Source organism: Rubrivivax rivuli (assembly GCF_004016505.1).
Lineage (GTDB): Bacteria > Pseudomonadota > Gammaproteobacteria > Burkholderiales > Burkholderiaceae_C > Rubrivivax > Rubrivivax rivuli.
Genome location: NZ_SACR01000004.1, coordinates 169,362 through 227,032, shown reverse-complemented (window position 1 = coordinate 227,032; position 57,671 = coordinate 169,362). Strand labels below are relative to the sequence as shown.

42 protein-coding genes and 1 tRNA gene (2 of these 43 cut by a window edge) are annotated in these 57,671 nt (G+C 71.9%); 17 read left to right on the top strand and 26 right to left on the bottom strand.

Annotation, left to right across the window (positions count from 1 at the left end; genetic code table 11):
• A protein-coding gene (locus tag EOE66_RS13350; RefSeq protein ID WP_128229225.1) for a bifunctional salicylyl-CoA 5-hydroxylase/oxidoreductase crosses the window boundary here: on the bottom strand, window positions 1–759 show its start. The gene continues 1,539 nt to the left of window position 1, outside the view; the window shows 759 of its 2,298 coding nt (coding positions 1–759); it begins with the start codon at window positions 757–759; its stop codon lies off the left edge, out of view.
• A gap of 119 nt (window positions 760–878) precedes the next feature.
• Here EOE66_RS13350 and EOE66_RS13345 point away from each other — a divergent pair, with 119 nt between their 5' ends.
• Both EOE66_RS13345 and EOE66_RS13340 read left to right on the top strand, forming a co-directional pair.
• Window positions 879–1,874: an MBL fold metallo-hydrolase gene (locus EOE66_RS13345; RefSeq protein WP_128229223.1), complete on the top strand. Its 996-nt coding sequence runs from the start codon at window positions 879–881 to the stop codon at window positions 1,872–1,874.
• Window positions 1,875–1,897: 23 nt separating this feature from the next.
• The gene (locus EOE66_RS13340) at window positions 1,898–2,695 is read left to right on the top strand and encodes an SDR family NAD(P)-dependent oxidoreductase (RefSeq protein ID WP_128229221.1); all 798 of its coding nucleotides are present in this window, start codon (window positions 1,898–1,900) and stop codon (window positions 2,693–2,695) included.
• Between the two features lie 10 nt (window positions 2,696–2,705).
• On the opposite strand, the gene EOE66_RS13335 is transcribed toward EOE66_RS13340, so the two are convergent.
• From EOE66_RS13335 to EOE66_RS13320, 4 genes are all read right to left on the bottom strand, one after another.
• Window positions 2,706–3,338 (bottom strand): FMN-binding negative transcriptional regulator, encoded by a 633-nt coding sequence (locus EOE66_RS13335; protein WP_128229219.1) that lies wholly within the window; start codon window positions 3,336–3,338, stop codon window positions 2,706–2,708.
• A gap of 24 nt (window positions 3,339–3,362) precedes the next feature.
• Entirely contained in the window at window positions 3,363–3,797 is a 435-nt protein-coding gene (locus EOE66_RS13330) for a VOC family protein (protein ID WP_128229216.1), read from the bottom strand.
• A gap of 67 nt (window positions 3,798–3,864) precedes the next feature.
• Window positions 3,865–4,755 carry an aldo/keto reductase gene (locus tag EOE66_RS13325; protein ID WP_128229215.1) on the bottom strand — a complete coding sequence of 297 codons (891 nt, stop codon included), beginning with the start codon at window positions 4,753–4,755 and terminating at the stop codon, window positions 3,865–3,867.
• An 80-nt stretch (window positions 4,756–4,835) separates the two neighbouring features.
• Window positions 4,836–5,696: an alpha/beta hydrolase gene (locus EOE66_RS13320; RefSeq protein ID WP_128229213.1), complete on the bottom strand. Its 861-nt coding sequence runs from the start codon at window positions 5,694–5,696 to the stop codon at window positions 4,836–4,838.
• An 86-nt stretch (window positions 5,697–5,782) separates the two neighbouring features.
• Between EOE66_RS13320 and EOE66_RS13315 the strand changes: the two genes are divergently transcribed.
• A tRNA-Ala gene (locus EOE66_RS13315) sits at window positions 5,783–5,858 on the top strand.
• A 448-nt stretch (window positions 5,859–6,306) separates the two neighbouring features.
• Here EOE66_RS13315 and EOE66_RS13310 read toward each other — a convergent pair.
• The 5 genes from EOE66_RS13310 to hsdR are packed head-to-tail and all read right to left on the bottom strand — an operon-like array spanning window position 6,307 to window position 14,463.
• The gene (locus EOE66_RS13310; protein WP_245479031.1) at window positions 6,307–6,888 is read right to left on the bottom strand and encodes a DUF4276 family protein; all 582 of its coding nucleotides are present in this window, start codon (window positions 6,886–6,888) and stop codon (window positions 6,307–6,309) included.
• A gap of 8 nt (window positions 6,889–6,896) precedes the next feature.
• Window positions 6,897–8,084, bottom strand: a complete 1,188-nt coding sequence (locus EOE66_RS13305; protein ID WP_128229210.1) for an AAA family ATPase — start codon at window positions 8,082–8,084, stop codon at window positions 6,897–6,899.
• Between the two features lie 34 nt (window positions 8,085–8,118).
• A complete protein-coding gene (locus EOE66_RS13300) occupies window positions 8,119–9,501 on the bottom strand; it encodes a restriction endonuclease subunit S (RefSeq protein WP_128229208.1) in 1,383 nt (460 codons plus the stop codon).
• Window positions 9,498–10,949, bottom strand: coding sequence for a class I SAM-dependent DNA methyltransferase (locus EOE66_RS13295; RefSeq protein WP_128229207.1), 1,452 nt, complete (start codon window positions 10,947–10,949; stop codon window positions 9,498–9,500). Before EOE66_RS13295 ends, EOE66_RS13300 begins: the two co-directional genes overlap by 4 nt.
• A gap of 46 nt (window positions 10,950–10,995) precedes the next feature.
• The gene (hsdR, locus tag EOE66_RS13290) at window positions 10,996–14,463 is read right to left on the bottom strand and encodes a type I restriction-modification system endonuclease (protein WP_128229205.1); all 3,468 of its coding nucleotides are present in this window, start codon (window positions 14,461–14,463) and stop codon (window positions 10,996–10,998) included.
• 290 nt (window positions 14,464–14,753) lie between these two features.
• Here hsdR and EOE66_RS13285 point away from each other — a divergent pair, with 290 nt between their 5' ends.
• Window positions 14,754–14,978 carry a hypothetical protein gene (locus tag EOE66_RS13285; protein WP_128229203.1) on the top strand — a complete coding sequence of 75 codons (225 nt, stop codon included), beginning with the start codon at window positions 14,754–14,756 and terminating at the stop codon, window positions 14,976–14,978.
• Window positions 14,979–15,006: 28 nt separating this feature from the next.
• Here EOE66_RS13285 and EOE66_RS13280 read toward each other — a convergent pair whose 3' ends face one another.
• Entirely contained in the window at window positions 15,007–15,732 is a 726-nt protein-coding gene (locus tag EOE66_RS13280; protein WP_205702698.1) for a hypothetical protein, read from the bottom strand.
• A 183-nt stretch (window positions 15,733–15,915) separates the two neighbouring features.
• The gene (gene phoB, locus EOE66_RS13275; protein WP_128229201.1) at window positions 15,916–16,641 is read right to left on the bottom strand and encodes a phosphate regulon transcriptional regulator PhoB; all 726 of its coding nucleotides are present in this window, start codon (window positions 16,639–16,641) and stop codon (window positions 15,916–15,918) included.
• Window positions 16,642–16,955: 314 nt separating this feature from the next.
• Here phoB and gspG point away from each other — a divergent pair, with 314 nt between their 5' ends.
• From gspG to EOE66_RS13220, 11 genes are read left to right on the top strand one after another with little or no spacing between them, the layout of a single operon-like run.
• The gene (gene gspG, locus EOE66_RS13270) at window positions 16,956–17,399 is read left to right on the top strand and encodes a type II secretion system major pseudopilin GspG (protein ID WP_205702697.1); all 444 of its coding nucleotides are present in this window, start codon (window positions 16,956–16,958) and stop codon (window positions 17,397–17,399) included.
• A gap of 17 nt (window positions 17,400–17,416) precedes the next feature.
• On the top strand, window positions 17,417–18,613 hold the full coding sequence (locus EOE66_RS13265; RefSeq protein ID WP_128229200.1) for a type II secretion system F family protein: 1,197 nt from the start codon (window positions 17,417–17,419) through the stop codon (window positions 18,611–18,613).
• Between the two features lie 10 nt (window positions 18,614–18,623).
• The gene (locus tag EOE66_RS13260; protein WP_128229198.1) at window positions 18,624–20,135 is read left to right on the top strand and encodes a GspE/PulE family protein; all 1,512 of its coding nucleotides are present in this window, start codon (window positions 18,624–18,626) and stop codon (window positions 20,133–20,135) included.
• Complete coding sequence (locus EOE66_RS13255) at window positions 20,128–21,537, top strand: hypothetical protein (protein ID WP_128229197.1); 1,410 nt, start codon at window positions 20,128–20,130, stop codon at window positions 21,535–21,537. The genes EOE66_RS13260 and EOE66_RS13255 overlap by 8 nt, the downstream gene beginning before the upstream one ends.
• Window positions 21,534–22,124 carry a hypothetical protein gene (locus EOE66_RS13250; protein WP_128229195.1) on the top strand — a complete coding sequence of 197 codons (591 nt, stop codon included), beginning with the start codon at window positions 21,534–21,536 and terminating at the stop codon, window positions 22,122–22,124. Before EOE66_RS13255 ends, EOE66_RS13250 begins: the two co-directional genes overlap by 4 nt.
• A complete protein-coding gene (locus EOE66_RS22380) occupies window positions 22,121–22,663 on the top strand; it encodes a hypothetical protein (RefSeq protein ID WP_128229194.1) in 543 nt (180 codons plus the stop codon). The genes EOE66_RS13250 and EOE66_RS22380 overlap by 4 nt, the downstream gene beginning before the upstream one ends.
• A 52-nt stretch (window positions 22,664–22,715) precedes the next feature.
• Window positions 22,716–24,794 carry a secretin GspD/PilQ domain-containing protein gene (locus tag EOE66_RS13240; protein WP_128229193.1) on the top strand — a complete coding sequence of 693 codons (2,079 nt, stop codon included), beginning with the start codon at window positions 22,716–22,718 and terminating at the stop codon, window positions 24,792–24,794.
• Window positions 24,791–25,309: a type II secretion system protein gene (locus tag EOE66_RS13235; RefSeq protein WP_245479030.1), complete on the top strand. Its 519-nt coding sequence runs from the start codon at window positions 24,791–24,793 to the stop codon at window positions 25,307–25,309. The genes EOE66_RS13240 and EOE66_RS13235 overlap by 4 nt, the downstream gene beginning before the upstream one ends.
• Window positions 25,296–25,703 (top strand): type II secretion system protein, encoded by a 408-nt coding sequence (locus EOE66_RS13230; RefSeq protein ID WP_128229191.1) that lies wholly within the window; start codon window positions 25,296–25,298, stop codon window positions 25,701–25,703. The genes EOE66_RS13235 and EOE66_RS13230 overlap by 14 nt, the downstream gene beginning before the upstream one ends.
• Entirely contained in the window at window positions 25,690–26,238 is a 549-nt protein-coding gene (locus tag EOE66_RS13225; RefSeq protein ID WP_128229189.1) for a type II secretion system protein, read from the top strand. Before EOE66_RS13230 ends, EOE66_RS13225 begins: the two co-directional genes overlap by 14 nt.
• Entirely contained in the window at window positions 26,235–27,116 is an 882-nt protein-coding gene (locus tag EOE66_RS13220; RefSeq protein ID WP_128229188.1) for a helix-turn-helix transcriptional regulator, read from the top strand. Before EOE66_RS13225 ends, EOE66_RS13220 begins: the two co-directional genes overlap by 4 nt.
• A gap of 24 nt (window positions 27,117–27,140) precedes the next feature.
• On the opposite strand, the gene epsA is transcribed toward EOE66_RS13220, so the two are convergent.
• Window positions 27,141–27,938, bottom strand: a complete 798-nt coding sequence (gene epsA / locus EOE66_RS13215) for an XrtB/PEP-CTERM-associated transcriptional regulator EpsA (protein WP_128229187.1) — start codon at window positions 27,936–27,938, stop codon at window positions 27,141–27,143.
• Between the two features lie 162 nt (window positions 27,939–28,100).
• Between epsA and EOE66_RS13210 the strand changes: the two genes are divergently transcribed.
• Window positions 28,101–30,680, top strand: a complete 2,580-nt coding sequence (locus tag EOE66_RS13210) for a hypothetical protein (RefSeq protein WP_128229185.1) — start codon at window positions 28,101–28,103, stop codon at window positions 30,678–30,680.
• Window positions 30,681–30,866: 186 nt separating this feature from the next.
• The gene (locus EOE66_RS13205; RefSeq protein ID WP_245479029.1) at window positions 30,867–32,867 is read left to right on the top strand and encodes a methyl-accepting chemotaxis protein; all 2,001 of its coding nucleotides are present in this window, start codon (window positions 30,867–30,869) and stop codon (window positions 32,865–32,867) included.
• 21 nt (window positions 32,868–32,888) lie between these two features.
• Here the strand turns inward: EOE66_RS13205 and EOE66_RS13200 are convergent, their stop codons facing one another.
• The 13 genes from EOE66_RS13200 to EOE66_RS13140 form a co-directional block, all read right to left on the bottom strand.
• Window positions 32,889–34,244, bottom strand: coding sequence for a WcaI family glycosyltransferase (locus EOE66_RS13200; RefSeq protein WP_128229183.1), 1,356 nt, complete (start codon window positions 34,242–34,244; stop codon window positions 32,889–32,891).
• 64 nt (window positions 34,245–34,308) lie between these two features.
• Window positions 34,309–35,163: a P-loop NTPase family protein gene (locus EOE66_RS13195; RefSeq protein WP_128229182.1), complete on the bottom strand. Its 855-nt coding sequence runs from the start codon at window positions 35,161–35,163 to the stop codon at window positions 34,309–34,311.
• Window positions 35,164–35,167: 4 nt separating this feature from the next.
• Window positions 35,168–36,946, bottom strand: a complete 1,779-nt coding sequence (locus EOE66_RS13190; RefSeq protein WP_128229180.1) for a GNVR domain-containing protein — start codon at window positions 36,944–36,946, stop codon at window positions 35,168–35,170.
• Window positions 36,947–36,971: 25 nt separating this feature from the next.
• Window positions 36,972–38,258, bottom strand: coding sequence for a hypothetical protein (locus EOE66_RS13185; RefSeq protein WP_128229179.1), 1,287 nt, complete (start codon window positions 38,256–38,258; stop codon window positions 36,972–36,974).
• Window positions 38,255–39,028: a polysaccharide biosynthesis/export family protein gene (locus tag EOE66_RS13180; protein ID WP_164885100.1), complete on the bottom strand. Its 774-nt coding sequence runs from the start codon at window positions 39,026–39,028 to the stop codon at window positions 38,255–38,257. Before EOE66_RS13180 ends, EOE66_RS13185 begins: the two co-directional genes overlap by 4 nt.
• A 4-nt stretch (window positions 39,029–39,032) precedes the next feature.
• Window positions 39,033–39,719, bottom strand: coding sequence for a hypothetical protein (locus EOE66_RS13175; RefSeq protein ID WP_128229176.1), 687 nt, complete (start codon window positions 39,717–39,719; stop codon window positions 39,033–39,035).
• 38 nt (window positions 39,720–39,757) lie between these two features.
• Window positions 39,758–41,356 carry a putative porin gene (locus EOE66_RS13170; RefSeq protein WP_164885099.1) on the bottom strand — a complete coding sequence of 533 codons (1,599 nt, stop codon included), beginning with the start codon at window positions 41,354–41,356 and terminating at the stop codon, window positions 39,758–39,760.
• Window positions 41,357–41,424: 68 nt separating this feature from the next.
• A complete protein-coding gene (locus EOE66_RS13165) occupies window positions 41,425–42,138 on the bottom strand; it encodes an energy transducer TonB (RefSeq protein ID WP_128229173.1) in 714 nt (237 codons plus the stop codon).
• Window positions 42,139–42,157: 19 nt separating this feature from the next.
• A complete protein-coding gene (locus EOE66_RS13160; RefSeq protein ID WP_128229172.1) occupies window positions 42,158–42,562 on the bottom strand; it encodes an ExbD/TolR family protein in 405 nt (134 codons plus the stop codon).
• Window positions 42,559–44,313 carry a DUF2341 domain-containing protein gene (locus EOE66_RS13155; RefSeq protein WP_128229171.1) on the bottom strand — a complete coding sequence of 585 codons (1,755 nt, stop codon included), beginning with the start codon at window positions 44,311–44,313 and terminating at the stop codon, window positions 42,559–42,561. The genes EOE66_RS13160 and EOE66_RS13155 overlap by 4 nt, the downstream gene beginning before the upstream one ends.
• Before the next feature lie 46 nt (window positions 44,314–44,359).
• The gene (locus EOE66_RS13150) at window positions 44,360–45,649 is read right to left on the bottom strand and encodes a glycosyltransferase (protein ID WP_245479028.1); all 1,290 of its coding nucleotides are present in this window, start codon (window positions 45,647–45,649) and stop codon (window positions 44,360–44,362) included.
• A complete protein-coding gene (locus EOE66_RS13145) occupies window positions 45,634–56,553 on the bottom strand; it encodes a filamentous hemagglutinin family protein (protein ID WP_128229169.1) in 10,920 nt (3,639 codons plus the stop codon). Before EOE66_RS13145 ends, EOE66_RS13150 begins: the two co-directional genes overlap by 16 nt.
• 26 nt (window positions 56,554–56,579) lie before the next feature.
• Window positions 56,580–57,671, bottom strand: partial view of a ShlB/FhaC/HecB family hemolysin secretion/activation protein gene (locus EOE66_RS13140; RefSeq protein WP_164885098.1) — the 3' portion only. It continues 546 nt past the right edge of the window; the window shows 1,092 of its 1,638 coding nt (coding positions 547–1,638); its start codon lies off the right edge, out of view; it ends in the stop codon at window positions 56,580–56,582.

Here is a 57,671-nt window from a genome sequence, read left to right as displayed (position 1 = left end):
GAAGTTGATCCACGCGCTGCCCCGCAGGTGGCGCGCGTTGCTCATCAGCTGGTGGCCTTGCAGGTGCCGGGCGAAGAGCCGTTCGCAGAAGGCGATGCTCTCCTCGGGCCCGGCCTGCTCCAGCCCATGCGCACGCCACACGTCTTCGGGCGTCTCGACGATGAAGGTGGTGGTGCTGTCGTCGAACTTGTAGACGTGGGCCTGGAACCAGCCGTGCTCGGTTTTCTCGAACAGGAAGTTGAAGGCGTCGAAGAGCTTGGTGGTGCCCAGCCAGATGAAGCGGTTGGGCCGCGTCACCACATCAGGCTGGAAGATGGCGGCGTGCTGCTGGCGGATGCGCGAGTTCACGCCGTCGCTGGCGATGATCAGGTCGGCATCGGGAAAGTCTGCGTCGCTCGTGGCCTCGGTCTCGAAGACCAGTTCCACGCCCAGATCCTCGCAGCGCTGCTGCAGGATGTTCAGCAGCTTCTTGCGCCCGATGCCCACGAAGCCGTGGCCGCCGCTGCGGATGCGCTGGCCCTGGAAGTGCAGCTCGATGTCGTCCCAGTGGTTGAAGGCCACCTCGATGGCATCGGCCGTGGGGCCGTCCCAGCGCCGCATGTTGTCGAGCGTGGCATCGCTGAAGACCACGCCCCAGCCGAAGGTGTCGTACGGCTTGTTGCGCTCCACCACGGTGATGCGGTGCGCGGGGTTCAGCTGCTTCATCAGCAGCGCGAAATACAGGCCGGCGGGGCCGCCGCCGATGCAGACGATGCGCATGTGCCGTGCCCAGGGGGCCGGTAGCCGGGTTGCAGCCATTGTCGGGGTGAACTGCTTTACAAGTAAAGCAAATGCAAACCCGGGGCTGGGGCCTGCTGCGCCTCGCTGAAAATGCCGGCATGAGCCCTGCCCTGACCACCCCGCCGACCCTGGCCCTGCCGCCCTGTGTGCAGCCCCTGCCGCACGGCATCTACGCCATCGACACCGGCTTTCACCGCGATGTCTTCGACGCCGCCTACCTGGTGGTGGCAGGCGGCCGTGCCGCCTTCATTGACACCGGCACCAACTTCGCCGTGCCGCGCCTGATGGGCGCGTTGCGGGCCCTGGGCCTGGGTGTGGACGCGGTGGACTGGGTCATCCCCACCCACGTGCACCTGGATCACGCCGGCGGCGTGGGGCTGCTGATGCAGCACTTGCCCAAGGCCAAGCTGCTGGTGCACCCGCGCGGCGCGCGCCACATGGTCGACCCGGCCAAGCTCTGGGCGGGGGCCATGGCGGTGTACGGCGAAGCAGAGATGCAGCGCAGCTACGGCGAACTGGAGCCCGTGCCGGCCGAGCGCGTGGTGGAGAGCCACGACGGCCAGGTGGTGATGCTGGCCGACCGGCCCTTCAAGCTGATCGACACGCCCGGCCACGCGCGCCACCACCACTGCATCTGGGACGAACAGAGCCGCGGCTGGTTCACCGGCGACACCTTCGGCCTGAGCTACCGCGAGTTCGACACCGCGCAGGGTGCCTGGATCATCCCCACCTCCACGCCCGTGCAGTTCGAGCCCGAGGCGCTGCAGGCCTCGGTGCAGCGCCTGCTGGCGGCCGAGCCCGAGTGCGTGTACCTCACGCACTACGGGCGTGTGGGCGGCAGCGTGGCCGAGGTGCAGCGCCTGGGTGCGCTGCTGCTGGACTTGCTGGCGCAGACCGTGGCGCTGGGCCGGCGCGAGCAGAACAACCCCCAGCGGCATGAGGCGCTGAAAGCCGGCCAGTTGCAGATCTTCATAGACAGCCTGTCGGCGCACGGCTGCACGATGCCGCGCGCACAGATCGCCGAACTGCTCTCCATCGACCTCGAACTCAACGCCCAAGGCATGGCCGTGTGGCTGGACCGCCCGGCCGCCTGAAACTTCAGCCTCGAAAGAAGAACATGACGAACACAAGCAACCGCGTGCACTTCGGCCTGCAAGGCCGCGTGGTCATCATCACGGGCGCCGCACAAGGCATCGGCGCGGCCTGCGCGCGCCGCGTGGTGCAGGATGGCGCTGCCGTGGCGCTGTGGGACCTGGCCGACGACGCAGGCACCGCACTGGCCGCCGAGATCAACGCCGCTGGCGGCCAGGCGCTCTACGTGCACTGCAACGTGGCCCGCAAGGCCGAGGTGGAGGCCGCGCTGGCGGCCACGCTGGCGCGGTTCGGCCACGTGGACGGGCTCGTCAACAACGCCGGCATCTTCAAGGCCGCGCCTTTCCTGGAGGTGAGCGAAGAAGACTGGGACGCCGTCATCGCCGTCAACCTCAAGGGCAGCTTCCTCGTGGGCCAGGCCGTGGCGCGCGAGATGGTCAAGCGCCAGCGCGGCGCCATCGTCAACATGAGCTCGGTCAACGGCACGCTGGCCATCCCCAGCATCGCCAGCTACAACGCGAGCAAGGGCGCCATCAACCAGCTCACGCGTGTGATGGCGCTCTCGCTGGCCGACCAAGGCGTGCGCGTGAATGCCGTGGCCCCGGGCACCATCGCCACCGAGCTGGCCAAGAATGCCGTGCTCACCAGCGACGAGGCCAAGGCCCGCATCATGAGCCGCACGCCCATGAAGCGCCTGGGCGAGCCCGAAGAGATCGCCGACGTGGCGGCCTACCTGCTGAGCGATGCCGCGAGCTACGTGACGGGCGAGATCGTCGTGGCCGACGGCGGCCGCATGACGCTGAACTACACCGTGGCGGTGTAGCTCCGAAGGTTCATTCGCCGCGTGGCGGGTCGCGCACCAGCGCGGCCATGGCCTGCACCTCGGCCGAGCCACCGCTGGCCTGCAGGCCCTCGGCCACGCCCAGGCGGTCGGCCTCGCTGCGGTTCTGGCTGACCTTCCACTTGCCCACCAGGCTGTCGACGGCGATCTCGATGCCGACGATGGCGCGCAGCATCGCCTGCACATAGTCGTCGGGCGCGTCGCTCACGGCCCAGGGGCGGGGCTGCGCGGCCTCGTGCGTCTGCGTGAGCTCGCTCACCAAGGCGTGCAGCCAGGGCGCGTCAGGCACGGCGCGCAGCACACCGCGCGCCTGCACCAGCGTGTAGTTCCAGGTCGGCACCACCTTGTGCGTGGCGGCCTTGCTGGGGTACCAGTTCGGTGTGACGTAGGCTTGCGGCCCGTGGAAGACCGCCAGCACGCGCTGCCCGTCGCCCGCCTGCCACAGCGGGTTGGCGCGCGCCACGTGGCCGCGCAGGGTCTGCGTGGCGGCGTCGAAGTGCAAGGGCAGCGCATCGGCCATGGCCGCGCCGCCCTGCAGCGTGATGAGGGTCGCCAGCGGGTGCTCGCGCATCAGGCCCTGCAGCAGGGCCGGATCTCGCTGCTCGAAGTGCGCGGGCAGGTACATCGCAGAGGTGCTTCGGCGGGTGGCTTACCAGCTGCCGATGTTGGGCATCGCCGTCCAGGGCTCGGCCGGCGGCAGTGCCGGGCCGGCCTGCAGCAGCTCGATGCTGATGCCGTCGGGCGAACGCACGAAAGCCATGCGGCCGTCGCGCGGCGGGCGGTTGATGGTGACGCCGTGTTCCATCAGCCGCTGGCAGGCGGCGTAGATGTTGTCCACCGCGTAGGCCACGTGGCCGAAGCTGCGGCCGCCGGTGTAGGTTTCCACCGTGCCATCGGGCGCGGGCCAGTTGTAGGTGAGTTCGATCTGGGCGGTGGGGTCGCCGGGCGCGCTCAGGTAGACCAGCGTGAAGCGGCCCTGCTCGTGCTCGGTGCGGCGGGCCACTTCCAGGCCGAGGGCGTCGCGGTAGAAGGCCAGCGAGGCTTCGAGGTCGGTCACGCGGACCATGGTGTGCAGGTATTTCATGGCACCCATTGTGGCGCGAGGGCTGCTCGCGGCGCAGCCGCCCCGCAGCAAGACCTGCAGCCCAGGCTCAAGGCACCTCGTGCCCCATGCTAGCCTGCCAGACGCGGTACCAGTCTTCGGCCGACAGCCGCACCTGGGTGGCCGCCGCGGCCTCGCGCAGCGCCTCGATGCGCCCGCTGCCGGTGATGGGCACCGGCCGGCTCGGGTGGCGCATCAGCCAGGCCAGGGCCAGCGTGGCCACCGACACCCCGTGCTGCTGCGCCAGCCCCTGCAGCGTGCCGCGCACGCGCCGGGCCTGTTCGTCATCGCCGCTGAACAGCCGACCGCCGCCCAGCGGCGACCACAGCATGGGCCGCAAGCCGAGGTCGACGCACTGCGCCAGCGTGCCATCGGCCAAGGCCTGCATCTGCAGCGGGCTGAACTCGATCTGGTTCGTCACCAGCGGGCAGCGGCGGTGCAGCATCGCCAGCTGGTCGGGCATGTGGTTGCTCACGCCGAAGTGCAGCACCTTGCCCTCGGCGCGCAGCTCGCCGAAGGTGGCGGCCAGTTCGTCGGGGTCCATCAGCAGGTCGGGCCGGTGGATGAGCAGCAGGTCGAGGTGATCGGTGCGCAGCGCGCGCAGGCTGTGCTCGACGCTGGCGCGCACGTGCGCGCGGCTGCTGTCGTAGCTCTTGAGCGTGTGGCCAGGCCGCGCCGGGTGCTGCAGCTTGATGCCGCACTTGGTGACGATCTGCATCTGCCGGCGCAGCGCGGGCGCTGCGGCCAGGGCCTCCCCGAAGAGCGCCTCGACGCTGTAGCCGCCGTAGATGTCGGCGTGGTCGAAGGTGGTGATGCCGAGTTCCAGCGCCTGCTCGATCCAGCGCACGCGGCCGGGCACATCCAGCGCCCATTCGTGCAGGCGCCAGAGGCCGGCGGCGATGGGGGAGAAGTTCAGGCTTTCGGCAGGCGGCTTCATCATCCCGGCACGATAGCAGCCAGGTCTGCGGGCGGTGCCCGGCGGGGCGCGGTCCGGGCCGGCTCAGACCGTCTCGGCAGCCCTCAGCGTTCGAGCCCCACTGCGCGCAGCGCCAGCTGGTGCAGCCGCGACTTGGCATCCGCCAGGTCTTCCACCACCGAGAAGTGGTTGCGCCCGGGCAGCGTCTCGCACACCGGCACCGCGGTCGGCCCCCAGACGTCGCGGATCAGCGCGTTCTGGCGGATGAACTCCTCGCTCTCGTCCAGCCCCACCGCCGCGAAGAGCTTGCCGCCCTTGGGCCGCGGGAAGAAGGCCGGGCTCAGGCGGCGCACCGAGGCGGGCGTGAGTTGCAGGTCGGCCTGCACCGAGGCCACCAGGCGCAGCGGCTCCAGGTCGTACAGGCCCGAGACCGACAGCGCGGCCTGCACCGGCTGCGCGGGCAGATCGGGGGCCACCTCCTTCCAGCGGCAGCACATGAGCATGGCCGCCAGGTGCCCGCCGGCCGAGTGGCCCACCAGGCCGATGCGCGAGGCATCCGCGCCGAACCCGGCCGCATGCCGCCAGGCCCAGGCCACGGCCTGCGTCATCTGCAGCGCGATGTGCTCGATGCCCACCGCCGGGCACAGCGCGTAGTTCGGCACCACCACCGTCACGCCCGCGGCGTTGAGCGCAGGCGCGATGAAGGAGAAGTCGCTCTTGTCCAGCGAGCGCCAGTAGCCGCCGTGGATGAATACCAGCACCGGCGCGCCGGGTTGCGCGGCCGGGAAGACATCCAGCGTCTCGCCAGCGCCAGCGCCGTAGGCGATGTCCAGCCGGGCGCTCGTCTTGCTGCGCACGAGGGCCGAGGCCTGCTGCCAGCGCGCGAAGTGCCCGGCGTATGCGGGCACCCGGGCGCGGTTGTTGTACTGGGCTTCGAGCCAGGCGGGATCGTTGCGCGTGCGCATGGGTGCGGGGGCGGCCGCGGCCGGCAGTGTGGGTTCGCCGCATGTTAGTCGCGGCGGCACCCGGTGCTAGAATTTTGCTCGTCTGTGGGGGTGTAGCTCAGCTGGGAGAGCGTCGCGTTCGCAATGCGAAGGTCAGGAGTTCGATCCTCCTCATCTCCACCACAGGATTTTTTTGAAGAATCAAGGGCTTGGCAGCTGCCAAGCCCTTTTTCTTTGCGTCCCGACGGGCACGGGTTTGGGCACGGATGGGCACGGCGTGCCCATCCGTGCCCATTCAACCGAGAGTGACCTTCGCACTCGACCGTACGTGGGCACGGCAGCGCACGCAGTTCGAGATTTTGGGCGCGAAGTCCCTCGCGGCGCCACTCCACCCCCTGCCGCGGGCCACCCGGCCCAGACGACAGACGGCATGGTCGCCAGCCACTGGTGACCATTCGCCTCAGGCTGGTGACTATCCGGGCCCAGGCTGGTGACCATCACTAAGCCCGCAACAGAGCTCGGCCCCGGCCCTGCGCCAGGGCTGTAGCAGGTGCGGCTGCCGCTGCCCTTGGTCTCGGCTTGGCGAAGTGCGCCGCGCACAACACGGCCGCTATGCGCGGGGCACCTTCGCTTACAGCGCAGGTGCATCAGGCAAGGCCAGAAGCTCAGCTTGCAGCCTCTGAATGCCCCGCACAAGATGCTTGAAGCTGGCCGAGCGCTCATTGGCCAGATCGAGATGCAAGCCCAGGTGCCGAGAACTGCCGACCTTCTGGTATGCACCCCGCGTGAGTTGTGTCAATTCACGGCTCGGGCTCTCAAGCCGCTCAGGTTGCCGGAACTTGGCTGTGTTTTGGTGGCGTGCCAGCCCCTTGAGTCCGAGCGCAGCCTCAACCGCCTGCAAGTCGGCGAGATACATGGCTTCCAGTTCCCGACAAGCCACGCGCACCAGCGACACCGCCTCCTTGTCAGCCAGTCGGCACAAGTCCACCAAATCGCGCTTGAGGGCCAAGCAATCGGGTGCACTGTCTTGATCGCGCAGCACCAGAAATCGGGCTGCCGGGTTCACGTACCCGCGCAGCTTTCTGGGCAGCTGCCGCTCCAGGTCTTGCTTGCCCTCGAAGGCAATCGTGCGCGCATGAATGCGCGGGTCCAGGATCCGCGGCAGCAGGGCGTCCAGCATCGCCTTGGCCGACCGCTCTTCCAGCAAAAGCACCAGCTCCCTCATGCCGGGTCAGCACCCTCGAAAAAGCCTTGCTTCCACAGCCGGCCCATCTGGTCGCCATCGGCCATGTAGGCCTTGACCTGGGCGTCATCGCGCGCGCGCCGAATCTGTGTCGAGCCCTCGCGCTTCACCAGCCAGCACACCTCGTCCAGCTGCGCCGCGTTCAGGAAGTCGGGTGAGTGCGTCGATACCAGCACCTGGCCGCCGCGGCCGGCGTACAGCCTGAACTCTTCGGCCAGCTCGGCCATCAGGGTCGGGTAGAGCTGGTTTTCAGGTTCTTCCACGCACAGCAGCGGGTGCGGCTTGGGGTCGTGCAGCAAGACCAGGTAGGCGAACATCTTGATGGTGCCGTCGGACACGTAACGGTCGAGGAAAGGCGTCTTGAACGAGCCATCCTGGAAACGCAGCGTCAGGTAGCCGTCGTCCATCAACTTGGGCTCGACCGCAGCCACGCCCGGCACGCGCCGGATCATCGTGTCCATGATCTGCTTGAACGTCTTCGGGTGCTGCTCGAAGAGGTAGCGCGCCACCAGCGGCAGGTTGTCGCCGGTTTCCGAAAGATGCTCTGATTCGCCGCTGACCTCTTTGCGACCACGCGCCGCACTGATGTGGAAGTCCGACACATGCCAAGACTCGATGAGCTGGCGGAAGGCCGTGGCCGCCTTGAATCGCGCGAACTGGCCCAAGCCCTTGATGGCCAGGGTGTCGGGGGGCACCTTCTGGCGCTCGGTGGTCAGTTCCTCGTCGGACTTGCTGAAGTCTTCTTCGTTGGTGATGGCGAAGCCTTCGCCGCACTTGAAATCGAGGAAGTGGTAGGGGCTGCCATAGCGCCCGCGCTTGTAGCGCAGCACTTCGCGTTCGACCACGGGGGCGCCTTCGTGCTCACCGATCTCCAGCGAATAGGTCACCAGGCGTTCGACATCGCCAATCGGCATGCGGTACTGCAATTCGATCAGCAGGCGGCGCTCCGTGGCACCCCGGCTCAACACCTCCTGGAAACGGCCGCGGCTGTCGAGCGCCTGGCGTACGTTGCCCTTCAAGCAGTCGTGCAGAAAACCAAACACGTCGAACAAGGTGCTCTTGCCCGAACCGTTGGCGCCCACCACGATCAGGAACGACGGGATGTCGGTGAGGTGGACGTCGCGGAACGCCTTGAAGTTCTTGAGCCGGATCGATTCGATCTTCATGGTGTGTCCTGAATCAGGCGTGCGGGCACGCCGGTCACGCAATCGGGGCACCCGCGCGCTTGTGGGCACGCCTGCGCACTGGCACAGCCCCGGCATTGTCAGCGACCTCGGCATGCAGGCGCCTGAGCAACTCGGCCGCGGGTTCGTCGGCCGGGTCTTGCGGCACCAGTTCGCCGCGGAAAGCCTTGGCCAGCAGTGAAGGGGTCAGGCGGTCAACGGCGGTCTGGGCCTGGGCGAGGCGGGCTTCCAGGCGGTCGGCGAAAGCGAAGAGGGCTTCGACGCGGCGAATAATCTCGTCCTGCTCGTCTCTACCTGGCAATTCGACCGGAACCTGCTTGATGACCTTGACGGCCGCCATGTTCTGCATCGCAGAGCCCTGCGTCTTTTCCAAGATCGCAGCCTGAAACCAGGGCGCTTCAAAGAGCAGGCGGAAGTAGCGAGGCCTCACAACCTTCTCATCGATTCGAATCCTCATGAGCGCCTGGTTGATGACGCCCTTGGTTGCTGATTTAGACAGCTGGCTTATCCGACCGATGGTGCCCGCGCAGCTAACAATGAAATCACCCGGCGCCACCGCAAAATCCCTTAATTCCTCGAACTTTGACTCGTCGAGAAAGTAGGTTCCAAGTGTTTCGTCATCCTGGATGGCGTTCTTTTGCTCGTACACCTTGTATCCGCTGGCTACGAAAAACGCCTTCTTAATTGAGCTCCCGAATGGACCGCGCTTCAAAGCGCCCGGTTCGGGTGCTAAAAGCTTCTCGAACGCCAGCGTCTGAATGCTTGCTCCTGCTTTATGGCGCCAATGCTCCGTCAACCTCCCCGAAGTTGCGGCGGCGAGGACGGATTGGCGAAACCGCTTGAGCAGCGGGGCAACGCGGGCCAGGCGGTCGCGGCAGGCGTCCACGCGGGCGAGCACGGTGTCGAGTTTGTCGGCGATGCGTTGCTGCTCACGCAGCGGTGCAAGAACAAACGGCGCCTTTGCGCCTGCATCGGTCCCAAGCCTCGGCATATTGACGCCATGACTGACTTCAGTCACGTACCTCAAGAATTCCGGATGCCTTAGCCAATGAAATAGGAAGCGCCCAACCAAAGCAGGGCCAGGTTTGATCGGCACGATTTCGGTAGTGCAAACACCGGGCGCATCCGCATAGACCACCTTGTTCAAGTAAGGCCTGAGCTTTCCGTACAGAACGTCACCCGGTGCGAACCGATTCTTCGTGCTTTTGGATTGCCGCTCAGCGAACGACAAGCGCCGCAAAATGCGCGATGAGTCACGCTCGACATCTTCGAGTTCGAGCACCCAGGTTTCGGGCGAGATGTCGTCTGGCTCAGTCTTTTCAGTCGAGCCGTAAGTAACAACGTCTCCAAGGCGCAAGGCCAACCATGACGGCGGCAGATCCGTAGCTCCTTGGCTCACGCGGGCTCTCCGAGGTCAGCCAAGATCGCTTCGAGCTCGGAAAGCGCCGCGCTCAATTCATCCACCGCTTCCCGCGCCAACACCGCCGGCTCCGGCAGATCCGCCGCATCCTCCGCGTTATCGTCCTTCAGCCAACTGATATCCAGGCTGTCCCCACGCGCCTTCACCGCCTCGCGGCTGAAGCTGCGGAAGCGCCCGCTCTCGCCTTCGTCCTTGCGCGCACTGCGCCCGTTGGCATCGTCGCCATACGCCGCCTCGAAGGCGCTGAAATGCTCACGCGTCAGCGGCGTGCGTTTGCCGAACTTCGGCATGTTGGCCCGCAGGTCGTACACCCACACGGCCTTCGTGCTGCCCGTGGCGGCCTGGCTGATCTTCTGGAAGAACAGCACGTTGGTCTTCACGCCCTGGGCGTAGAAGATGCCGGTGGGCAGGCGCAAGATGGTGTGCAGGTTGCACTTGTCCATCAGGTCGCGGCGGATGTCGGCGCCCACGCCGGCCTCGAACAGCACGTTGTCGGGCAGCACCACCGCGGCGCGGCCACCATCCTTCAGGCCGCGCACGATGTGCTGCAGAAAAGCCAGCTGCTTGTTGCTGGTGGCGTAGGTCAGGTCATCACGCGTCGGCCCACCGCCGCCCTTGGCGGTGCCGAAGGGCGGGTTGCTCAGCACGATGTCGGCCTTGGGCAGCGCGCTGCCGGCACTGCCCAGCGTGTTGCCCAGGTGCACCACACCTTCGGCATCACCCTCCATGCCGTGGAGAAGACAGTTCATCAAAGCCAGGCGGCGCGTGCCGCCCACCAGCTCCATGCCCAGGTAGGCGCGGGTGCGCTGGAAAGTGCGCTGCTTCTCCGTCAGGTCGTACAGCTGGTCGGTGCGGGCCTTGATGTAGCTGTCGGCAGCGATCAAGAAGCCGGCGGTTCCGGCGGCCGGGTCTTGGATGGTTTCACCCGGCTGAGGCTTGACCAGCGCGATGATGCTGTCGATCAAGGGCCGGGGCGTGAAGTATTGGCCCGCGCCGCTCTTGGTCTCGTTGGCGTTCTTCTCCAGCAGGCCTTCGTACAAGTCACCCAGGCCGTCTTTGGCAGCGCTGAACCAGTCGATGCTGTCCAGGCTCTTGATCAGCTGTTCGAGGTGGCGCGCTTCCTTCAGGCTGGTCTGCGCATCGGCGTAGATGGCGGCAATCAGCGGGTCGGTGCTGCGGCTGAGCTTGAGCAGCGTTTCCTTGTAGTGGTTCAGCAGGTTCAGGCCGCTCAGGCCAGAGAGCGTGGCCCAGCGCGCGTACTCGGGCAGCTTGTGCTCGGCCAAGATGCCGCTGGCCTGGTTCTCGTGCTCCATCTTGATGAAGAGCAGTTGCACCAGCTCGGCCACGTAGTCGCTGTAGTTGATGCCGTCGTCGCGCAGGACGTCGCAGAGGTTCCAGAGTTTCTGGACGATGTCGTTCTGGTTCATGAACTCGATGGTAGGGGGGTGCAGCGGCCCGCTGGCCGGCGCACGTTCAGGCCTGCTGGGGCCACAGGTGGGTGGCCAGCTCGCCCAGCACCAGGCTCAGCTGGCCGCCCAGCATCTTGTCGAGCTGCTTGGCGCCGCCGTCTTGCGCGAAGGCGCGGTTGACGAAGGCGGGGTCGATCACCACCTCCAGCACCAATTGTTTGGCCAGGCGCTCCAGCCATTTGCGCTGCACGGGCGTCCAGCCGCGCAGGCCGTAGATGCGCTGCATGGCCTGGGCCACACGCTGCTCGTAGGGCAGCAGCGGCTCACCCAAGGCCGCCTGCCGGATGTAGCCGATGATGCTGGCGGCGATGTCGACATTGCTGCGCGTGCGCCACGCGGCCTTGAGCGTGGCTTCGCTGTAGCCGTTGGCGTCCAGCAGCAGGCGCACCTGCGTGAGCTGCTGGCGCGTCAGGTCCTTCGGCGCGTTCACCACCACGGCCAGCGCGGCCGATTGGTTGATCTGCGCCTTGACGAAGGTGCTGAAGCTGTCGAGATAGTCTTCCGGCTTGGCGTAGACGCCCCAGCTCTGGGTGCGTTCTTTCAGCTCGTCGGCGTGGGTGGAGAGCACGGGCTTGTAGGCGGTGCCCATCAGCTCTTGCACCTCGGCCAGCTGCACCAGCAGCCGCGTGCTGGTTTTCAGGAAGCCGGCCGCGCCCTGCGGGCCCAGGTCGTGCAGGTGCTGGTGCAAGCGGGCGGGGGGCACGCCCCATTGCTGCTCCAGTTCTTCCAGCCGGGCTTTCAGGGCCGGGCGCTTGGGCGCGTCGTGCCCGGCGCGGCGCAGCACGCGCATGAGCTTCTGGTTCAGCTGGTTCAGCACGTCGTGCGCGTGGCTGGTGCCGGGCTGGGTGCCGGGCGCGGCGAGGCTGGCGGGGTTGTTGAGCTCGTCCACCAGCTGTTCCAGCGTGACCTTGGGGTCCTTCACCAGCGGCTGCATGGTGTTCACGGCTTGCAGCGTGGCGTAGATGTCCACGGGGTCGTAGATCTTGAAGACGGTCTTGCCGATCTCGTCGCAGCGGCGCGTGGCGCGGCCGATCATCTGTTCATAGAGGATCCGGCTCTTCACGCGCCGCATGAACACCAGGTGGCAGATGGCCGGCACGTCGATGCCGGTGCTCAGCAGGTCCACCGTGATGGCGATGCTGGGCAGGCGCTCGTTCTTGTACAGACGGATGAGTTGGTCCACCTTGTCAGAGGCGCCGGTGATCTTGCGCACCGCCGCTTCGTTGTACTGCTCTTCGTACTTGGCCTTGAAGGCATCGTCCAGCAGGCGCTTGACCATGTCGGCGTGCGCATCGGTGGCGCAGAAGATCAGGGCCTTCTCTTCGCCGAAGGGGTCCAGCTCTTCGGCCAGCTGGGTGCAGATGACGCGGTTGAAGTCGTCATTGATGACGCGCTTGTTGAAGCTCTCGACCTGGAAGTCGAGCTCGTCTTCAAGCTCGGCCGATTCGATCTCACCCGTGGCCAGGTTCAGCGCTTCCACTTTCTCGCCCTTGGCGAAGTGGATGCCCTGCTGCGTGAGCAGGGTCTGGTAGCGGATGGGCGGTTCGTGGTCGATCAGCCAGTCGTCGGCCACGGCCTCGCGGTACGAGTAGGTGTAGACGGGCTTGCCGAAGATCTCGGTGGTGTGGCGCGCGGGGGTGGCGGTCAGGCCCACGCGCACGGCGTCGAAGTGCTCGAGCACGCGGCGGTAGGTGGAGAGGTATTGAGCGTGGTCGCGCACGGCCAGCTCGCCCTCGGTCATGTCTTGGTCGAGCGCATAGCCGCGGTGGGCTTCGTCCACGATGATGCAGTCGTAGGCATCCACCGGCGGCGGTGCATCGCTGGCGAACAGGCGCTTGGCCATGGCCTGCACGGTGGCCACCTGCACGCGGGTCTCGGCCTCGGCGGCCATGTCGCCCAGCTCGGCCACGTTGTAGATCTTGCTGAGCGGCTGGTTCTGCTCCAGCGGCGCTTCGTTGAAGGCGTCTTGCGCCTGGGTGCCCAGCGCGGTGCGGTCGACCAGGAACAGGATGCGCCGGAAGCGTTCTGCTTTGAGCAGGCGGTAGATCAGGCCGATGATGGTGCGCGTCTTGCCCGTGCCCGTGGCCATGGCCAGCAAGCAGGTGCTGCGGCCTTCGGCCAGGGCGGCTTCCACCGCGGCGATGGCCTTGTCTTGGTAGGGCCGCAGGCGCAGGTAGGCGTAACCCTCTTGCTGCAGGCGCTGCTCGGCTTCTTCGCGGCTGCGGGTCAGCAGGTCTAGCAAGCCCTGGGGTGTGTGGAAGCTAGCGAGCGGCCGCGCGGTGTTCGAGGGCGCGCGGGCGTCGCGGAACCAGGTGCCACTGGCCTCGGCCAGCTGCTTCACGAACGGCCGGCCGTTGCTGGAATAGACGAAGGGCACCTGGAAGCTGGCGCCTTGCCCGTCGGGCCAGGGGCTCTCCATACCGGCCACGGCCCAGGCGGGCTGCATCTCTTCGCTGAGCACCAGGCCGCGGGCATAGCGTTCGGCCTGGCCGATCTTGCCGGGCACGTTGACGTTCATGCGCTTGGCCTCGACCGTGGCGATGGGCGTCAGGCCGGCGAACAGCACGTAGTCGGCGGCCTGCTGGCCGGCGGTGGGCCACTCGGCGATGGCCTTGTTCTTGCCGCGCTGAGGGCGCGCGCCCTTGGCGTGCGTGAGCTCCGTGGTGTTGACTTCCCAGCCGGCGTCGCGCAGTTGCAAGTCGATGATCTGGCGCGTGGCGGCTTCGTCCAGCAGCACGGCCTTGGCGGCGGTGTTGGCGCGCTGCGCGATCTGGGTGATCTCTTCGTTGTTGGCCTGGTGCGCGGGTGACTGCAGTTGCGATGCGAACTGCGCCTGCAGTGCGGCGGCGCGCTGGCCAGCCTCTTCAGCCAGCTCTTGGTAGACCGCCGACTCTTCCTGCGCGCGGCGGGCCATCTCGCGCTCTTGCTCCGCTTGGGCCGCCAACAAAGCGGCCATCTCAGCCTGGTGGGCCTGGGCGCTTTGCGCGTCTTGCAGCGCGGTGCTGAGCTGGGCGATCTGCTGTTGCAGCTGCACCAGTTTCTGGCTGGGGTCATCGGACAGGACGAAGGGGCCAGGCTTGAAGTCTTGGTTGCGGCCGAAGGTGCGGTGGAACCAGACGGCAATCTCGCGGGCGACCTTCAGCGCTTCCAGCCCTTCGCGGAAGCCGATGCCGTGCGCAGCCTCGTGCGCCGCGGCATTGCCGGTGCGGCGCAGCAGATCGAAGAGCTGCCTCACGCGCGGGTCGAGGCCCAGGCGCGCATCCACGGCGCGCAGGAGCTCGGCCTGGGTAGGCTGCACCAGCTGCACGCCCACGCGGGCGGCCATGTCCTGCGTCAGCGCCTCGGCCAGCAGGCGCAGTTTCAGCACGCAGCTGGCAGGGTCGAACAGGAACAGGCGCTCGGCGGTGGCGCCCAGGTCGGCCAGCAAGGGCGAGTGCTCGGCCAGGAACGTGAAGTTGCCTGGCGCGCTCATCCCTTTGTCCGTATGCCCGTGTGCTTGTGTTGTGGCAATGGGAACTCCCTGGCGCGCAACTGTAAGCGCAGGAGAGACCGCCGAGGCCCTGGGGCGAAGCCCGGTCCGCAGCGCTGGCCGGCCCGCTTCAAGCCCTGTCGGCCGGGCGATCAACCGCGCGCAGTTGCTCCGCAGGCACTGCCCAAGTCACGCGGTTCGCGGCATCATCACAACTGACGCGCGTGTCCGAATTGGTCTGTGCAGGGCGGGAGCGTCATGCCCCCCCTGTGTCCCGCCTCCGGAGCCCCCCGATGGCCCTCTTTGCCGAAACCCTTTTCTGCACCCTGCCGGTCGGTGCCACGTGTGTCCTCCCGCGTGCCGGCACGGCGCTGGAGAACGCCTATGTCTACGACGCGGTGGCGCGTGACCTGCAGGTCGGCGCGCGCCGGGGCGACCTGGAAATCACCGCGCAGCAGGTGGAGGAAGTCGGCGGCGAGCCGCTGATCCGCCACCTGGAGTTCCGCCGCCTGCGCTGACGCAGGCGGGCGCGCGCCCGCCCGGGCCTCAGGCCGCCTTGGCGTGCCGGTGCTGCCGCCCGCGCAGCCACAAGCCCAGGCCTGCCAGCAAGCCGGCCCCCGCGAGTGCCGCGGTGGAGGGCAGGGGCACCGGCGCCACGAGCATCTGCACGCCAGCGAACTTCTTCTCGATGAAGGCCTGGTGCAGCCCCATCGACGTGGCCTCGGTGTAGGCGGTGAGCTGGTTCTCGATGGACACGCCCAGGGCCCGGGGCCGGGCCTGGATGGCGTTGGTGGCAACACCGAAGACCGAGGGCACGGGCTGGACCGCCGAGTTCCCGTCGATGCGCGCGGTGGCCGCCCATTCGTGCAGCAGCCCGTTGGCCATGGCCAAGGAAGAGCCGGGCTCGAGTTCCAGCGCGGCCACGGTCTGCGTGGTGATGGGCGCCGACATGTCGAAGGCCCGCAGCCGCCCCTGCACGTCCACCCGGCTGCCCGCGCCAGACAGCTTGTAGTCGCCCAGCTCCACCAGCACGAGTTCACCGAACTGGAAGCCGTTGCGTGCCGTCAGCACCAGGCCGCTGATGGTCGAGTTTTGGGTCACGGCGCCCTGCCCGTTCAAGGACTCGGCCACGAAGCCGCTGAAGGTGAAGAAGATGCTGTTGCCTGCCAGGCTGGGCGCGCCGAAGAGGCCCAGCTTGGTGGTGTCGTAGGTGAGGTCGAAGTCGGTGCCCGAGATCGTCACCAGCTCGGCGCGGGCCGCAACGGCCAGCATGCACAGGCACGCGGCGGCGAGGGTGCGCCGGTACGGGCGCCGCGAAGTCGCCCGGGCGACGGCCATTTCACGCATGCGGAATCTCCCTAGCCAATGACGAGCCCGAGCGTAGGTGCCGCTGATGACGCGCCTGCGCGGCCGGCCTGATCGTTTCAGCCCAGCACCGGCCGCGCGCCCCCCGCCTCAGCGGGCGGCAGTCGACGCCGTGGCCTGCAGCTGCGTGAGGCGGTAACCCGCACCGCGCACGGTCTCCAGGCACTCCGAGAGCCGGGGGTGGGTGGACATGGCCTCGCGCAGGCGCTTGATGTGCACATCGACCGTGCGCTCCTCGATGAAGACGTGGTCGCCCCACACCTTGTCGAGCAGCTGGGCGCGGCTGTGCACCCGCTCGGGGTGGGTCATGAGGTAGTGCAGGAGGCGGAACTCGGTGGGTTGCACCTTCAGCTCGCGCCAGCCCTGCGCATCGCGGAAGGTCACGCGGTGCGTGGCCGGGTCCAGCCGCAGCGGCCCCACCTCCACGGCAGTGTCCAGCGCGTCGGGCGCGCGCCGGCGCAGAACGGCGCGGATTCGCGCAAGCAGCTCCTTGGTGGAGAAGGGCTTGGTGAGGTAGTCGTCGGCCCCGGCATCCAGGCCGGCGATCTTGTCGGCCTCGTCGCTGCGGGCCGTGAGCATGATCAGGGGCAGCTCCCGCGTTCGCGGGTCGCCCCGCCAGCGCCGCGCCAGCTGCAGCCCGGAGGCCCCGGGCAGCATCCAGTCCAGCAAGGCCAGATCGGGCAGCACGCGGTTGACGGCCAGCACGGCCGTCTCTGCATCGCCCGCGATCTCGACATCGAAGCCGGCGTGGCGCAGGTTCAGCGCCACCAGTTCCGCAATCGCGGCTTCGTCTTCCACCACCAGCACGCGGCTCATCGATCCCTCCTGCTCGACTTCGGCGCTGGGGTACCGCCGGGGGCGGTTGCGCTTCGTGTCGGTGAACTCTAGGAGGCTTGGGTGACAAGTCGGTGAGGGCATGAAGGCCGCCAGGCGCAGGCCCGGGGCCAGGCAGGCCCGCCGAACGGCCCATGGCGGCGCCGCGCTCCGTGGCGCGCCGACCGTGCGATGTGCCGAACGGCTCATGGTCGCCACGCGCCGCACGCGCGCCGGTCATGCGATGGTCACCACGCCCACTTAGCCTCCAAACGGCCTACTGCCTCTGGTGCCATTCCTTGAACCCGGCCTGCGACATGTCCCGCTCCCGTTACTGCATGCCCCCCGTCGCGCGCCGTGCTGCCGGTGGCTTCACCTTGCTGGAGCTGCTGGTGGTGATGGTCATCATCGGCCTGCTCGCGGGCTACGTGGGCCCCAAGCTCTTCGGGCAGATCGGCAAATCGGAGACCAAGGTCGCCCGCGCGCAGATCGATGCCCTGCAGAAGTCGCTGGACCAGTACCGCATCGACACCGGCCGCTACCCCGACACGCGCCAGGGCCTGGCCGCGCTGGTGGCCCGCCCGTCCGACGAGCCGCGCTGGCAGGGCCCCTACCTCGCCAAGCAGGTGCCGCCCGACCCCTGGAACCGGCCCTACCTCTACCGCATGCCGGGGCAGCACGGCGAGTACGACCTCTACTCCCTGGGCCGCGACGGCGCGCCCGGTGGCGAGGGCAGCGACGCCGATCTCACCAGCTGGTGAGCGGGCGCGCCTGGGTCATGCCGGAATACCTGGTTCGCGTTGCGCGCATGCCGCCCTCGGGCCGGCCGCTGCGTGTGCAGGCCGCCAGCCCGGCCGCCGTGGCACAGGCCCTGGGCCTGCCGCCCGCAGCCGTGCTCAGCGTGGAGCCCGCGCAGGGGCCCGGCGCGCTGCGGCGCCCGCGGCGGCCCAGGGCGCTGAACCTGCGGCTGTTCAGCCAGGAGCTGGCCTTGCTGCTGCAATCAGGCATCCCGGTGCTGGAAGCCCTGGAGACCTTGAGCGAACGCGAAGGCCCCGCTGCCGGTCGCGGCGCCCTGCCCCGGGTGTGCGAGGCGCTGCGCGAAGGCCTGCCCGTGAGCACCGCGCTGGGCCGCGTGCCGGAGGCCTTCGACCCGCTCTTCGTGGCCGTGGTGGCGGCCAGCGAACGCAGCGGCCAGCTGGCGCCGGCGCTGGAAGCGCATGCCGCCTACCTGCGCTGGACCGAAGAGCTGCGCGCCAAGCTCGTGGCCGCCTGCATCTACCCGCTGCTGCTGCTGGGCGCCGGCCTGGGCGTCATCGGCTTCCTGCTGCTGTACGTGCTGCCCCGCTTCGCCGGGGTGTTCGATGCCCTGGGCAACGATCTGCCGGCGGCCTCGGTGCAGCTCATCCATTTCGGCGTGTGGGCGGCGGCCCACCCGGCGGCAAGCGGGGCCTTGATGGCCGCCCTGCCCCTGCTGGCTTTCGCTGCCTGGCGCTGGCCACCTCTGCGGCAGCGCGCCGCCGGCATCGCCTGGCGGCTGCCCGGCATCGGCGCGCGGTGGCGCGTGGTGGTGCTGGCCCGCTTCTACCGCGGCCTGGCGCTGCTGCTGCGCGCGGGCGTGCCCGTGCCGGCTTCCTTGCAGCTGCTGCAAGGGGCCCTGGCCGGCCCGCTGCAGCCGGCCTTGGCCGCCGCGCAGGCCACGGTGGCCCAGGGCCAGCGGCTCTCGCAGGCGCTGCAGGCCCAGGGCCTGGCCACGCCCGTGGCGCTGCGGATGCTGCGCGTGGGCGAAGGCAGCGGCGAACTGGCCCTGATGCTGGAACGCGCGGCGCGTTTCCACGACGACGAGATCGCGCGCCTGTCCGAACTGGTGGTGCGCGCGGTCAACCCGGCGCTGATGCTCGTGATGGGCGTGGTGATCGGCGGCATCGTGGTGCTGATGTACCTGCCCATCTTCTCGCTGATGGAGCGCGTGCAATGAAGGGGGCCGCATGAACGCCGCCGAGGGTCGCGCCTGGCAGCCCGATTTCGAAGGCTGGCCGCCCGTGGAGGCCGCACGGCACCGCGCCGTGCTGGGCCGCAACGCGCTGGGCGAGGCCGCGCTGCTGGCCGACCGCGACGCCGACCCGCTGCTGCTGGAAGCGCTGGAGCTGCGCCTGGCCGAGGCCCTGCGCTGGCAGCGCTGCGACGCGGCCGTGGTCGAGGCCTGGCTGGCTCACGCGCAGGCCGAGGGCCGGGCCCTGGACACCGTGGCCCCCACGGCCACCGGCAGCACGGGCGACGACGGCACGCCAGAGCTCACCCTGGCCGGCATGGCGCAAGCCGCCAGCCCGGCCGTGCGCCTGCTGGACGCGGTGCTCTACGACGCGCTGAAGGACGGCGCCAGCGACGTGCACATCGAGACCGGCCCGCACGGTGCCGAAGTGCGCATCCGCCTGGACGGCGTGATGCAGCCGATGCGGCGCGTGGAGGGCCCGGCGCTGGCCGAACAGATGGTGTCGCGGCTGAAGGTGATGGCCGAGCTCGACATCGGTGAACGCCGCCTGCCCCAGGACGGCCGCTTCAGGCGCAGGGCGCAGGGCCGCGACATCGACTTCCGCGTCTCCATCATGCCCAGCGTGCACGGGGAAGACGCCGTCGTGCGGGTGCTCGACCGCGCGGCCGTGCAGCAGGGGCGCGAGGGGCTGACGCTGGCCTCGCTGGGCTTCCCGCCCGAGCGCTGTGCGCTCATCCGCCAGCTGGCGCGCCAGCCGCACGGCATGCTGCTGGTCACCGGGCCCACCGGCAGCGGCAAGACGACGACGCTGTACGCCGCCATCACCGAAATCCACCAGGGCGGCGAGAAGATCATCACCATCGAAGACCCGGTGGAGTACGAGCTCGCCGGGGTGGTGCAGGTGCCGGTGAACGAACGCAAGGGCCTGAGCTTCGCGCGCGGCCTGCGCTCCATCCTGCGCCACGACCCCGACCGCGTGCTGGTGGGCGAGATCCGCGACACCGAAACCGCGCAGATCGCGGTGCAGGCGGCGCTGACCGGCCACCTCGTCTTCAGCACCGTGCACGCCAACCACGCCTTCGACGTGATCGGCCGCTTCATGCACATGGGCCTGGACCTCTACAACGTGGTCTCGGCGCTGAACGCCGTGGTGGCACAGCGCCTGGTGCGGCGGCTGTGCAGCCACTGCGCCGCGCCCGCCGAGCCCAACCCCGCCCAGGCGCTGCAACTGCAGCAAAGCGACTGGGGCGCCCAGGCGCACCCACGCCGGGCCGTGGGTTGCCCGGCGTGCCGCCACACCGGCTACCGCGGCCGGCTGGCCGTTGCCGAGGTGCTGGTGCTGGACGACGAGCTGCGCGACCTCATCGCCGCGCGCGCCCCGATGCAGCGCATCAAGCAGGCCGCGCGTGAACGCGGCATGCAGCGCCTGCGGGCTTGCGCCTTGGCCCTGGTGGCCTCGGGCGACACCAGCTTCGAGGAACTCGACCGGGTGGTGGCCGATGACTGAAACCACGGCCCTTCCTGGCGCCGCGGCCGGCCCCGGCCGATGGCAGGGCCTCGGCGCGGCGTGGGCCCGCGCCAGCGGCGCGGCGCACGCCAGCAGCGCCCCGCTGCTGCTCACGGCGCAGGGCCTGTGGTCGCTGTCGGGCACGCCGGTGTGGCACGCCTCGTTCGCCGCCTGGTGTGCGCAGCACCCCGGCCAGGCCTGCACCCTGTGGGCCGGCGCCGATGTGCTGGTGGACCTGGTGGCCGACGACGAGCCCACGCTGCAGGCGCCAGCGGCCCGCAGCGCCTGGGCCCGGCGCGTGCTGCAGCATTACCACGGCGAAGCCGCGCAAGACTGGGCGCTGTGGCCCTGGGGGCTGCAGCACGCCGCGGGCGTGAGCGCGCTGCGCGAGGTGCCGCTCGCAGCCCTGCAGGCCGAAGCGGCGGCGCAGGGCGTGAGGCTGCACGCCGTGTTGCCGCTGTGGCCGCAACTGCTGCACCAGGCCTTGCTGGAAGCCGGGCGCGCACAGGCGCTGCACACCTGCTGGCTGGTGGAAGCGCCGCTGGCGGCTTCTGCCATGGCCTCCACGGCGCCCCCGGTGCTGACGCAGGTGCTGCTGCGGGCGGGCCGCCTCCAGGGCCTGCAGCGCCGGCGCCTGCCGGGGCCGGTGGGCGCCAGCCTGAAACGCCTGATGGACGAGGCAGCCCCGGGCAGCACCCACACGCTGCTGTGGTGGGGCGCCGAGCCGGCCCTCGATGCCCCCTGGCCGGCCGCCTTGCGCCCGGCCCGCGTGCTGCCCGATGCCCGCAGCCTGGCGCTGCCGGCCCGGCCCGGGGCGGGCGACTTCCTGCAGCCCAGGCCCCGCGCCAGCCTGCTGGCCTGGCTGTGGCTGGCCACCTGCGCCGGGGTGCTGGCCGTCTCGGCCCTGGAGGCGCAGGCTTCGTGGCAGGCCCGCGCCGAGGCGCAGGCGCGGCCTTCGCTTGCCGCTGCACGGGGGATGGGCGAGGCGGCTCCGGGCGGCAGCCGCACGGCAGCCCGAGAGGCCGCGCCTCCCGCCGCGGAGGCGGCCCTCGGCACGCTGCTGAACGAGCTGCAGCGGCGCCGTGCGCACCCGTGGGCGGCGGCCTTCCTGGCCTCGGAGCTGCCGGCGGTGGCCGGGCTGCGTTGGCTCTCGATGGAGCACGGCGCCACCGGCGAGCTGCGGCTGCAGGGGCTGGCCGCCGAGCCCGGCTCGGTGCAGCGCGCGGCCGACGCGCTGCGCCTGCAGCCGCACTGGCAGACCGTGCTGGTGGCCCGGCTGGAGGCCCAGGACGCGCCCGCGCCAGGCGCAGCGCCCGGGCCCACCGCCGCACGCGGCACGGCGCCGGCCGCCGGCGGCCTGAGCTTCGAGATCCTGGCCCGCTTGCGGGCACGGTCGCCATGACGCGGCTGCGCACCTTCCATCACCGGCCCGACGCCGCCCCGGCGGCCGCCGGGCTGGTGCTGCTGGCCCTGGCCGTGCTGCTGGCCGCCTGGGCCGCACCGCGCTGGCGGGCCGAGGCCGAGGCCGCCAGGGCCCGGCACCGCGCCGCCCAGGCACAGGCCGTCGATGAGGCGGTGCGCGAGGCGGTGCGCCAGCACGAACGCCAGCAGGCCGCAAAGGCGGAAACGTTGCCGCACTGGCCCTGGCCCGACGCGGCGGCCTCGCCGCGCCGGGCCGCGGCGCTGGACCTGCTGGCCCGCCGGCAGGGGCTGCAGCTGCTGCAGGTACGCCAGCAGCTCGACGCCGCGCAGCACTGGCAGGTGTCGATGGTCGGCAGCGGCGCCTACGGTGACATACGCCGCTTCGTCGAACGGGCGCTGGCCGCCGACCCCGCCCTGGCGCTGGACCGCTTGCGCCTGCAGCGCGACGATGCCGACACACCCGTGCTGCGCTTCGAGTTGCAGTGGTCGCTGCTGCATCACCCGGCGCCCAGGTCGGCCGGGGCGACCGAGGCGGCCCCGGGCCCCGCCAAGGCTCCCCCGCCATGAAGGCCCCGACCACGATGCCGGCCACGATGCCGACCATGAGGCCGGCCCTGCGGTGGGCCCTCGGTGCAGCGGCACTGCTCACCGCCCTGGTGGCCGCGCTGCCGGACGAGGACACCACGTCCGTGCGCCCCAGCACGGCCGCACGTGCCACCCCGGCGCCCGCAGCCGCCGTCCCCATGGCCCGCCTCGGCGCCGAGGCGCCAGCGCCCGCCGCATCGGCCGAGCGCTGGCCCGCGCCCAGCCCCGCAGCGCTGGCTGCATGGCGCCCCGCCCCGCGCCCGGCGCCGGCACGGCCGGCCCCGGTGGCGCCGCTGCCGGAGAGCCCGGCGCCGCCGCCCGCCCCGCCCTACCAGTGGATAGGCCAGATCGAGGAAGACGGCCGGCAGCGCTTCTTCCTGGCCGATGCGCAGGGCCTGTGGCCGGTGTCGCCGGGCGAGAGCCTGGCCACCGGTTGGCGCGTCGACGGCCTGCGCGATGGCCAGCTGCAGCTGACCTGGCTGGCCACCGGTGCCGCCATCGCGCTGCCGGCCCGCCCCTGACGCCACCGAAGCGCCCCGCCCCCTGGCCCACCGCCCGCCCCCACCGAGCCCCATGCACGCCGAAACCCCATTCTTCCCGCAGCCCGCCCGCCTGCGCCACCGGCTGCTGTGGCTGCTGCCCCTGGCCCTGCTGTGCGCCTGCGCCACGGTGGTGGACGAAGCCGAGCGCCTGGCCCAGGACGGCCGCTACGAGGAGGCCCTGGCCCTGCTGGACGGCGAGCTCGCGGGCCGCCCCGCCGACCCGGCCCTGCGCACCGCGCACGAGCGCCAGCGCGAGCGCGTGGTGATGCAACTGGCCGCCCAGGCCGAACTGGCGCTGGGCATGGCCCGGCAGGACGAAGCCGCCGCGCTGCTGGCACGCGCCCAGCGCCTGCTGCCGCGGCACCCGCGTGTGCTCGCCCTGGCCGAGGCCGTGGCCCAGGCCCAGGCAGCGCAGCAGCGCCTGGCGGCCTTGCCGGCGCCGCAGGCCGTTGCGGGCGCGGCGGCCGCCCCCGGCGCCTCCCAACTGGGCCCGGCCTTCCAGAAGACCGTGAACCTGGAGTTCCGCGATGCCACGCTGCGCCAGGTCTTCGAGGCCCTGGCGCGCAGCAGCGGCGTGAATTTCGTCTTCGACAAGGACGTGCGCAGCGACACGCGCATCACCGTCTTCCTGCGCCAGCTCAGCCTGGACGAGGCCATGCGCGTCATCCTGGCCACGCAGCAGCTCGACCGCAAGCTGCTGAACGCGCAGACCGTGCTGGTCTACCCGAACACGGCGGCCAAGCAGCGTGAGCACCAGGAGCTCATCACGCGCAGCCTCTACCTCGTGAATGCCGACGTGAAGCAGGCCCAGGCCCTGGTGCGCACCATGACCAAGACGCGCGACCTGCACGTGGACGAGCGCCTGAACGCGCTGGTGGTGCGCGACACGCCCGAGGTGGTGGACCAGATCGAGCGCCTGCTGGCCACCATCGACCTCGCTGAGCCCGAGGTGATGCTGGCGGTGGAGGTGCTGGAGGTCTCGGCCGACCGGCTCGACGAGCTGGGCCTGAACTGGCCCACCACGCTGAGCCTGGGCGTGCCGGGCGGCGGGGCCACGGTGCCGCTGAGCACGCCGCTGGGGGGCACGGGCTTCCGCGGGCTGGTCGCCAACCCGGCGCTGGCCGCCACCCTGCGCAGCGCCAGCGGCAGCGCGCGGCTGCTGGCCAACCCCACCATCCGCGCGCGCAACCGCGAGAAGGCCAAGGTGCAGATCGGCGAGCGGCTGCCGGTGTTCACCACCGCGGCCGTCGCCAACGCGGGCGTCTCTGCCAGCGTGAGCTACCTCGACGTCGGCCTGAAGCTGGACGTCGAGCCCAGCGTGCAGCTCGATGGCGAAGTGACCATCAAGGTGGCGCTGGAGGTCAGCAACCTGCTGCGCGAGGTGGACGGGCCTGCGGGCTCCGCGGCCAAAGCCTACGAGGTGGGCACGCGCATCACCACCACCTCGCTGCGCCTGAAGGACGGCCAGACGCAGGTGCTGGCCGGGCTGATCAACGACCAGGACCGGCAGAACGTGGTGGGCCTGCCCGGCGTCTCGCGCATGCCGCTGCTGGGCGCGCTGTTCGGCGTGCAGCGCGATCAACGCTCCAAGTCCGAGATCGTCATGCTCATCACGCCGCGCATCGTGCGCAACCTGCAGGCGCCCACCGGGGCCGCGGCCACGCAGCCTTCGGGCACGGAGAGCCAGCCGGGGGCCGCCCCGCTGCGCCTGGCGGAACAGGCCCGGGCCGGCGTGGGCGGGGGCCGCGGCGCTGCACGCGCCGCCACCACGCAGAACGCGCCCGATGCCGCGCCCGCCGCGCTGGTGCTGGCCGCCAGCGAGCGCGCCGCAGTGGGCGGCACGCTGTCGGTGACGCTGCACAACCGCAGCGGCCAGGTGGCACGCGGCGAGCTGGTCTACGACGCCAACCAGCTGCAGGGCACCAGCGCCGCGCCCGGGGCGGCGCCGGGCCGCCTGCCCTTCTCGATGGCGCCGCAGAGCGAGGCCGCCTTCGTGCTGCGGGTGCTGCCGGCCGCCGCCGGGCAGCGCGTGGTGGTGCAGGCCCAGGCCGATGCGCCGGTGGCGGGCGAGGCGGTCACCCAGATCGACACCGAAGGCACCGCACGGTGAAGCCCGGGCCCGCACGGAAGCAGCCGCCCGGCCCTGCACGCAGCCGGGGCTTCACGCTCATCGAGATGATCGTGGTGCTGGCCTTATTGGGGGTGCTGGTGATGGCCGCGCAGCCGCTGCAGGAACTGGCGCTGCGCCGCGCGCAGGAAGCCGCCTTGCGGCAGGCGCTGCGCGAGATCCGCGGCGCCATCGACGAGCACCGCAGCGCCGTGCTGCAGCGCCGCGTGGCCGCCGGCCCCGGGGGCACGCCCTACCCGCCCAACCTGCAGAGCCTGGTGCAGGGCGTGCCGGTGCTCGACGCGCAGGGCCAGCCCAGCAGCGCGCAGCGGCTGTACCTGTTGCGCCGCCTGCCGCGCGACCCCTTCGCCGACCCCGCGCTGCCCGCGCACGAGAGCTGGGGCCTGCGCGCCAGCACCAGCCCGCCCGACGCCCCCCAGCCTGGCGCCGATGTCTTCGACGTGTACTCGCGCAGCGCCCTGGCCGCGCTGGATGGCAGCCGCTATGCGCAGTGGTGAAGCCAGGCCCGCCCGCGCGCACCGGCGCGGCTTCACGCTGATCGAGCTGATCGTCGTGATGGCCATCGTCGCGCTGCTCGTGAGCATTGCCGCGCCGCGCTACTTCAACAGCGTGGAGCGTGCGCGCGAGACGACGCTGCGCAGTTCGCTGGCCACGCTGCGCGACGCCATCGACCGCTATGCCGCCGACCGCGGCCGCTACCCCGGCAGCCTGCAGGAATTGGTGGACGCACGCTACCTGCGCAGCGTGCCGGAAGACCCGCTCACCGGGCGCAAGGACGGCTGGGTGCTGGTGGCGCCGCCGCCCGACGCGGTGCTCACGGGGCCGGTGGCCGACGTGCGCAGCGGTGCCGCCGGCCGCTCGCGCGATGGAGGGCTGTATGCCGAGTGGTGAACGCGGCTTCAGCTACCTGCTGCTGCTCTTCGTGCTGGCTGCGATGGGCGCCGGGCTGGCAGCCGTTGGCCAGCACTGGAGCCTGGCGCAGCAGCGCGAGCAGGAAGCCGAGCTGCTGTTCCGCGGGCGCGAATTCAGCCAGGCCCTGGGCGCCTACCGCGACCACACGCCGCCGGGGCAGCCCGGCGCGCCCGCCACGCTGGCCGAGCTGCTGGAAGACCCGCGCCAAGCCGCGCCCGCGCACCACCTGCGGCGGCTGTACACCGACCCCTTCACGGGCCGGGCCGACTGGGTGCTGCAACGCGACAGCGCCGGCCGCATCGTGGCCCTGCACAGCCGCAGCGCCAGGCCGGCCCTGCGCAGGCTGCCCGCGGCCGCGCTGCGCGAAGGCGCGGCGGGCCGCCTGCAGACCGTGGGCGACTGGGTCTTCGTGCCCGCCGGCCCTGCCGCGCCGCCCCCGGCCTCTCGGCCATCGCCGCCATCACCGCCATCTCCGCCATCACCGCCATCACCGCTGCCAAGGGCACCTCGATGAACACCACGCCCACGCCTTCCGAAGCGATCCTCAAACCTGCGCAGCTGCCGCCCGATGACGAGAGGGCGTCCTCGGGCGCGCACCTGTCTGCTCGCGACAGCGAAGCCCTGGTGCGGCTGGTGGAGACCGCGCCCGCGGTGCTGCGGCGTTCGCAGTTCTTCGTCTGGAGCCAGGGGTCGCTGAGCGCCCTGCTGCCGCACCAGGTGCTGGTGTGCGGCGCCTACTCGCGGGCGCAGCGGCGCCTGTGCTTCACGGCCTTCCAGAGCGTGGTGCTGCCGCCACCGGCCCTGCAGGCCCTGACCGACAACGAAGGCAGCCTGCTGGAGGCCGTGAGCGCGGCCTGGGTGCGCGGCGGCGCGCGCGCACTGGCGCTGGACCCCGAACGCCTGCCGGCCGCTGCCCAGGGTGCCGCAGCCAGCGTGACGCAGGTGCTGGGCAAGAACCCATGGCTGCTGCACGGGGTGGCGCGCCCGCAGCGGCCCATGGAGCTGGAGAGCCTTTTCCTGCTGCTGGGCGCGCCGGCCTCTGCCGCACGCGCCGGCGAAAGCCTGCTGCACCTGGAGCGCCTGATGCCCTACCTGCACGCCACCTGGCGCAACGTGGAGATCAACGAGATCCTGAGCAAGCGCGGCAGCCCCGAGGCGGTGATGCAGCCCGACATCGCAGCCGCCGCCCCGGCGGCCAGCCAGCCGCTGACCGAGCGCGAGCGCCAGATCCTGCGCTGTGCGCGGGAGGGGCAGAGCAACCAGGAGATCGGCCTGAACCTCGGCATCAGCGCGCTGACGGTGAAAAACCACATCCAGAAGATCCTGCGCAAGCTCAGCGCGAGCAACCGCGCCCACGCGGTGGCCATGGCGATGTCGCGCGGCCTGCTCTGAGCGCGGCGGGGCACGGCCCGGGCCTCAATCCGGCTGCAGGATGCCCAGGCTGATGGCGCGCGCCACGGCGTGCGCGCGGCTGGAGGTGCCCAGGCGGCGCAGGATGTTCTGCACGTGGTTCTTCACGGTCCAGGGGCTGCACGACAGCACGCTGGCGATCTCGTCGTTGGTCTTGCCGAGCTTGACCAGCGACAGGATCTCCTGCTGCCGCTGCGTGACCAGGCCGTCAGCGGCGGGGCGCGCTGCGGGCGCCGCACCGCGCTCGTGGTGCAGCACACGCATGTAGGCCTGGTGGAGGTGCGGCACCACCAGTTCCACGCCGTGCTGCAGCCGGGCGTCGAGCGCATGCGTGAGGCGGCCGAAGGCGTAGCAGCCTGCAGGCCCGCCGTCCGTCGCCGGCAACAGGCGGGCGGCGAGGTTCTTCAGCTCGTTGTGCCGCACCAGCCGCGCCAGGGGCCCTGGGTCGACGAAGGGCTCGCCGGCGCGCCCGGCAGCCCCGGGCTCTTCTGATCCTTCGCAGAACAGCACCTCGTGCGCCCACCGCGGCGAGCCCATCAGCACGCGAACCAGGCCACCGGCCTCGGCGGCCAGGGCGTGCAGCTGCGCGGGGCCGAAGTAGCGGCTGGCGCTGAAGTGCTGCAGTTCCAGCCGTGCACCCGCAGCGCCCCGCACGCCGCACAGCAGCACCTCGTGGGGCACCAGCCCTTGCACCGGGCCCTGCAGCCAGCTGAAGAACTGCTGCCGGGTATCGACGCGCAGCGCGCCTTCCACCACCTCTGAAAACTGGTGGCGGCGCAGGTCGTTGAGTCGCAGGTCCGGCATGGCACCGAGCCTAGGGGCGCGCTGTGACAGACCTCTCGATACCCCGGTCCCTGCGTGTTCCAAACGGCACAAGGCCGGGGGGCCCGGGCCATCAGTTCGGCAGGCCGGGGCCGATATCCCGGGGCATCGGGCGCGCACAGGCGCTCGCTCCGAACGCGCCCCATGTCATTGCCCGAAGGCACACTCGGCGGCCATGCCGCAGCCCTTGTCCCCACACGCCGCCGGCCCGCGGCGCGGCCCGCCATGGCGCTGAGCGCCGGCCTGATCGCCCTGGCTTGCCTGGCCGGCTGCGGCGGGGGCGGGGGCGGCGGCGGTGCTGGCGCTGAAACACGGGCCGCCAGCGTGGGCGCAGCCACGCCAGTCACCGTGGCCGCCGCGAATGCCAGCCCGGCCGCAACGCCCCCGCCAGGCAGTGACACCGGCCCGCCACCGGCGGCCAGTGTCGAGCCGAACACGCTGAGCTTCGCCTTCACGCTCGACCGTGCCCGCACCACCAGCGCCGGCATCTTCGCTGCCGACGGCCGCCTGCTGCGCACCCTGTGGCGCGGCGAACGCCTGGAAGCCGGGCGCCACACGCGCCAGTGGGACCTTCGCCAGGACGACGGGCAGATCGCCAGCGCCGCCGAGGTCTCGGTGCGCGTGGTGCACCACGATGTCCGCTACGTGTGGCAGGGCGTGGTGGGCAACAGCACGGCCGCCCCGGGCCAGGTGCCGCAGCGTTCCTTCCAGCCGCCGGCCAGCCTGGCCGCCGACGGCGAGCAGCTGCACATCGCGCTGGGCTACAACGAGGCCCAGTCCTCGCTGAGCGGGCTGCGCACCAGCGAGCCCCAGCGCGTGCAGGCCGCCGTCAGGCACACCGACCCGTTCACCGGCATCGGCCTCGTGGCCAGCGACGGCCAGGCCCTGTACCTGGCGCAGACCGGCGGCATCAGCAAGGCCGGTTTCGTGTTCGCGCGCCGCCTGGCCGACGGGCAGATGCTGAACTTCCCGCAGGGCCAGGCCCTGTGCCTGAACGCCTGGGCCGGCACCCAGCGCTGCTACCCCGACCAGACCTACCCCAGCGTGATCGCCCACCGCCCCGAAGGCCAGGCCCTGCCCACCGGGCTGGCCGTGCAGCGGCAGGGCCGCCTGCTGGCGGTGGCCTACGCGGCCGAGCAGCGCGTGCGGGTGTACGACAAGCTCAGCGGCGCCCTGCTCTCCGAGTGGCGCGCACCGCTGGCGCCCGAGGGGCGCAACCAGCTGGCCATGGGCGCGGACGGCGACCTCTGGCTGACCGGCGCCAACGAGGTGCTGCGCTACACCGACATCGCCGGCACCCCGCGCGAAGTGGGGCGCTTCGGCGGGCTGGACCAACCCCTGGCGCTGGCCGCCGACCCCGCCGATGCGGCGCGCCTCTGGGTGGCCGAAGGCGGTGCCGCCCAGGCGGTGCGTCGCCTCGACCTGCGCACCGGCCAGGCCGACCGCAGCCTCGGCCGGCGCGGGGGCCTGGCAGGCCAGGCCGAGGCCACGCCCGACCGCCTGTGCTTCACGGCCGCCGCGGGCACCGCGCACAGCGCCCTGGCCGTAGACGGCCAGGGCCACGTCTGGGTGGCCGACACCTGCAACAACCGGCTGCAGCGCTTCAGCCCCGAAGGCGCGGTGGTGGCTTCCGTGGCCTGGCTGCCGGCCTCCTACACCGCGGCCGTGGACACCGCCCGGCCGCAGCGCGTCTTCGCCAACTTCCTGGAGTTCGAGGTCGCGGCCCAGCCTGCTTCCGACGGCCGCCCGGCCTGGCGGCTGGTGCACAACTGGTTGCCGGCGCTGCCTGCCTCGCTGCGCGACGAGCATGCGGCCAACCTGCACTGGGGCGGCTTCACGGCCGTGCACACCCTTTCCAACGGGCGCAGCTACGCGCAGATGAACGTGAGGGGCGTGGCCTGGTTGGTGGAGTTGGGCAGCGACGGGCGCGTCCGCCCGCTGCAGACGCTGCAGCCCGCCAGCGCCACGCGCACTGCCGAGGTGATGCAAGGCAACGGCGACCTGCACTGGGCCGTGGACGATGGCGACCGGCAGCACGTCATGCGCCGCCGCCTGGAAGGCCACGGCAGCGACGGCTCGCCGCGCTGGGCCGCCAGCGGCACGGTGCTGGCCTCGCTGCCGCGCAGCAGCGGCGCGCCCTTCCACCGCATGGGCACCTACACTGGCGTGATGGGTCCCCGCTGGCCGCTGACCGACACGGGCCTGGTCATCAGCTTCGACCCCGGCGTGAGCGGCAACGAAGGCTTCCACCTGGGCGCCGCCGGCGTCGGCAGCGGCACCTGGGCCTGGCAGGCCAGCCCCAGCGGCCCGCTGGACGGCAAGGGCAGCTTCCAGACCCGGGCCAGCGACAGCAACATCCACTACGGCGGCAACGTCGCCATGGTCAGCGGGCGCCAGGTGGTCTACGGCTACCACGGCGAGTTCTACACCGATCTGGGCAACGGCCGCGTCGGCCAGGCCAACCAGTTCATGCACTTCCTGGACAACGGGCTCTTCGTGGGCCAGTTCGGGCGGCCCAGCACCCAGGGCGACAGCCAGCCCGTGCCCGGGCTCAGCGGCAATGCCTTCAGCCCCTGGCTCGTGCGGCACGAAGGGCGCAGCTTCCTGTATCACAACGACGAATCGTCCTGGGGCGGCGTGCACCGCTGGGAAATCCTGGGCCTGGAGGAGATGGGCGAGCTGCGCGCCAGCGGCGTGCGCGGCACGCAGATCGAACTGCGCTGAGCGCGCCGGCCCGCCCCCGCGCGTGGCGCGCACTTCAGCGCTTCGTGACGGCTTGATGACAAGAGCGGCTTTCGCGACGAAATTTCCGGCTTCAGGCCTGGGCAGCGCGGCCGATAGTTCCGGGCAAGGAAAGCCGCGGCGACGGTTCGAGCCGCCCGGCAGCACCACCCCCTTCTCGGAGTTCCCATGTCCACCACATCAGCCTCCTGGCACAACGGCCCGGGCGAACTCTTCCGCTACCACGGCCTCTGGGCACCGGGCATACGCCTGTTCCGCCAGCTGCGCTTCAGGACCAAGGCGCTGCTGATCTCGGCCGTGCTGCTCTTGCCGGCGCTGGTGCTGGGCACGGCCTACCTGGCCGAGAAGCAGGCGCAGGTGGAGTTCTCTCAGAAAGAACGCGTTGGCGTGGCGGCCATGCAGCAGTTCGTGCCGGTGCTGCTGGGGGTGCTGGAGACGCGCAACGCCACGCGCGCGATGCTCGGCGGCTTCGACGTCAGCCAGGACTACAGCGCCGCGCGCGGCCGGGTGGACCAGGCCCTCACGGCCATGGAAGCCCACCTCCAGAGCACCGGCGACCCGCTGGTGCTGTCGCCCCGCGTCGAAGCCATGCGCAGCGCCTGGGTGGCCACCGCCAGCAGCAAGAACGGCGCCGACGACAAGGGCCGTACCGTCTTCGGCCCGGTGACCGAGGCCTCGCTGAAGGTGCTGCAAGGCATCACCGACGAATCGAACCTGGTGCTCGACCCCGACCTCGATTCGCTCTACACCATCATGGCGGTGTTCGTGAACCTGCCCAAGACCAGCGAAGACCTGGGCCAGCTGTGGGGCTGGGGCACCTACGCGCTGGCCAAGGCGGGCCTGGACAGCCCCGAGCAGTACAAGCGCCATGCCGTGTGGAGCGCACGCACCGCCAGCGGCATCCAGGATGCGAAGGAGGCCCTCGAACGCGCCTTCGCCGCCAACCCGTCACTGAAGGAGAAGATCGACCTCAGCGGGCTGGACAAGGCGCTGAAGTTCCACGCCACGGCCGACGTCACCGAGATGATGAAGATCTCGATGGAGCCGGCCGAGGTCTACAAGGCCGGCCACGAAGCCGTGAAGGCCTACTTCACGGTCTTCGATTCGGCCCTGCCCGCCATCGACGGCCTGCTGGCGACCCGCGTGGCGGCCCTGGAGACGGGGCGCAATGCACGCTTCGTGATCACGGTCACCGCGCTGCTGCTCGGCGCCTACCTGTTCGTGTGCTTCGCCCGCGTGATGGACGGTGGCCTGGAAGAGGTGGCGCGCCACCTCGACCGCATGGCCGACGGCGACCTGACACAGTCGCCCCGCCCCTGGGGCAAGGACGAAGCCGCCCACCTGATGCTGGCCCTGGCGCGCACGCAGGACTCGATGCGCCGCATCGTGCACGAGGTGCGCAGCGCATCCGACGGCATCGTTCACGCCAGCACCGAGATCGCCTCGGGCTCGCTGGACCTGTCCACGCGCACCGAACGCACGGCGGCCGAGCTGCAGCAGACCGCGGCCTCGCTGGAACAGATCAACGCCACGCTGGAGAACACGGCCTCGAACACCCAGCGCGCCACCGCGCTGGCCTCGGACAACGCCAACGCCGCCGACCGTGGCGGCCGCGTGATCGGCGACGCCGTCACGACGATGGCGCAGATCAACGCCGCCTCCAAGCGCATCGGCGACATCATCGGCACCATCGACGGCATCGCCTTCCAGACCAACATCCTGGCACTGAACGCTGCGGTGGAAGCCGCCCGCGCCGGCGAGCAGGGCCGCGGTTTCGCGGTGGTGGCCAGCGAGGTGCGCAGCCTCGCGCAGCGCAGTGCCACCGCGGCGCGCGAGATCAAGTCGCTCATCACCGACACGGTGGAGAAGGTGAACGCCGGCACAGGGGTGGTCGAGAACGCCGGGCGCGAGATGCAGACCGTGGTGGGCGGCGTCGGCGTGATCGGCGCGCTGATCGGCGACATCGCCACGGCCGCTTCGCAGCAGGGCGAGGGCGTGCGGCAGGTCAGCAAGTCGGTCACCGACCTCGACCAGATGACGCAGCAGAACGCCGCGCTCGTGGAGCAGACCGCCGCCGCCTCGGCCTCGCTGCAGCAGCAGGCTCAAGACCTGGCCAAGGCGGTGTCGCGCTTCAAGCTGGCAGAAGACACATCCCCCGCCCTCAGCTGAGGGCCGGGCGCGCCCTGCCGGTCAGGGCACCTGCTCGGCCGCCTGCACGGTGCCCGGGGCGGGCTCGCGCAGGCCACGGCCCGCCAGGTCGAACAGCTCGGCTTCCAGCGCGTCCATCACCGCCACACGGCCCAGCCGCGTGAGCGCCAGGCGGCGGGCCACTTCGCCCAGCCGCAGGCGCTCGGCATCGTCGTCGCACAGGGACTGGATGGCCATTGCGAAGGCCTGCGCCGATTCGGGCTGCACGCATTGGCCGGCGTGCTGCACCAGCGTGGCGATTTCGCTGTCGGCGTCGACGCCGGCCACGATGGCCCGGCCACTGGCCAGCATGCCGCCCAGCTTGGACGGCAAGACAAGGTCGGCCGCCTCGCGCAACTGGGGCAGCAGGTGCACATCAGCCAGCGCCAGCAAGGCGCCCAGCTCGTGCGCGGGCCGCAGGTCGATGAAACGCAACTGGGGCAGGCCGCGGCCGGCTTCCTCCAGCGCGGGCCGCATCTCGCCTTGCCCGCACAGCAGGAAGACGATGTCGTCGCGATGGCGCAGCAGTTCCGCCGCCTGCACCAGCGTGTGCAGGCCCTGCTTGCGGTTCATGGTCCCGGAGAACAGGGCCACCTTCTGGCCGGGTGCGATGCCCAGTTGGCGGCGCAGGGCCGCCGCCGCCGCGGTCTGCCGGGCGGAGTCCAGCGCTTCCAGGTCGACCCAGTTGGGCAGCAGGCTGCTGCGGGCCAGGCCCACGCCCTTGCAGGCCAGGTGGCGCAGCATGCGGCGGGAGATCGTCGACACGCGGTCGAAGCTGCCCAGCAGCGCGCGCTCGCCCAGGCCGCACAACTGGCGCAGCAGCTGGCCGCGCAGCAGGCCGAGCCTGAAGGCCGCGTCGAATTCCAGGTCCTGCACGTGCAGCCAGGCCTTGCTGCCGCACAGCCGCGCGGTCAGCCAGGCCACCGGGGCGCTGAGCGTGGCCGGCGCCACGGTCCACACCACGTCGGGCCGCCAGCGCCAGCCCGTCCACAACATCACCGGCAGGCTGCTGAGCGCGAAACTGGCCTGGTAGAGCAGGCGCTGCGCGCCGCCGGGCCGCCGCGGCACCCAGGTCGGGCAGCGCACCACGGTGAGCCCGGGCTGGCTGCGATCGACGCTGTAGCGCCAGGCGCTGTGGCCGGCGTGCACCGACCAGGCCGGGTAGTGCGGCGGCGCACACACGACCGTGAGTTCGTGGCCGCGCGCGGCCAGGCTTTCTGCCATCTCGCCCGAGTACTTGCCGATGCCCGTGAGCTCGGGGCTGTAGTTCAGGCTCAGCAGCAGCAGCCGCTGCCCTTGCGGCGCCGTTCCCGAGGCGTGGGCGTGGCGCGGGGGCTCGGTACGGGCGGTCGATTCCATGGCCGCAAGGTTGCGGCGTGGCGGTGACCCCGCCATGTCGGCCGGCCCGGCCGACCTAGTCCGTTCAGGCCCTGGGCTTGGCAGCGCCCTGGCCACGCCAGCGCCGCCACCAGGGCAGCCGGGCGGGCCGCAAGGCCGGCGGCTTGGGAGCCAGCACCGACCCGACCAGGTTGAAGGGCGCGAGCAAGGCGGCAGCCTCCTCCAGGTCGGCGAGGGCCGTGCCGTGCTCTTCGGCCACCAGCAAGGTGGTGTCGGCCAGCGGCAGCAGGGCCATCGCGTCGGCCGTGTCCAGCAGCGGCGGCATGTCGATGATGACCATGCGGTCGGGGTAGCGCTGCTTGATCTCCTGGCCCAGGCGCTGCATCGCGCGCGTGGCCAGCAGCTCGGCCGAGGCGGGGCCGCCCCGGCGGCCGCCCGGCAGCACCACCAGGCGCGGCACGCCGGGGTTCACCAGCAGGGCGTCCAGGGGCGTGCCTTCGCCCAGGTGTTCGCCCAGGCCCGGCGCATCACCCAGCCCCAGCAGGCTCTGCAGGCCACCGCCGGACAGGTCGGCGTCCACCAGCAGCACCGTGCGGTCGAGTTCCGCAGCCATGGCCAGTGCCAGGTTCAGCGCCGTCAGCGACTTGCCCGCAATGGCGCGCGGGCTGGTCACGGCCAGCAGGCTGTGGCCGTCGGCCTGCAGGCGCTGCAGCAGCTGGCTGCGCAGGCGCTTGAAGACCTCGGCGAGTTCGGAGCGGTCGGCACGCACCACGCCGGGCAGGCGCTGCAGGCGCTCCACGCAGCCGGCCAGCACCCGCGTCTGGGTGTAGTGGATGCTCAAGGTGCCGCCGGCGGGTGCTTCGGGCTGCATGTCGCCGCGGGCGGGCGCGGGCTCGGGCCGCAGCACCACGGGTTCCACGGGGCGTAGGGGGGCGTTCACGGTGTCAGAGTCCCACGCGGCGCAGCAGGCCGTAGCCGGCCACGTCCAGCGGCATCACGAGGTGGTGGAAGCTGGCCGCGGCCGCCGACAGCAGCAGGGCCAGCAACAGCAGGCCGCCAAGCACGATGCGCGCACGCCGCTGGGCCGACACCGGCTGCGCCTGCGCCGGCAGCACCGCCAGCACCGGCACCTGCAGCACGCGCACGAGGTCGCGTGCGCCGCTCACGGTCTGGTCCAGCGCCTCGCGCAAGTAGACGGCCAGCACCGCGCCCACCAGCGCCAGCACCGCGCCCATGGCCATGATGAGCTGGCGATTGGGGCGGTGGGGGCGTTCGGGGTAGATGGGCGGCTCGATGACGGTGAAGCGCTCGGCCTTGCGGCTGCGCTCCAGCTGCTCGGCCACCTGCGCCTGCATGCTCTTGTCGCGCAGGTCGCGGAAGCGGGCCCGCGAGGTGTCGAGGTCGCGCACCAGCTCGAGGTACTGGCGCTCGATGTCGGGCGACTGCGACACGCGCGCGGCCATCTCGGCCTGGCGCTTCTGCAGCTCGCCGCGCTCGGCCCGCAGCATCTGCAGCTGCGAACCCGTGGTCTCCAGCTGCGCCCGCAGCGAGAGGTACAGCGGGTTGTCGGGCCGCGAAGGCGAGGCAGCGCCCGCAGTGGCGTCGCCGCGCACCAGCAGCTCCAGGGTCTGCAGCGTGCGCTGCAGGCGTTGCACGTCCGGGTGTTGCTCGGCATAACGCTGCCGCAGCTGGGCCAGTTCTTCCTTCAGCCGGCGCAGCTCGCGTTCGCGGTCGGCGCCGCCGGGCTGCGGGCCGGCCTGGGCCTGCAGGGTGGCGATCTCGCGGCGCAGCCGGCGCACGTCGGGGTGGTTCTCGCTGTACTGGGCCTGGGCCTGGGCCAGTTGAAGCTGCAGCACACGCAGCCGGTCGTCGGGCTCGAGCACCGGCGCGCCGCCGCCCGCCAGCGGGGCCTGGGGCCGGGTTTCGCTGAGCTGGGCCTGCAGCTGCAGCTGGCGGTCGGCCATGAAGGCGATCTCGCGGTCGACACGCTGGAGTTCCAGCTCGGCGCGCTCGTTGGCCATCAGGTTGGACAAGGCGAGGTCGGGCGTGCGGCCCTGGTGCCTTTGCTTGAAGTCGGCGAGTTGCTGCTCCACCTGCCCGATGTGGGTGCTGACCCGGGACAGCTCTTCCTCCAGGAACGAAGTGGTCTCGGCGGCCTTTTCCTGGCGGTTCTTGATGTTCTCGTTGAGGAAGAGCGTGGTCAGTTCGTTGGCGATCTTCTGGGCGCTGGCGGCTTCTTCGCTGTCGTAGGACAGCGTGAAGGCGATGGTGGCGCGCACCGGCGCGCCGGTTCGGCGGTCGGTGACCTCGGCGCTCACGGGCGTGAGCTTGATGTCGCGCCGCATGCGGTCGAGGATCTCTTCGCTGGTGGAGCGCTGGCGGGCCTGGGCGTAGAGCCCGTGGCGCTCGGCCAGGCCCAGCAGCGTGGCGCGCGTCATCACCTGCTGGCTGATCACCTGGATGCGTTCGTCGGCATAACTCGTCACCGTGGAGCGCACCAGCTCCTGCGGGATCTCCTGCTCCTTGATGAGGATGGTGGCCGTGGAGCGGTACACCGCGGGCAGCAGCAACGCGATGGCCGCGCTCAGGGCCAGCAGCAGCACGAGCACGCCGACCAAGAGCCCGCGGCGGCGGCGCAACACCCGCAGGTGGTCGGACAGGCGCCGACCTTCGTCGGCGGCCGGGTTCCACGCGGCGGTGGCGTCTTCGCTGAGGGCTGGCATGGGGCGGGGGCGCAAGACGCGCGGCTCAGGGCAGACCCAGCACTGTGCTGCGCAGATATTGCAAACTGATGGAAAACGCCTGCGAGCGGGCCCCGGAACCGGGGGTGGCCCCGTCGAAGCGGCGCCACTGCGCCTGCAGGGTCAGCGTCCAGGGCTCGCCGAGCCGCCAGCTGCTGTCCAGGGCCAGGCTTTGCAGCCGCGCCCGGCCCAAGCCCGCACCGGCGCCCGGCAGCGCGGCCTGTGTGCTCGAATGCGCCAGCACCAAGGCCGAGCGCCAGGCCTCCGAGGCGGTGTACTCGGCGCTGAAGCTGCCGCGGTCTTCGCGGTCGACACCGGCCGGGCCGGGCGTCAGCGCGCGCGAGGCCGTGGCTGAAAACCCGAGCTGCGGGCTCCAGAGCCAGCGCCCGCCGGCGCTGTACTGGCCTTCGCGCCGCTGCAGGCGCACGGCCTCCTGCGTGGGCACCGGCGCCACGATGCCAGCCTGGCAGAACTGCACCGGCAACGGGCAGGCCAGCCCGAAGCGCGTGGCCTGCTGCTCGGTGCGCGATTGCGCCACCGAAAGGCTGAAGGACAGGCGCTCGCTGACCGCGTGGCTCAGGCCCAGGCGCAGGCTGTCGATGGCGGTGCGCGGGGCCGCCGGGCCCTGCAGCGCCTGCACGGTGTGCCCGAGGCTCAGGCTGAGCGTGCTGCGCTCGTCCCACTCCCAGCGGCCCGCCAGGCTCAGCCCGTTCAGGCGGTAGCCCGGAGCCGCTGCCACGGCCGGGGTGTCCACGCCGGCATAACGCGTGCGGCCCTGGCTCCAGCCCAGCTCGCTGCGCAGGCGTTCGTGCCAGGCGCAGGCCCAGTCGAGCGCCGCTTCCTGCACGGTCTGCACGGTCTGCGCATTGCGGCCCAGCGCGGCCTCGGCAGCGCTGGGCTCGGCCGCCTGCAGCGGCTGCTCACGCCGCCAGGTCAGGCTGCCCCCGGCGCTGTGGCGCTCACCCTGCAGGCGCTGCCGCAATGAGAAACGGCCCTGGGCGTTGTCATCCGCGTTGCTGACGCCGTCCGCCCAGCGCCGGCCCAGCGTGAGCGCGGCCTCGGCCTCGGTCTCGGCCGCCTCGGTGCGCCGCTGCAGGCTGGCGCGGCCCAGCCACTGCAACAGGCTTTCGGCGCTGCGGGCGGTGCCCGGCGCGGCCAGCCCCGGGTTGTTGTCGGTCTGAAGGCGCGCCTGGGCGCTGCTCTCGGCCGCCCAGCCCTGGGCCCAGGCCGCCACCGGCGCGATGGCCAACACCACCCAGCCGCACCGCGCGGGCAGCTGCCTGCAGCGCTTCACGGCACCAGCACCACGTCTCCGCTGCGCAAGAGGATGTTCTGCGCCAGGCCCTGGCCCTTGCGCAACTGGCGGTAATCGAAGGGGATGGAGAGCTGGCGCGCACCTTCGCGGCGGATGATGCGGATCTCGCTTTCGTCGGCGAAGGGCGTCATGCCGCCGGCCAGGCTGAGCGCCTGCAGCACATCCAGCGTGCGCCCGACGGCGAACTCGCCGGGCCGGTTGACGCGGCCCGTGACGTACACGCGGTAGCTCGCCACCCGCACCACCGAAACAGTGACCTCGGCGTCGGGCACGAAGCGGCGCAGGCGCGTGGCGATTTCCTCGCGCACCTGCGCCGCCGTCAGGCCGGCCACCGGCAACTCGCCCACCAGCGGGAAGGAGATGCCACCGTCGGGCCGCACGAGCACGGTGGACTTCAAGCTGTCGTCCTTCCACACCGCGATCTCCAGGCCGTCTTCGGGGCCGATGCGATAGGCCGGGTCGCGCGCCTCGGCGGCACGCGCGGGGTCGGCGCCCGGCGCGGGGCTGGCAGCCTGCGCGGCAGCCCGCGCCTCGGCCGGTGTGGTGCCCCAGGGCAAGGCCATGGCCGTGGGCGCAGGAGCCGCAGGCACGGGTTCGGCCGGGGGGCTGCGGAACAAGACCCCCAGGTCCACGGTGCCGCAACCCGTCAGCAGCACGGCGGCCAGCAGCCCCGCGGCAGCCGCGCCCAGACGCTGCCACGCGCCGGCCTTCCAGGGCAGCCCATCGGGCCTGCAAGGCGAGTGCGCCAAGGCGTCACTCACGCGCGGCCCGCGGCACGAACTTTTCACTGTCGGTCTTGTCACGGTAGGCCTGGACCAGGTTGAACATCTGCACATCGCCCAGGCCGAGCAGGGGCTCGCGCTGCTTCAGCGCATCCAGCACACCCTTGCCCTGCCAGCGCGCCAGCAGCTCGGCGCCCAGCTTCACGAGGCGGTCGTTCTTCTCGCTGCACTCGGTGACCAGCCGCACCTGCTGGCCGAAGCGCTGCTGCCATTCGTCGCGCGCGCCGGTCTGCGCCTGCAGGGCCGCGGCCAAGCGCGCCAGCTCGGTGTCCTTGGCGGCCAGGGCGGCGGCGGCTTCCTGCCGCTGCGCCAACGCGGCCTGCTCCAGCGCTTCGACGCGCTGCTGCAGGCCGGCCTTCTCGGTCTCCAGCAGCCGCGCGCGCTCGAGCGCGGCCTTCTCCGCCGCACCCGCACGCGCCACGGCACGTGCGCGTTCACCGGCCTGCTTCTCGGCCTGCTCGCGCTCTTGCTGCAGGCGGGCCTTCTCGGCCTCGGCCTGGCTCACCTGCTGCTGCAGCTGCTGGAGCTGCATCTGCTGGCGCCGGGCCGCGCGCTCGGCGGCGCGGTCGTCCTGCGCCTGCGCGGGCAGCGCCGCCAGCAAGCTGGCCAGCAGGCACGCAACGGGGCCCCAGGCCGGGGTGGAGGGTGTGGGCTTCATGGGGTGGCTCGCAGGGAGATGGGGCACAGGGGCTGCGCTCAGAAGCGCATGAGCAGGTCGAGCTGCAAGGTGTCCTGGCTGAGCGGTGCGCCGCTGAGCGCATCTGCGCCCAGCCAGCGCAGCGTGAGGCTGCTGTGGCGGCCCAGGCCGTAGCTGCCGCCCAGCGAGTAGCCCTTCAGGTCGGTGCCGCCGCCGCGCAGGTCGCTGTCGGTGAAGGCGTCGAGCACGGCATCGCGCTCCACGCGCTTGTAGGCCAGGAAGACCTGCCACTTGCCCGCGGCGTCGATCTCGACATCGCCCAGCGACAGCCGCAGCTGGTAGCCCAGCGTCTGTGCATCGACCCGTGTGCCCAGGCGCGCCGAGACCTCGTTGGCATCGAAGCCGACGTTGCGCGCGATCTCGGCGCTCAGGCCCAGGCGCTTGTCGCCGAAGCTGCGCAGGTCGAGGTTGCCGGTCAGCGCCACGATGCGGTAGTCAGCCGCCAGGGCCAGCAGCGGCCGCGCGGGGTCGGACGAGATGTTGAAGTAGGTGTTGCCCTTCTGCGCGAAGGCCGGGGCGCTGCTGTCCTGCAGGCTGGAGCCTGCACTGTTCGCCCGCCCCTTGATGTTGGCGTAGTGGTAGTAGGCCAGGGCCACGCGGCCCGACAACAAGCCGCTGCCCGGCCACTGCACGCCGGCCTGCAGCCCGTAGAGCCACTTGTCGCCGGCCAGTTCCAATTCCTGCACGGGCATGGCCGCCGCGGTCACGAAGCCGCGGCCGAAGCGGCCGAGGTCCGGGGTCCATTGCCAGGCCGCGCCGTCGAAGGACAGGTCGTTGGCCCAGACCAGGTCGGTGGACACCCAGGGGTTGCCGAAGCGGCCCATCACCACGTTCATGCTCGGGCTGGCGCGCCAGCGGATGAAGGCGCGGTCGAAGGTGGCGGTGTAGCGGTTGCCGTAGGTGCCCAGCGTCTGGTTGGCCGACAAGGGGTCGGTGGCGCTGCCCGTGCTCAGGCGGATGCCGCCGCTCCACTGCGCGTCGGCGGTGATGGTGGCGCCCAGGCGCGCGCGCACGCGCAGGCGCTGCCTGTCGACGGTGGTGTTAGCCAGGGTCACCGCACGCGTGCGGTTGGTCTCGGTCACGCTCAGCGCCGGCGCGTTGCCGTCGTCGAACTCGTCTTGCTGGAAGCGCGTGCGCAGGTCGCCTTCGAGGCGGATGCCGCGCACCCAGGCCGGCACGCTGTTGGGGCCGGCCCAGCCGTCGCGCGAGGCCTGCAGCGCCAGCTCGCCTCGCAATTCTTCCTTGAGCTGCTGGCGCACGAACTCGGGGATGTAGGGCACACGCACCGCAGCCGGGGCGGCCACCGCCGCGGGCGCCGGGGCGCCGCTGGCCGCTGGGCTGGCCGGGGCCGCCGCAGGCGCGGCTGCCGGTGCATCCAGGTCCTTCAGCAACAACTCGGCGCGGGCACGTGTCAACAGGCCCTGTTCCACCAGCTGCTCGATGAGCCGCTGCGTCGCGGCACGCACCCGGTCGATGTCGGCGCCGGGCGTCGTGGCCTGCGCCATCACCAGCGGCGGCAGGCCCACCAGCGCGATGGCGAGCCAGGTACGCAGCTTGCCCAGCGGCAAGGGGGTCGGGCTGGAGGTGGCTGGCGTCATGCGGCGGTCTCTGGGAAATCGGTTCGGGGTCGGCAGGTTCATGGCGGCTGGTGAGCAGGGCCCCGGCCTCAGGCGCGGCGGTTCAGGCGCAGCTGCACCTGGCGCAGGTTGACGGGCGGCACTTCGCGCAGCGGCGACATCTCGCTGAGCGTGGTCTCGATGAGCTGGTCGAGCTCGGCATTGCCCGAGCCCTCGACGATGCGGGCGCGCTGCACGCGCCCGTCGTCCCCGATCCACACGCGCACCACCACGCTGAATTCGTCCAGCGGCGCACGCCGGTTGCGGGCCAGGGTTTCGAAGAAATTGCGCTGCAGCAGGCCGGTGAAATAACGACCGCTGCCGCCGCCACCACCGCCTGCGCTGCCGATGGTGGTGATGTCGCGCCCGCCCTTGTTGGCGGCCAGGCCGAAGCCGTCGCTGCCAGCGCTGCCGTCGGCGTCCAGCCCCAGCGGCTTGGCGGCCGGGGCGGGGTCGGCGGGCTTGTCGGGCACGGGCTCGGGCTTGGGCTCGTTGATCTTCACCTCTTCCTTCACCTTGGGCGGCTCGGGCTGGCGCTCGGGCGGCTTGGGCGGGGGCGGGGGCGGCGGCTGGCGCAGGATGGCCACCTGCTGCACCGCCGGCTTGCGCGGGCCCTCGGGCGCACCGACGACGCTCACGATCAGCCATGCCAGCCCACCCAGGAACAGCAAGCCCAGCACCGCCGCCAGCAACTGGCCGCGCCCCTTGGGGCGACGGCCGTGCTGTGGCCGCGAAGCGGCGCTGTCCTGAGCGGGGCGGGGCATGGCGCGCGGAGGCGGTGCGCTACTTCACCAGGCGCTGCGTCACCAGGCCGAGCTGCGTGATGTCGAGCCGGCCCATGAGGTCGAGCACGTCGACGACCTTCTCGTAGTGCACCTTGGCATCGCCCTTGATGACCACCGGGAAGTCGGGGCTCACGGCCTTCATCTGGCGCAGGCGGTCTTCCAACTCCTGCAGCGTCACCGGGTAGGTGTCGAGGAAGATCTGGCCGTCGTCGCGGATGGTGATGGCCTTGGTCTGCGGCTTGGCCAGGCTGGGCGCGGCGCTGGCCTTGGGCAGGTTGACCTTGATGCCCTGCACCGAGGCCGTGGTCATGATGATGAAGATGACCAGCAGCACGTAGCTGAGGTCGAGCATGGGCACGACGTTGATCTCGTCGTAGGCCTTGCCGGAAGCCTGCATCTTCATGGCGCGGCGTGCCTTTCTGCGATGCGCGTGACCAGGGCGTCGACAAAGGCCTGCAGGTCGGCCGAGATGTCGCCGATGCGGCTGGTGAGGTAGTTGTAGCCAAACAGGCAGGGGATGGCGACGGCCAGGCCCGCCACCGTGGCCACCAGCGCCGCCGCGATGCCCGGGGCGATGGCGTTGACGTTCACGTCACCGGCCGCGGCAATGGCCGCGAAGGTGATCATCACGCCCACCACCGTGCCCAGAAGCCCGAGGAAGGGCCCGCCGGCGATCGAGATGGTCAGCACCACCAGCTTGCTGTTCAGGCCCTGCAGTTCGCGCACGAGCTTGGCGTCCACCGTGGCGCGGATGGCCGAGAGCGTGCTGTCGCTGATGTGCAGCTCGCGCCCGCTCTGGCGGTAGCTGTCGAAGCGCTGGTTCAGCTCGGCGATGGCCGCGGCGTACAGCCGGTACAGCGGCGAGGCGCCGTGCTGGGCTTCGGCATGCGTCTCGGCCTGCTGCCGCAGGCCCGGGGCCTGCGTGGGATCGTGGCTGTTCATCAGGGCCGGGAAAGCCTCCATGAACAGGTCGTTCTCGCGCGCCAGCGTGCGCACCAGCAGGGCCTTGGAGATCATCACCCAGAAGCTGTAGACGAACATCACCGCCAGCAGCGCGATGACGATCCAGCCGTCCACCGTGACGGCGCCCAGCAGGATGCGCAGGTAGGAAGCTTCGCCAGCGGCCTCGCCGGCTTCGGCCGGCGCCGTGCTCACCAGCTTCTGGTCGGGGCCCTGGCCGCCGGCGGCCAGGCGCAGCCAGTCGACACTGCGGGCGGTGGTGGCCACCTGCAGTTCGTCGAGTTCGCCCTTGTAGCCGGCGCCGAAGACCATCTGCCCGCCCAGCGGCCCCACCGCCGCGGTGCCGCGCAACACTTCGGCCCCGTTGAGCAGGACCACGGGCCCGCTGTTCGGCGACAGCACCAGCGCCACGTGCTGCCAGGCACCGGCGTTGAGCTTGCCGCCCGGGCTGCTGGTGCTGCCGCCGGCCTCCACCACCAGGCTGCCGCCGCGCAGCAGCAGCGCCACGCGCTGGCCGGCGTCGGTCTGTGCGAAGAGCGCGGCGTCGTCCAGCGCCGACGGCTTGATCCACATCGACACCGTCTGCCCGCCCGCGCTGGCACGCAGCGAGGCCTTGGCCTCCACCACGAGTTCAGCGCGCCCGTCGAAGCCCAGGGCAGCACCCGCCAGGCCGGCACTCACGGGCTGCGCAGAACTGCGCAGGGCGTGGTTGGCGTTGGCCGTGGCGTCCTGGGGCACCTGGCCCGCGGCCTCGCCAAAGTGGTAGACCAGGCCCTGGCTGGCGTCGTAGCTGCCCTTGGCATCGCTGGCCGCCACGGCCTTCTCGTTGCCGTGGTAGAGCCAGACGAAGGCGTCCTTCTTGCCGGCTTCCAGGCGGGGCAGCAACACCCACACGAAGGCCAATTCGTTGAGCCCGTCGAAGCGCTCGATGTGGAACTTCAGCGGCGTCTTGTCGTCGCTGGCGATGAAGCGCAGGTCGGCGCCGTCGGGCCGCGCATCGAGGAAACTGAAGTTGCCGGTGTGCAGGCGCACGAGCACCGGCACCATGTCCACCGCAGCGCCGACGGCCACGCCCTGGGCCGAGGTGTCCAGGTTCACCCGGGTGCGTTGCTTCCAGTCTTCGTTCCAGCGCGCCCAGGCGGGCTGCGTGATGAGCTGCAGCAGCAGCGCCAGCATCAGGACAAGGATCTTCATGGGCTTGGAAGGGCTCGGGGAGCGACAGGGAACTGGCGCAAACACGTCACTGTCGGGGCGGCGTGTTGCAGGGCTGTGAATCGGGGGCCGCGGCCGCAATCAGGGCGTGCAGCCGCTGCACCGAGGCTTCGATGCGGAAGTGCGTGTCGAAACACGCCAGCGCGCGCATGCGCATGGCGTGCCGCGTGCTCGGTGGCAGGTGCAGCCAACGCTCCAGCAGGCGCTGCGTGCCTTCCAGGGTGTCGGCATCGGCCAGGCCGGCGCCGTCGCGCACCACCTCGCGCCAGGTGTTCACCTGCGTTGACAGCAGCACCGGCGTGCCCACGGCCAGCGCCTCGGCCACGGCGATGCCGAAGTTCTCCTGGTGCGAGGGCAGCACGAAGGCTTCTGCGGCACGCAGGGCTCCCCACTTCGCGCGGCCTTCGAGCATGCCGGTGAAGCTCACGCGCGATTCGATGCCCGCCTGCCGGGCCAGCGCCTCCAGGCGCGCCTGCAGGCCCTGGCTGTCGGGGCCGGCCATCACGAGGTGCAAGGCGCCCTGGCGTTGCGCCACGTGGGCAAAGGCCTGCACGAGCAGGTCGCAGCCCTTCTTCTCGTGCAGCCGCCCGAGAAACAGCAGCAGCCGGCGCCCCCGCAGGCCGGGGTGCAGGCCCAGGAAGTCTTCGGCGCAGCTGCTGCGGGCGGTTTCGTCGGGGGCTGCGCCATAGCCCACCACCGCGCCCTGCGCCGCATAGGGCACGAAGGTCTGGCGCGCCAGCCGCGCCTCTTCCTCGGTGGTGAAGAGCACGGCCTGCGCGTCGCGCAGCACGGCGTGTTCGGCGGCCAGCCAGTAGAGCTGCTTCTTCAGGTGCTTGAAGGGGTGGGCGCGGCGGAACCAGGGGTCCAGCATGCCGTGGCTGAACACGAAGTACGGCCGCCCGCAGGCCCGGGCCGCGCGCCGCGCCGCCACCCCGTGGTACTGCCAGAGCCCGTGCACCACCAGCGCGTCGTAGCCTGCGGCGTGGGCGCGCAGCCACTCGTCGAGCACCGGGGTGTAGCCGTAGCCACCACGCGCACCCGGCACCGTGTGCACGGTGCCAGGCATGGCCACCAGGCCCAGCGCGCCCGCGGGTTCGTCATCCAGGCTCAAGACCTCGGCCGCATGGCCCTCGGCCTGTGCCAGGCGCAAGGTCTGGCGCACGCCCTCGGCCGGGCCGCCGAACACGGTGTCGAGCGACCGGATGAGGTGCAGCACCCGCAGCGGCCGCACAGGGCTGCGCACAGGGCCGGGCAGCCGTGGCGGTTCAGGCGCTGCGGTGTCGGGCAGCGTCACGGCGGCCGTCACTTCGCGAAGCATTCGCGGTCGTCCTCGCGGCAGTTGCGCTCGCCGAAGCCCAGCACTTCCACCGTCAGCACGGTCGGCCGCGGCGCCTGCCGCGCCGCCGTGGCCTGGCGCGCGGCCTGCTCGGCAGCCTTGGCCGCCTTGTCTTCGCCAGCACCGCCGGCCTGCGGCGTGTTGCCCGCCGCCGCCAGCGTGCTGGCCAGGCTGCCGGTGGGCACCTGCGGCACGCCCTGTGACGAACCGGCCGCCTTGATGTCGCTGGCGTTGAGCACCACCTGCGCGTTGACCAGGATGTTGCCGCTGCTGCGGATGCCGGCTTCGCCTGCATCGATCTTGCCGGCCGGGGCGAACAGGTAGATGTCGCCCGCGGGCGGCTGCACCGCGGGGCCCAGGCCGTCGGGGTCGGAACTCAGGGTCTGGATGCCGCTGCCCGAGGCGCTGGCCGGGATCACGATTTCCACACCCACCTCGTTGCCCTCGGCATCGAGGATGGGCCGGCGCTGCGGCGGCGGCGTGCTCAGCGAGGTCTTGGCGCCGCGGCCGGCGTCGATGCTGCCCTGCGAGGCATAGATGAGGATGTCGCCGCCCTGGGCCGTGAGCACCTTGCCCTGGTTGATGCTGAAGTTGCCCGAGAGCACGCTGCGCACCGCACCGCCCTGGTTGGTGAGCACACCCACCGGCCGGCTGGCGTTGGGCGTGGTCAGGCCCACCACGATGTCGCCCTTGGGCGCCCACAGGTCGATGGCGCTGCCGCCCTGGGTCTGGATGGAGGTCTGGAAGCTCAGGATGTCGCCACCGCCCGCCGATGGCGTGCCCACCAGATCGCTCACCACGCGGCCAAGCATCTCGTCGAAGACCAGCGGCGCGGTGCCGGTCAGCCGCGCGCCGTTGACACGCCGCAGCACGGCGCCTTCCAGCAGGCGCGGGTAGCGTTCGCCCAGCGCCGCATAGCGGGCGGCAGTGGCCGCATCCAGGCCGGTGCCGCCGAGCACGGGCGCGGACCCCTGCAGCAAGGCCCCCAGGCTGGCTGCGTTGCGCAGCCGGTTCACGTCGTCCTCGCGGGCCAGCAGGCCCAGCACCGCGGCGGCATCGGCCGCCTCGCTGCCCGCCAGGGGCAGGCTGCCCTCGCGCAAGACCTGCTGGTAGCTGCGCAGGGCCTCGGGGGCGGCGCTGTCCAGGGCCGTGAAGCGGGCGAAGGCCGGGTTGCGCGCTGCGAGCGTCTTCACATCGGTGGCGGCCAGCACGGCCGCGCGACCGTCGCTGCTTTCCAGTTCGATGGCCAGCTGCGCGTAGAGCGAAGTGATCTGGCCGTTCTCGCGGTTGAGCTGCAGCACGCGGGCATAGGTGCTGTCCATGCGGGCGAGGTCCACGTCGCCCGGCACACCGGCGATGACCGTCAGGCGTGCGCTGTCGGGGCTCTTCAGCAGCGCGTTGCGCGTGTTGCCGGTGGCCACGAGCCCGCCGACGATGATGCCGTTGACGCTGACGACCGCATTGCCGAGGTCGATGTCGCCGCCAGCCTGCACCAGCAGCCGGCCCGGGCCGGCGATCTCGATGCCGCCGCTGCCGCTGCTCTTGCGCACGTTGCCCGCCACCGCGCGCACCTCGCTCAGGTCTTCGGCGCGCAGGTTCTGCATGCGCAGGCTGGGGTTGACGATGTCCTGCCCGGCCCGCAGGCGCGTGCGCCCGGGCAGGTACAGGCGGGAGATCGAATCGGCCACCACGCTGCCTTCCAGCGCCTGCACCTCGAAGGGCAGGCCGGCCAGCGCCTCGCTGCGCGAAACCAGGCCCGCCGGCAGCGGCGCGCTGCGCTCGACGATGCGGCCCAGCGTCACCGGCTTGAGATCGGGGCTCACCTTGCTGCCGCTGCTGAAGAAATCGGCCGACGAGTTGGCCGGCAGGCGCGCCTGCTCGAAGTTCTGCGTCGGCGTGACCAGCGCGTTGGGCGAGAGGTCGGACACCTCCAGGCCGAGTTCGCGCACATCGCCGCGGGCCAGCACCAGCGCGCTGGCCGTGGCCGAGGGCCAGGTGGTCACGAGGTTGGGCTGCCCCAGGTTCTCGGGCAGGGCCCCCGGCCCGAGCACGTCGCCGCCCAGGGCCAGCAACGACACGCTGGCCGGGAAGGCCGTGGTGCCGCTGGGCGGCAGGTTGGCCGCGCTGAAGCTGGTGAAGCTGCGCCAGGCATCCGCCGCGCGCGAGAGCCGCCCGTTCAGCGCCACGTCGCCCGACTTGGCCATCACCTCCACGCCGCTGTTGCCGCTGTAGGTGAAGAAGGTGGTGGCGATGCTGCTGGGCGAGGCGTTGGCGGCCGTGGTCGGGTGGAAGCTCGGGCCGGTGGCGCCGGCGCCCAGGTTGATGCCGAGGTAGGTGGGGTTGTCCACGCTCTGCAGCGTGGCGCCGGTGCCGGCGCGCAGCGCCAGGCTGGCCTGCTCGGGCACGCCCCCGCTGCTCAGCCCCATCAGGTAGGCCTGGGCCGCCTGGGTGGCACCGATGCTGCCGCCGGCCAGCACCTGCGCCTGGCCGCGGCCGATGAGGAAGGAGGCGCCGTCCACGTCACCCCCGGCCTGCACGGCCAGCGAGCCACCGCCCCCCACCTCCACGCGCCGCTCGTTGCCGTTGAGCTCGGTGCGGCCGCTGGTGGGCAGCGCGAACATCAGGTCGCGCACATCCTGGCCGGCGCGCACCTCGATGTCGCCGCCGCCCAGTGTGGCCACGCCCTGCTGGAAGCGGGGCCGGTAGCTCCACCAGTCGGTGAGGAAGCCGTCGCGCGTGAACTCGGTGGCCGTCTGCCGCGGGCGGCGCAGCCACTCGGTCACCCACAGGTCGGGCGTGCCGGCCGGGCCCAGCAGCGAACCGCCCGCGCGCAGCGAGATCCCCCCGCCGTCCACGGCCCAGCGGTTGTTGCCGTTGGTGGCGGTGTCGGCCGCGCCGATGCGGCCGGCGGTGTAGATGCCGGCAGCGGCGTTCTCCAGGCGGATGTCGCCGGCGGCGGCCAGGTCGATGCGCCCCGTGCCCGTGCGGATGCCGGCCTGGTTCCCGCTGAGCACCAGGTGCCCGGTGTTGCGGGCCTCGCTGCGCGTGGCCAGCGGATCGGCCGCCTGCAGGTCGGCACCGGCGGTCATGCGGATGTGCCAGGTGTCACCGGCGGCGATGGCGTGGTTGGCCACGTTGATGCGGTCGTTGGCCGCGGCGTTGGCTGCCGTGGCCGGCAGGTTGGGCGTCTGCGCGCCGCCCACGGTCTGCTGCAGTCGCAGCGCGCCGCCGGCGCGCAGCGTCAGCGTGCCCGGCAGGCCCGCCGTCAGCCAGCTGGCCTGCGTCAGGTTCCAGTTGGCCGCCAGGCCCAGGTCGCCCGCGGCCTGCACTTCCAAAGCGGCGGTCACGCGGGTGCCGGCGGCCACGCCCGTCTCGTCGCGCAGGCCTGCCAGGGCCGCCCGGGCCGCGGGGCCGGCCAGGCCCTGCGCAAAGGCCGCGTGCTCGCTGCCCCAGCGCGCCAGCGTGGCCGCGTCCAGCGTGGCGGGCACCTCGGCCCCGCGCAGCACGCGGGTGAGCTCCAGGTCCAGCGTGGCCGGCAGCGTCTGGGGCTCGCTCGCCTGGGCCCTGCCCGCGGCGGCGGCGTCAAGCGCCGTCACGCCATGGCGCAGCACCTGCCCGGCCAGCGACACCGGGCCCGTGAGGCCGGCGGCGTCACGCACGGTGCCGAAGATCACCGCGCCGGGCTGGCCCAGCGCGCCGGCCCGGACATCGATGGTGGCCCCGTTGTCGAAGGCCAGCGCGCCGCCGCGCGTGTCGGCGCGCACCTCGCCGCCGCGCGCGGCGGTGCCCGTGCCGGCGGCCAGCAGGCGGCTGCCCGCATGCAGTTGCAGGCCCGTGGCCGCGTGCAGCGCCAGGCGGCCGCCCCCGGCCTCGGTGTTGCGGCCCACCGTGCCGCGCACGTCGATGCGGCCGCTGTCCGCGCTGAGCTGCACGCCCCGCGCGTCGACCTGTTCGCCGGCGCGGACCTCGATGTCGCCTTCACGCAGGCGCAGGCTGCGCTGCTCGGTGAAGCCGCCGGTGTTCAACAGGCCGTTCAGCGCCGAGAAGTCGTCCAGGCGCTGCAGTTCCAGGGCTGCGCTGCCGCCCGCCGTGCGCCCTTCGCCGCGCAACTGGCCCGCCACGCTGAGGCTGCCGGCCTGCAGGCCGACCGAGCCCGCGCGGCCGCCCTCGGCCGCGGCCGAGACGTCGACCTGGCTGCCGGCCTGCAGCGTGAGCGCCTGCCCCGCCGCGCGCAGCTGCACGCTGCCGCCGTCGGCCGCCGCCAGGCTGCCCTTGAAATCGACCGCGGCGCCGCGGGCGTCGAGCAGCGCGCGCGGCCCCAGGGTCAGCCCGCCGCCTTCGGCCGCCACCTCGATGTGCCCGGAACGCGCCCGCAGCTCGCCGTCGAGCTGGACGCGCGCGCCCTGCAGCAGCACGCGCCCGCCCAGCGCGGGTGCCGTGCCGGCAGAAGCCGCCGCCAGGGCTTGCGCGGTGGTTGCGGCGCCGGTCAGCGCCGCACCCAGGCGCAAGGCGCCGAAAGCAGGCCCGGCGCTGGCGCTGTCGTCCACGGCCACCAGTTGCTGTTGTGCGCCGCCCAGGGCCTGCAGCACCGGCGCCTGCACCTGCAGTTCACCCGCGGCCCGCAAGGCGCCCTGGCCTTGCAGATCGACACCGGTGGTCGCCGCCAGCGTGAGCCTGGAGAAACCCTGCGTGGCTTTTGCCCCCGCCCCCAGCGTGAGTTGCTGGGCCTGCAGCACCAGGCTGGCGTCGCCGCCGGCCGAACTGCTCGGGCCCGCGCCGCTGTTCACCCAGCGCAGGGTCTGCGCCTGCAACGTGGCCGCGCCGGCCCCCGCCGGGCTGCTGCCGGCGGCGAGCACGGGGGTGTCCAGCGTCAGCGTGCCCGTCTGGGCGCTGCCGGCTGCGGCCGTGCCCTGCAGCGTGATCTGCTCGTAGCCGCGCAGGGTCAGCGCGCCCAGCGCGGCGTAGCCGGCCAGGGCGCTGTTGGACAGCAGCAGGCCCCCGGCCGCGGGCGTCAGGCCGTCCACGTCTCCCAGGCTGATGCGGGCCGTGGCCAGGCTCAGCGAGCCACCCTGGCCCTGCGCGTCGCCCACACGCAGGCTGCCGGCCGAGCGCGTGGTGCGGGTGGCGTCGAGCAGCAAAGCCCGGCTGGCCTCCAGCAGGGCACCGGCGGCAATGTCGATCTCACCCGCGGTGCTGCTGACCGTGCCGCGGTCGATGCGCGCCTCGCTCTGGCTGCTCAGGCGCAGCAGCGCGCCCGAGCTTTCGGCGCGCAGTGCCAACTCTGGCGCCGCAGCGCTGGCGCCTTCGCCCTGCGGCGCGGCGCGCAGCACGCTGCGCGAAGACACCTGCACCCCTTCGCGAGCGGCCAGCAGCAGCTCCGGCAACTGCACCGGCGACGCCGCGCTGTTGTCGACGCTGATCTGCGTGGCCGTGGTGCGCAACGTGGTGGTGCTGCCATCGCTGCTGCGCGTGCCGCCGACCAGCACACTCGCCTTCAGCGACGACAGCGTGGCGGCGCTGATCTGCAGGGTGTCGGCCGGCCAGGCGTTCGTGTTGACGGCATCGACGATGGCGATGCGCTGCCCGGTGATGTCGATCTCAGCGGCGCGGCCGCGATAGCCGGCCAGCGTGCTGCTGGCGGTGAGGAAGTTGCCCGCCAGCGTGAGCGAGCGTGCGTCCTGCAGGCCCAGGCGCCCGGCGTCCCACGGCGAGGCCGGCGCGGGCCGGCCGGCCCGCTCGGCCTGGCTGGCGAAAAGCTGCGCCCCGCTGAGCGTGTAGTCGCTGTAGCGGCTGAGGGCGCTGCCGGGCAGCACCACCACGCCCACGCTCTGCGATTCACGCACCGAGGTGCCCGCGGCGCTGCGGAAGCCGGCCACGACCGTCTCGCCGTTGGCCAGGGCCCCGGTCTGGCCGGGCTGCAGGTTGCGCCAGGCACTGCCCGTCTGCAGCTGCACGAGGAAGGCCCCGGGCAGCGTGGCAAAGCGCGTGGGCAGCAGCACGTACTCGCCGGCCGGCACGCGCGCACCCTCGCCGATCTGCACGCTGTCGTAGAGGTTGGCGTCGCGCGGGTTGCCGAGCACGAAACCGGCGCCCGGGTCGCGCCCGCCGGCCAGTTGCTGGTAGGTGTCGTAGGGCACTCCCGCCAGGCGCGAGCGCGGGAGGATGGCGAAGGTGTCGGCCGCGTTGGCGATGTCGGCATCGCCGCCGTTGCCAGGCACGAACTCCACGGCCTGCACGTTGCCGCCGCCGCGCAGGTCCACGACGGCGCCGCTGGCCACCACGGTCTCGGGTGCACTGATGTTGAGCCGCTTGCCCTCGGGGGTGACGGCATCGAGCAGGCGGGGGTTGGTCAGCGAGTTGGTCTGGGGCCCATCGGCATAGCGCCACTGCACGCCATCGAGGGTGCCGCCGTACAGCACGGTGAGCCCTTCGCCCGACACCGAGCTCACGCTGCCGGCGGCCAGCTCCAGGCGCTGGCCGGCCTGCAGGTCCAGGCTGCCCAGGGGCGCGCGCACGGTGCCGGCCTGCACGATCTGCGGGGCCTTCAGGCTCAGGGCACCGGCCACCGAGTAGACCTCGCCCCCCGGGCGGCCGTTGCCCTGCACCAGCAGGTAACTCTCGCTGCCCGTGGCCTCGATGCTGAAGCGGGTGCGCGTGGCCGGGTAGAGCTGGCTGGCGCGGAACTCCAGGTTGCCCGCGGTGCGCAGCGCACCGGCCTGGTAGATCAGCGCCGGGTCGTTGCCCTGGGCGGTGTTGAGGTTGACCTCGCGGCCGATGAAGCGCACGTCGCCCTGGCTGCCCAGGCGGGCCAGGGCCACGCCGTCGAGCACGCTGGCACCGTAAAGATCGAGGCTGCCTGCATCGACCACCAGCACGCCCGTGCCGGCGCTGGCGGGCTGCAGGCTCTGGGCGCGGGTCTCGTCACGCGTCCAGACCAAGCGGCCCTGCGCGTCCTGCTGCTGCGTGCGCGGCCCGAGCGACTGGCCCAGGGCCACCTGCGCGCCCTGCAGCGTCACCGAGGCTTGGGCACCCAGGCGCAGCACCGGCGCATCGAGGCGGATGCCGCGCTCGAAGGCCAGCGTGCTGCTGCCCTGGAACTCGATGATGTCTTCCGACAGCAGGCGCAGCTTCTCGAAGCCGGCGGCCTGCAGCGCGTTGCCGTCGATGCGGCTGGTGCGCACCCCGGCGGCCGGCGTGGCGTCCACACCGCCCGGGCTGACGAGCAGCCGGCGCGGCGCGGGCAGCGCCGGCTGCAGGTCAGGGCGCAGCAGCTCGATGGCCACGCTGCCGCCTGCGGCACTGCCGGGGCCGGCGGCGCGCAGCGTGCCGCCCAGGCCGATCTCGCCCTGCGAACGCAGCACCAGCGTGCCGGCGTGCCCGGCCAGGGTCTGCGCGCGCAGCGCTGTGCCGCCCTCGGGGCCCTGCGGCAGCTGCACCGTGCGTTCGAGCCCGCTCACGTCGATCAGCGAGCCGGCTTCGGCCACCAGGCTGGCCTGGCGGGCGTCCAGGGTCACGGTGCCGGCGTTGAGCATGCGGCCGCTGACGAGGCCGGCATCACTGGGCTGGGCCAGGAAGGCGGCGCCAGCGAGCAGCTGCGCCTGCGCGCCCAGGCGCAGCGGCGTGGCCGAAAGATCGTCGGGCCCGCGCAGGCTCAGCGTCAGGGTGCCGGCCGGGGCCTCCAGGCGACCGTCCACGTTCAGGCCGCTGCCCCCGGTGAGCGCGATGCGGCCGCCGGCATCGGTGCGCAGGCTGGCACCGCGCCCCACTGCCAGCACGCCGCTGCCGGCCGAGAGGCTGAGGCTGGCGCCGCTGCGCTGGTGGGCCGGCAGCGTGGCCAGTTCGGCGAAGTCGCGCAGCGGCGTGCCGGCGGGCCGCGCCACGGCGGCTTCGGTGTCCACCACCCAGCGCTGCGGCTGCAGCAGGAAGTCGGCCCCCTCGGCCACTGTCAGCCCGTTGGCCGCATTGACGCCGAGGCTGGCGAAGCCGCCCGCGTTCAGCGCCGCGGGCGTCAGGCGCGTGGTGCCTGCCGGCAGCGTGCCGTTGGCGCCATCGGCGGCCAGCACGGCGCGGGCCACGTTGTAGGTGAGGCTGGCGCCGGTGGCGATGGAGGGCCCGCGCAGTTCGGCCTGCATCCAGTCAGGGCTGCTGCTGCCGGCGTTGCCTTGCGCCAAGGTGATCTGCCCGCCATTGCCACCGCTCAGACGACGCTGCGCGTCGAGCAGCGCACCGCCGCTGGCGTCGAGCACGGCGCCGCGTTCGAAGCGCGTCTGGAAGGTCTCGTCCACCAGGCTCACGCGCAGGCTGCCGCCTTGGGTGGCGCTGGCGGTCTGCCCGTCGGCCAACAGGCGCGCCTGCGGCAGGTTCTCGCCCACCGCCGCGCCACCCGGCCCGGCGCGGTTCAGCCAGGCCCCGGCCACCGACAGCTGCGACGTGCTGCGCACGAGCAGGCGTTCGTTGCGCGTGAGCAGGCCAGGGTCGATGAGATCGACACCGCCTTCGAGCTGCGGTGCCAGCAGCAGGCTGCCGGCAGGCAGGCTCACATCGCCGGCCAGGTCGATGGCGGGCCCGCGCAGCGTCAGGCTGGCCCCGACGCCACCCTGCAGGGACACGTTCTCGGGCAGCGTGATGCGGCCGTCGCTGTTGACCTCCACACGCGAAAAGCCGGTTTCCACGCGGCCTTGCGCCGTGTCGCGCGCGCTGCCGAAAAGCTGGCCTGCGGCCAGCTGCACGTTCTCGCGCTGCGCCTGGGTGAGCGCGGTGCCGGCGCCGAAAGCCGTGCCCAGGGTGTCGGCGGCCTGCTGACGGAAGCTCACGTTGCCGATGCGCTGGCCCTCGGCGTTGTAGCTCACCAGCGGCGGCGGGCGGTCGACGAGGTCCAGCGTCAGCGGCTGGAAGCCCGTGCCCACGTACAACGTGCCGCCCGCCGGTGCACTGCCGGTCTGGCGCTGCCCGATGGTCACGCCACCGGCCAGGGCCCCGTCGAGCACCAGCCCCGCGCCCGAGCCCAGGCGCAGCGTGCCGGCGGCCTGCCCCTGCACATGGGCCTCACGCAGCTGGCCCGAGGCCAGCGCGAGGTTCAGCACGCTGCCGGTCTGGCCCCAGCGGGCGTCGTTGTACTGCGCGCGGTCGAGCTGCCCGCTGTAGCGCAGGGCCTGGGGCGCGGTGGCGATGTCGTAGAGCCGGCCGTCCTCGCCCAGCAGGGTGCTGGTGGCCACGCGGCTTTCGGCATGGCGGTAGCCCCCGCCCGAGACATCGAGCGTGGCGCCGCTGCGCTGCACCAGCGAACCGGTGGACGAGACCGACAGTTCGCCGCCGCGCGCGGCCTTCTCGGCCACGGTGCGCGGCACCGCAGCGCGGTAGCCGTCCAGCGCCAGGATGTTGTTGCCGGCCGCCAGGTCCACGGTGACCGTGGCGCCCAGCAGCACGCCAGTCTTCTGGTCGGGTGCGTTCTTCAGCTCGTTGCTGGTGACGCGGAAGGTGGCGATGTTGCGCGCCGGGTCGACATCGCTCCATTGCCCGGCCACGCTGGTGAGGCTGCCCGCGCCGAAGTAGACGCGGGCGGCCAGGGGGTCGGCCTCGTTGCGCGCCTCGATGCCGATGCGCCCGCCGGCCGCCTGCAGCCTGCCGTGGCTCTCGATCACGCCGCCGGTGGCGCGGATCTCGCCGCGGTAGGGCGCGTAGTCGGCGCTCTCGGGCACGGCGGCGGTGTCGGCCAGGTCGGGCATCACCTCGGTGGTGCTGCCCGCGGCCAGCCGCAGCTGGCCGGCCTGGGCGGGCAGGCCAGCGGTGGTGCCCGTGGCCGCGGTGGCGCGGGCGCCGGCGCTCAGGTAGATGGAGCCGTTGCGCTGCACCGCCGTCTTGGCCGAGACGCGGCCTTCCTGGTTGATAGCCAGCGCGGCGATGGTGACGTTGCCGCGGTCGGCCTCCACCGTGCCGGCGTTGCGCACCAGGTTCGTGAGGTTCAGGCCCGGGCCGTCTCGATGCGCCTCGACCTCCACCACCAGGCCGCGCAGCGTGATGTCGCTGGCGTCGCCGTTGACGGCGAGAAAGGCCTTGCTGCCCGCGGCCAGCACCACCTGGCCATCGGGCGCGCTGATGAGGCCGGCGTCGAGGTCGATGCGCGAGGCCACCAGGATCACCGAGCCGCCACTGCCGGCCACGATGCGCGGCGCCGCGGCCGTGGCGGGCCCGAAACTGCCGACGCCGATGTTGCCCGGGCGCGTGCCATCGGGCCGCTGCGCCAGCGGGTTGCCGAGTTCGTCATAGCCGCCGGCAAATGCCGACGTGGTGAGCCCGCCTGCGGTGAGCGGCGCGCCGCTGGAGCAGGCCACGAGATCGTTGCCGCAGAACTGGCTGTTGCTCATGCCGAGGTTGAGCGTGGACGCCAGCAGCGACTGCGTGTCCACCCGCGCGCCGCGGTCGAAGAGGATGCCGTTCTGGTTGATCAGGATCACCTGACCGCCGGCCGTGGCCTTGCCATCGACCGTGGGGCCGGTGCTCGCCAGGCGGCCCTGGATGACGCTGGGGTTGGCGTCGTAGATGCGGTTCAGCGTGAGGGCACTGGCACCCTGCGCATGCCTGAACAGCACCTCGGCGTTGCTGCCGATGTTGAAGCTGCGCCAGTCGAGCACGGCGCGCAGCGACTGCTGCTCGATCGTGAGCAGGGCCGAGGCCGCGCCGGGCACCGGTGCGTTCACCACCGCCTGCCCCGCCACCACGCCCCGCAGCTGCGGCACGGTGTTGGGCGCGAGGTTCGCGCCGCCAGCCTGCGCCCAGGCCGCCGCGGGCAAGAGCCAGGCCGCCAGGCAGGCTGCGGACAGGGCGGTGGCCAAAGCGGTGGCTTGCGGGCGGGGCGGCTGCAGGCGGAGGGCGGGGGGCTGGCGCATGGCAGGGTCTCGGCAGGGCGGCGGCTTCAGAAGCCGATGGAGGCGTTGGCGTGCGCCCGCAGGCCGTCGCTGCCCAGGCTGTTCTTCTTCAAGAGCGGCCAGGCCAGCTCCAGCGTCAGGTTCAAGGGCCAGGCGCCGCGCGTCAGCAGCTGGCCGCCGAAGCCGGCGCCGAGCAGGCGGAAACGCGAGTCCTGCCTGGGCAGCGGGCGGCGCAGTACGGCCACGCCGCCATCCACGAAGCTGTGCACGCTCAGGCTGCCCAGCCAAGGCCAGTTCAAGCGCGGCGCCAGTTCGGGGCTGGCCAGTTGCAGCGACGCGCGCAGGCCCTGGTCGCCCACGGCTTCGGCTTCCAGGTAGCCGCGCACGCTGTTGGCGCCGCCCAGCACGAACTGCTCGTTGGAGATCAAGGGCGCGGGCGCGAGCTGCACCTCGGCCTGGGCGCGCAGGCGCAGGCCCGCCCACGGCAAGGTGCGCGTGTGGCGGGCATCGAACTTCAGCAGGAAGTACTGCGCCTTGGCCTGGTAGCGCTTGTCGCCAAACTCCTGCTGGCGATTGACCAGGCCGCGCAGGCCGCCCGAGAGCGTGGTGCCGAGCTGCCACTCGCCCTGGCCCAGCCCTTCGGCCAGGCGGAAGGCGCCGGTCCAGGCCATGCTGAGCGGCAGGTAGCGGATGGGCGTGTCGAAGCCCGCACCCTGGCCGGCCGCCACCGTGTCCACCATGTCCTTGTACTCGGCGCCCAGGCTCAGCAGCTGGAAACTGCGTTCCCCCAGTTCCAGCACGAAGCTGCGGCGCAGGCCCCAGATCTGCCCCTTGCCGAAGAGCCGCGTGTCGCCCACGCCGGCCAGCACCTCGCTGTCCGAGCGTGTGTAGCTCAGCGTCAGCGCGGCCAGCCCGGCGGGCGCCTGCGGCAGGCTGTAGCTGGCACCGATGACCTGCACCTCGCCCGGCTTCTCGGGCGAGACCACGGCCTGCAGCGCGAGGTTGTGGTCGCGCTGGGCCACGTTGTCGTAGCTCACGGCGGCCTGCAAGCGCGTGGGGCTGGTGTTGCGGCTGGCCTGGTTGTTGAGCGTGAGGCTGCCGTGCAGCGGCAGGCGGTCGGTGACGTCGAGGTCGATCTC

Bases quoted from the DNA above. Each gene is read 5' to 3' on its own strand.
- EOE66_RS13345 (WP_128229223.1), top strand. From the start codon at position 879: ATGAGCCCTGCCCTGACCACCCCGCCGACCCTGGCCCTGCCGCCCTGT.
- EOE66_RS13340 (WP_128229221.1), top strand. From the start codon at position 1,898: ATGACGAACACAAGCAACCGCGTGCACTTCGGCCTGCAAGGCCGCGTG.
- EOE66_RS13335 (WP_128229219.1), bottom strand. From the start codon at position 3,338: ATGTACCTGCCCGCGCACTTCGAGCAGCGAGATCCGGCCCTGCTGCAG.
- EOE66_RS13330 (WP_128229216.1), bottom strand. From the start codon at position 3,797: ATGAAATACCTGCACACCATGGTCCGCGTGACCGACCTCGAAGCCTCG.
- EOE66_RS13325 (WP_128229215.1), bottom strand. From the start codon at position 4,755: ATGATGAAGCCGCCTGCCGAAAGCCTGAACTTCTCCCCCATCGCCGCC.
- EOE66_RS13320 (WP_128229213.1), bottom strand. From the start codon at position 5,696: ATGCGCACGCGCAACGATCCCGCCTGGCTCGAAGCCCAGTACAACAAC.
- EOE66_RS13305 (WP_128229210.1), bottom strand. From the start codon at position 8,084: ATGAAGATCGAATCGATCCGGCTCAAGAACTTCAAGGCGTTCCGCGAC.
- EOE66_RS13295 (WP_128229207.1), bottom strand. From the start codon at position 10,949: ATGAACCAGAACGACATCGTCCAGAAACTCTGGAACCTCTGCGACGTC.
- hsdR (WP_128229205.1), bottom strand. From the start codon at position 14,463: ATGAGCGCGCCAGGCAACTTCACGTTCCTGGCCGAGCACTCGCCCTTG.
- EOE66_RS13285 (WP_128229203.1), top strand. From the start codon at position 14,754: ATGGCCCTCTTTGCCGAAACCCTTTTCTGCACCCTGCCGGTCGGTGCC.
- EOE66_RS13280 (WP_205702698.1), bottom strand. From the start codon at position 15,732: ATGCTGGCCGTTGCGGCCCGCGCCGAGCTGGTGACGATCTCGGGCACC.
- phoB (WP_128229201.1), bottom strand. From the start codon at position 16,641: ATGAGCCGCGTGCTGGTGGTGGAAGACGAAGCCGCGATTGCGGAACTG.
- gspG (WP_205702697.1), top strand. From the start codon at position 16,956: ATGTCCCGCTCCCGTTACTGCATGCCCCCCGTCGCGCGCCGTGCTGCC.
- EOE66_RS13265 (WP_128229200.1), top strand. From the start codon at position 17,417: ATGCCGGAATACCTGGTTCGCGTTGCGCGCATGCCGCCCTCGGGCCGG.
- EOE66_RS13260 (WP_128229198.1), top strand. From the start codon at position 18,624: ATGAACGCCGCCGAGGGTCGCGCCTGGCAGCCCGATTTCGAAGGCTGG.
- EOE66_RS13255 (WP_128229197.1), top strand. From the start codon at position 20,128: ATGACTGAAACCACGGCCCTTCCTGGCGCCGCGGCCGGCCCCGGCCGA.
- EOE66_RS13250 (WP_128229195.1), top strand. From the start codon at position 21,534: ATGACGCGGCTGCGCACCTTCCATCACCGGCCCGACGCCGCCCCGGCG.
- EOE66_RS22380 (WP_128229194.1), top strand. From the start codon at position 22,121: ATGAAGGCCCCGACCACGATGCCGGCCACGATGCCGACCATGAGGCCG.
- EOE66_RS13240 (WP_128229193.1), top strand. From the start codon at position 22,716: ATGCACGCCGAAACCCCATTCTTCCCGCAGCCCGCCCGCCTGCGCCAC.
- EOE66_RS13230 (WP_128229191.1), top strand. From the start codon at position 25,296: ATGCGCAGTGGTGAAGCCAGGCCCGCCCGCGCGCACCGGCGCGGCTTC.
- EOE66_RS13225 (WP_128229189.1), top strand. From the start codon at position 25,690: ATGCCGAGTGGTGAACGCGGCTTCAGCTACCTGCTGCTGCTCTTCGTG.
- EOE66_RS13220 (WP_128229188.1), top strand. From the start codon at position 26,235: ATGAACACCACGCCCACGCCTTCCGAAGCGATCCTCAAACCTGCGCAG.
- epsA (WP_128229187.1), bottom strand. From the start codon at position 27,938: ATGCCGGACCTGCGACTCAACGACCTGCGCCGCCACCAGTTTTCAGAG.
- EOE66_RS13210 (WP_128229185.1), top strand. From the start codon at position 28,101: ATGTCATTGCCCGAAGGCACACTCGGCGGCCATGCCGCAGCCCTTGTC.
- EOE66_RS13205 (WP_245479029.1), top strand. From the start codon at position 30,867: ATGTCCACCACATCAGCCTCCTGGCACAACGGCCCGGGCGAACTCTTC.
- EOE66_RS13200 (WP_128229183.1), bottom strand. From the start codon at position 34,244: ATGGAATCGACCGCCCGTACCGAGCCCCCGCGCCACGCCCACGCCTCG.
- EOE66_RS13190 (WP_128229180.1), bottom strand. From the start codon at position 36,946: ATGCCAGCCCTCAGCGAAGACGCCACCGCCGCGTGGAACCCGGCCGCC.
- EOE66_RS13175 (WP_128229176.1), bottom strand. From the start codon at position 39,719: ATGAAGCCCACACCCTCCACCCCGGCCTGGGGCCCCGTTGCGTGCCTG.
- EOE66_RS13170 (WP_164885099.1), bottom strand. From the start codon at position 41,356: ATGACGCCAGCCACCTCCAGCCCGACCCCCTTGCCGCTGGGCAAGCTG.
- EOE66_RS13165 (WP_128229173.1), bottom strand. From the start codon at position 42,138: ATGCCCCGCCCCGCTCAGGACAGCGCCGCTTCGCGGCCACAGCACGGC.
- EOE66_RS13160 (WP_128229172.1), bottom strand. From the start codon at position 42,562: ATGAAGATGCAGGCTTCCGGCAAGGCCTACGACGAGATCAACGTCGTG.
- EOE66_RS13155 (WP_128229171.1), bottom strand. From the start codon at position 44,313: ATGAAGATCCTTGTCCTGATGCTGGCGCTGCTGCTGCAGCTCATCACG.
- EOE66_RS13150 (WP_245479028.1), bottom strand. From the start codon at position 45,649: ATGCTTCGCGAAGTGACGGCCGCCGTGACGCTGCCCGACACCGCAGCG.
- EOE66_RS13145 (WP_128229169.1), bottom strand. From the start codon at position 56,553: ATGCGCCAGCCCCCCGCCCTCCGCCTGCAGCCGCCCCGCCCGCAAGCC.